This is a genomic window from Paracoccus broussonetiae, assembly GCF_031854425.1.
GTDB lineage: Bacteria > Pseudomonadota > Alphaproteobacteria > Rhodobacterales > Rhodobacteraceae > Paracoccus > Paracoccus broussonetiae.
The window spans coordinates 1-57,256 of sequence record NZ_JAVRQI010000012.1 but is presented as its reverse complement, the minus strand read 5'-3'; the positions used below and the strand labels follow the sequence as shown (position 1 = coordinate 57,256).

The window sequence follows — 57,256 nt, the reverse complement described above, 5'->3', positions numbered from 1 at the left end:
ACACCAAGCGCGCCGGAATCGCCGCCCGAGGCATCACCGCCCTGACCGGCACCAAGACCGACACCAAGTGCCGAGCCGCCGACGCCGATGCCGCCAAGTGCGGCAGCGCCTCCGCCCGCGGCCCCCGTGGCCACGCCGCCAGCCGAGGTGGCACTGCCACCGGCCGCATCCGCATAGCCTTCGCCGCCGACCGCAAGCACATGGCCGCCGTCGCCGCCGGTGCCGCCGGCATCAATGCCGTCGCCCGAATCCGCGTCGCCGCCATTGGCATCGCCGTTCTGGTTGAATTCGGAAGCATTGGTGACGTCGGGGTCGGTCAGGCTGTCTTCGTCGTTGATCTCGCCGACCTGGTTGTTGACGGTGCCGACACCGTCGCCGATCGTGATGTTTTCCAGCCGCACGTCATGCGTGCCGACATTCACCTCGCCATCGCGGTTGACCAGCACATCGCCCATCGTGCCATAGGCATTGTCGATGTCGACATAGTCGTTGTCCGACGGCTCCCAGCCGTCCAGATCCAGCGACACATCCACCGTGGTCGTCACGTTGGTTGCGACATCCGTGTAGTTGTTGGCTTCGTTCGTCGCGGTGTTGCTGCTGTCATTGCTGTTTGCAGAACTGTTGCTGGCCGAGTTCGCGGCCGAATTGGCGGCACTGTTCGAGGCATCGTTGCTGGACGTGTTGTCCGCAGCGTTCGTTGCGCCGTTCTCCGCATTGTTGTGGGCACCGTTCGCCGCACCGTTCAACGCGCCATTCGCCGCCCCATTCAGCGCAATGTTGCCTGCGCCGTTATAGGATTCCGAACTGCTTTCATTGCTGTTCGAATTCTCGTTTCCATTCGTGTTTTCGTTGCTTTGGGACTGTTCCTGGCCTTGTCCCTGACCTTGCCCCTGGCCTTGGCCCTGTCCCTGCGCTTGCAGGTTCAGCTGGCCTTGACCCTGGCCCTGGCCCTGGCCTTGTCCCTGACCTTGCCCCTGGCCCTGATCCTGATCCTGGCTTTGACTGTCGAGGGGCCAGGCGAACAGGTTCGTACTACGGCTGTCAGCCATCGTGCTCACTCCCTACGGGTGGGCGGGTACGGTCAATGCATTCGCAGACACGTCGCCCCGTCCGGGTTGAAGGTGAAGAGAAAGCAAACCGAGTCCGACCGCTGAGCCCATGCTCACCGTCTTGACGGCGCAACCGTCCCCGCTTTGCTGAGTGTATCAAGTCGCCGCTCCTCCACCTCGAGCGACTCCCGATTCGGACGCGGCGAAATGCCCGCGCCGACATCATCGAAAATACGCCGAGAGGCCTTGTGCTTCCTAGCCGCTCGAAGGCGCTAGGCCTGCCTCTAGCCATTGGAGCCTCAGCCATTCCCGGTGGCTATAGCCTTTCGGCACGAATTGGACGCGGGACCATGCGAACGGGTTAGCCCGTTTGGCTATAGTTTCTGCGGTTCAGGGGATGGACGACGCTTTTTGGTCCGGCACCTGCCCAATTCACTGGCGGCGCTGCCACGTTATGTTACCTTCCACGAGTCTAGACACGCTACCACCGTCTGAGAAGCGGCAAAATCATTGACACGAGCGTGTCAAGGATGGCGCCGCCACCGCTACCAGAACGGAGTGTAATGATGATTCCAAGTCGTAACGATTTACCGGCACTTGTCCCCGAAGTTTCCCTTCCCGTGGTCGAGGTGGTTTTTGTCGGCAATCACTGCAATTTTTCGGGCTGCCTGATTTCTGCGACAGTGCAGGAATTGGGGGGAGTAAGCTCGGCAACCCTCAGCTCGTTTCCAAAATTTAAGGAATTCGTGCAGACCACCGGCGCCTTGCCGGAAGTCCTGTTGCTGGACGAGCCCCTGATGCGCAGCATGACCCCTGCCGAATGGACATGGGTGCTGAGCCTGCCCGGCCTAAGGTTGGGCATCGCCTACAGCACCATGGAATTCGCACTGGCATGTCATGCCGATCCGGCCCTGCGACGACATTCGGTCAATCTTCTGCCGCTGAATGTGCGGCTGGATGTATGGCTGTCCATCGTCAAGCTGATCGTCCATGGCGGCAGCTATGTCTGCCCCGAGGTCATCGCGGCGCTTCCCCACGAGGAGCGAACCGAGGCCGTCGGCGTCTCTGGCCTTACGCAACGGCAGCTTGATGTCTTGCAACAGGTCGCGGACGGTCATTCCAATAAGAGCATCGCCAAGAATCTGGGCCTGTCGATCCACACCGTCAAGCTGCACTTGCACAATGGCAGCATCCGGCTGGGCGCGCGCAACCGGACCGAAGCGGCGATGCGCTTTCGCGAGATGCGTCCGTGACCATGCCCGGGCCCCAGCCCGACGACCTTTCCGGTCTGATCCCGACCGGAGAGGCCGGGCTGGACGCGATCCTGTTGCGGGTCGGGCGCCTGAATTATGCCTGGAGCAACACCGAAAGCCTGCTGGTCCATCTGATGGCCGGGCTTTCGGGCATGGCGATGGATGCAGCGGTCGTGGTGTTTTTATCCCTTAGTTCGACCCGGGCGCGGATCGAACTGGTCGAAAGGCTGGCCAAGCAGCGCCTTGCTTCAGGTCCGGAACGGCATGACCTGCTGGACCTGATGGCGCGATTTGGACGGTTCTCGGCGGTGCGCAACCGCTACAATCACAGCCTGTGGTCCTTTCAGGAGGATGGCTCGATCGCCACCATCCTGATGCGGATCGCTGACCGTCGCGATCGCATCAGGATCGGTCAGCGCCAGCCCCTGACCGCCGAGGAAATGGCCCGGCTGGATCAGGATCTCGACGACCTGTCCGAACTGAACCGCGCGATCTGGAGGTTCCTGCACAAGCACGGCTATCCGATCGACTGATCTACGCGCGAGGATGATCGACACGCGCAAACCTTCATGGCTGGGCCGCCGACGACGGGTCCGTCAGGGCGTCGGCGGCCCGCTTTCTCAGACGTTCCCGGCGGCCATTTCCGTCGCGATGTGATCGGCCTGCCGGATGGCAAGGGCAACGATGGTCAGCGTCGGGTTCTCGGCCGCGCCACTGGTGAACTGGCTGCCATCGCTGATGAACAGGTTCGACACGTCATGAGACTGTCCGTGCTTGTTCACCACTCCGTCTTCGGGCTTTTCGGACATGCGGTTCGTCCCAAGGTTGTGGGTCGAGGGATAGGGCGGCGTCGGCATGGTTCGCGTGGCGCCCACCTCGCGATAGATCGATTGCCCGACCTGATAGGCGTGATTGCGCATGGCGATGTCGTTGGGGTGATCGCTGAAATTCACGTTCGCCACCTTCAGCCCAAAACGGTCCTCGACCTCTGACAGCGTCACCCGGTTGTCGGCCTGGGGCATGTCCTCGCCCACGATCCACATGCCGGCCATGTTCTCATAGCTGTCCAGCGCGGTCGTGAACTCTCGGCCCCACGAGCCGGGATCAAGGAAAGCCGCCATGAACGGCAGGCCAAGGCTCAGCGTCTCCAACTCATACCCGCCGACGAACCCGCGCGAGGGATCGTGGCGCGCCTCATCGCGGATGATCCCGGCCATGGTGGTGCCGCGCCACATATGCACGGGTTTTTCGAAGATCCCATAGACCGAGCCGGTGGTGTGGCGCATGTAGTTCCGCCCCACCTGCCCCGAGCGATTGCCCAACCCGTCCGGGAACATCGCGCTGTGAGAGTTCAGCAGCAGCCGGGGGCTTTCGAAGCTGTTTCCCGCGACGCAGACCAGCCGGGCCTTCTGCATGTGCAGGTTGCCATCCTTGTCGAAATACTCGACGCCCGTGACCTTGCCCTTGTCGTCATGCAGGATGCGGGCGGCATGGGCATTGTCGCGGACTTCAAGATTGCCGGTCGCTTCACCGCGCGGAATGTCGGTATAGGCGGCCGACCATTTTGCGCCCCACTTGCATCCCTGAAAGCAGAAGCCGGTCTGCTGGCAGGACATCCGGTCATCATATTCGACGCTGTTGATGGCCATGTTGCCGGTATGGACTTCCTTGTATCCAAGCGCCTTGGCACCTTTTTCAAACACCTTGAAATTGCTGTTTCCCGGCAATCTCGGGCGACCGCCAACGCCGGACACGCCCAGCTTTGCCTCGGCCTTGTCGTACCAGGGCTGCATTTCGGTGCCGTCGATCGGCCAGTCCAGCAGGTTGGCCCCCTCGACAGTGCCATAGTTGCTTTTCGCCTTCCACTCATGCTCTTGGAAGCGCAGCGAGGCCCCCGCCCAGTGGATCGAGGTTCCCCCCACTGCCTTCACGATCCAGGCCGGCAGGCCGGCGAAATCCTTTGCCACGCGCCAGTCGCCCGATGTGGTGCGCGGGTCGGTCCAGGCAAGCTGGCCGAAGCTTTCCCATTCGTCATTGATGTAATCTTCGGGAAGATAGCGCCCCCCTGCCTCCAGCGCGACGACCTTGACGCCCTTCTGCGCCAGTTCGTTGGCGAGCACCCCACCGCCCGAGCCGGTGCCCACGATGACCACCACGCTGTCGTCGTTCAGATCGAATTTGGCTGCTTGTGCCATGATGCATTTCCCCCCTTCACAGCCAGTCGATGTCGTCGAAGCCACGATTGATGTAGCCGCCTTGCGAGAAGGACTCGCCTTCATAGCCGAAGATCGGCCAGATCTCTTTCTGGTTGTATAGCCCGGTTACCAACCCACCGCGGACGGTCTGGAAGAAATTCGATTCCTCGACAGCGCGCAGGATCGCGACGCGCTCTGCCTCCCATCCGGCGGAAAGATAGTCCTCGAAGCCGGCATCCTTGGCGGCCTTGTCGATGGCGGCGATCCCTTCGGCCACAACCGCCTTCTGTTCGGCACTGTCATAGCCCTTGACCGCGATCGCATAGAACCGGTCGCCCACCCTGTCATGGGGATAGATGTCGCGCGCCATCTGCAGCAGCGTCGCCATCTCGTGTTCGCTGACATGGGTGACTTCGACCGCCCAGGCGGCGTCCGGAGCGGCGACAAAGCCGGTCCCGATGACGGCCAAGGCGCCAGCTGCAACGGCGCGCGACAACAGCGCCCGCCGGGTCAGCCCCTGCTTGCTGAGTTCTGACATGTTTCCTTTCCTCCTCCCACGCTTTCCGTCGGGGTCGGCCGCTCCTCCGGCAGGCCGCGACGGCTTATTTGTAGCGGCCTCCGCGCTGCAGAACCTCGATCTGGTAGCCATCCGGATCGGCAATGAAGAAGAACCGCGCAATCACCGTTCCGCCCGGCGCGAAATCGATCAGCTTGCGCGGATTAAGGCCCCCGGCCTCAAGCCGGGCGTGACATGCGTCCACGTCCTCGACCGAGAAAGCGACATGGCCATAGCCATCGCCCAGATCATAGGGTGTGTCGCGCCCCTTGTTGACGGTCAGCTCCAGCTCGGTCTCGCTTTCACCGTTCGACAGATAAACCAGCGTAAATGTGTCGAAATCCAGCCGGTCGGCGACTTCAAGGCCGAAACAGCGGGCATAGAAATCAACCGATCGCGCCTCATCCAGCACCCGGATCATCGAATGGATATATTTTGCCATGCTCGCCGCCTTTTGCTTCCTGTCTGGACCAAGGCTAAAGGCCGCGATCCGCTGTCAGGTAGTAACGGCTTACTACAAGCGCGATTAACGCTATTCGGCGGCGGTCGCGGCCAGATGGTGCTCGTCACCCAGATGGATCGTGCAGGCACAGCGCAGAAGCGAGGTAAAGTTCCTGACTTCGCCATGCAATTCAAGCACTTCGGCATGAAGCTTGGAAATGAACCCCGGTGTCGAAAGACCCTGCTGCGCGGCGATACGGTCAAGGATTCGCCAGAAGGCGCGCTCAAGCCGGATCGAGGTGGACTGCCCGTTCAACCGCAGCCGCCGCGTCACCGTTTCGTATCGTTCGGGATCCTGCCCCGCAAAGACCTGGCACATAGCTTGATCTCTTTACATCCGGTTGCCCAACATTGTGGCATCCCGGTCCTGTGGTCAACGAGTTCCGATGGTCCCGGACCGCCATTCCTTCCGAGCCGGAAATGAGAAGCGCCGCCTCGGCCGTATCGGTGCCCTATTGCTTGCCGCCCGACGCCGGATCGTCCGGCGCGCGGTTCAATCTCCATGAGGCCAACGGAATGTGCCGCCCCACACCGCGCAGGCTTTCGGTCAGCGTGAAGCTGTCGATCTGCCAGTGGATCGGCTGAGGCAGGGTGATGTCATCGCCAAAGCCCTTGCCATAAGCCAGCGTGACATGGGGAACCAGCCGCCATCGCGGCCAGCGCAGGTCCTCGGGCAGCGCCGAGAGCAGGGCCGCGGCAAGCGCCTCTCCCTCAACGCTGCGTCCGCCGGCCACGGTCAGGACCAACGGGTTGTTGCGCGCCCGCCCGTGACGCCATGTCGCAAGACGGTCAAGCTGGACGTCGAAGACAGGACAGGTGACAGCCGCCCCGACATTCAGAAGCTGATCGACCAGCCCTTCGGGAACGACGCTGACATCCGCGACCAGCAGAATGGTCATGTGCAGCTTGTCGCGGCGCAGCTTTTCGCCCGTGCCCAGTGTCTGCCACGCATCCGCCATCTGTTCGGCAACGTCCTCGGGCGGGCGGGCCGCGAAGAAGAAGAAATGGGATGAGGGGGTCTTGCCAGGATGCGCCATGATGGAAGCATCGCTTGGATCGGCTGGCTGGTCGATCCCCTGACATGCGGCTGCGCGTCCCGCAGGCCCCCGCTTCGATGGCTGCGAGCTACCCCCGCAGCAGCGACGGGACCGACAGGCCCAGCAGCACCGCCGCCAGCGGAAGCGAGAAAAGGAACCCCAGCGCGGCATAGCCAGCGGCTCCGACGATCCCGCCCAGAACGAATGTGCCGACCAGGGTCAGCAGGATTCGCAGCTTGGCGCGGTCCGCGGAAACGCCGGAGCCGGGAAAAACTGCGCCGCACAGCGCGCGGCCGCATTCGATGCCGATATCCGTGACCATGCCCGTCGCATGGGTCGTGCGGACGCGGGCGTAGGAAATCTTGGTGATGGTCGCGTTCTGCATGCCCATGATGAAGCACAGGCAGGCCAGCGCGAACAGATGCCCGACCGGACCCGAAAGGATGCCGCCTGTCGAAAAGCAGGCCAGCAGAAATCCCTGCAGCGCCAGTGGGATGGCATAAAGCTCTCGGAACTTGCGGCTGCGCGCCCAGTTGATCAGCAGGCTGCTGAGCGCCGCCCCGGCCACGAAGGAGCTGATCGCCAGCAGCGCCGATCCCAGCACCACCAGCCTGCCCCCGATCAGACTGTCGGCCACCTGCGACAGGTAGCCGGTCATATGCGAGGTATACTGCCCCAGCGCGAAGAACCCGCCGGCATTCGCCGCGCCGGCGATGAAGGCCAGGATGCGGGCCAGCGCGAAGTCCGAACCAGCCGAGCGCCTATGCCCGACAAGCACCCTTGCCGAGATGATCGGGCGACGAATGTGCCTGTGGGGCGCGATCATCGGGCTGGCACCTGTCGGGGCGGGACTCGTTACTTCTTCGGCAAATTCTCCAGTTCCGGGAACGGCTGCCAGTGGACGTCCTCGCGGTTGCAGATGGCGTGGTCCAGCGTACCGCCATCGATCTTGCCGTCGCGGATCGGGATGCCGATGCTGTGCCGGCCGATATAGCGTCCCTCGACGTTCTTGCTGTCCGCGCGCACGCAGACCCCCTGCAACCCGTCGGGCAGCGTCGCCACGTTCGAGATTTCGGCCCCCCGGATCGAGGAAGGATCATAGATCAGCGCCTCTGCCCCCGCGACGATCTGGGCTTTCAGGGCCGCGCTGGGTGGGGTCGATCTGGCGATCAACTCGGCATAATTGTCGGATGCGGCGCAAGCGGCCAGAAGCAGGGAACCAGCGATCAGGACAAGTCTTTTCTGCATCATCATTTTCCTTGGAAGCCTGCGCTCACGGTAGGTAGCAAATCCCATGAAGGGAGGGGCCTGCCGCGGACCGAAACCCGGCCTGTGACCTTGGGGAACCACCCCGCCGGAGTCCGCGAGGGCGCGGAAGCGCAGGCAACCCACGGATGTTGCGGAATGGCAGGGGCCGTGGCACCATCCCCTCGGACATGGCGGAGGTGGTAATGGCGCTGACGTTTCGCGGACTATGTGTTCTTGCAACGGCGCTTCTGCCTTGCTCTGCCCTGGCGCAGACCGCACCCGCTGTCATCGTCGCCCCAGCCGAAATGACCGAGGTGCATGAAAATGCCAGCTTTTCGGGGCGGGTCGAGGCGACGCAGAAAATCGACGTGCGCGCCCGCGTCTCGGGCTTTCTCGAGAAAATCGACTTTCGCGAGGGTGCGCGCGTGGCCGAGGGTGCGCAGCTTTACACCATTCAGGATGACGATTACCGCGCCGCCCTGACCGAGATCGAGGGCCAGATCGCGGCGGCCGAGGCGCAGCGTAAGCTGGCCGAGCTTGAACGCGACCGCAAGGCCGAACTGGTGCGCCGCAAGACCGCGGCCCAGAACGAACTGGACGTCGCCGAGGCCAAGCTTGGCGAGGCCGAGGGTGAGCTTCAGCGACTGCAAGGCTCGCTTGAGCGGCAGAAGCTGCAACTGTCCTATACCCAGATCTCGGCCCCCTTCCAGGGAATCGTGGGGCTGACCACGGTGGATGTGGGCGCGCTGGTCGGCCCGGACAGTGGCGCGCTGACGACACTGACGCGGCTTGACCCGATCGAGGTGACCTTTCCGGTCGCGACGGCGCTGGTCCTGACCTACCAGGAGCGACTGGCGCGCGGAGAGATGAGCAAAGAGGCGACGGCACGGCTGAACCTGCCCAATGGCACCGTCTATCCGCTTGCCGGGGACGTCGACTATATCAGTGCGAATGTCGCGCAGGGCACGGATACGGTGCTGCTGCGCGCGCGCTTCGACAATCCCGATGGCATCCTGCTGGACGGCGCTCTGGTCGGTGTCATGCTGGAGGCGCGCGAGGGCGAAAGCACCCTGACCGTCCCGCAGCAGGCCGTTCAGCGCGACCAGTCGGGACCGTTCGTCATGCTGGTGAACGCCGAATCGAAGGTCGAACGGCGGCAGATCAAGACCGGCTCCGCGCATCAGGGCCGAATGGTCGTGACCGACGGGCTTGCCGAAGGCGACCTGGTCATCACCGAGGGGATCAACAAGGTCCGTCCCGGCGTAACCGTCGATGCCGCGCCCGCCGCCGTCCCCGCACCCACCCCGACTTCGGGCGGCTGACCGGCCATGCTGTCGCAAGTCTTCATCGACCGCCCCCGCCTTGCCGCCGTCATCTCGATCATCCTGACGCTGGCCGGGTTGATCGCGCTGACCGCCCTGCCCGTCGCGCAATATCCCGACATCGTGCCGCCGCAAGTCACGGTATCGGCGACCTATCCCGGCGCCGGTGCCGACGTGGTCGAGACCACGGTGGCGCAGCCGATCGAATCCCGCGTCGTCGGCGTCGAGGACATGCTTTACATGAAGTCGACCAGCGGCGCGGACGGCTCTTACAAGCTGACCGTAACCTTTGCCGTCGGCACCGATCCCGACATCGCCACGGTGAACGTACAGAACCGCGTGGCCTTGGCGACGCCGGGATTGCCGGCCGAGGTCAGCGCCACCGGTGTCAGCGTGCGCAAGCAATCCTCGGCGCTGCTGCAATCCATCGCCATCACCTCGGACGATCCGGCGCATGACGGGCTGTTCCTGTCGAATTACGCGACGATCAACGTCCTCGACATCCTGAAGCGGGTGCCGGGTGTCGGCGATGCCTCGCTGTTCGGGGCGCTGGATTACTCGATGCGCATCGTGCTGGACGTGGACCGCATGACCAGTCTTGGCGTCACGCCGGGCGACGTGGTCGCGGCGCTGAAGGCCCAGAACGTGCAGGCCGCTATCGGGCGCATCGGCGCGCAACCGATGACCGACGACCCGCAGTTCCAGCTGAACCTGACGACGCAGGGGCGTCTGACCGACCCCGCCGAATTCGCCAATGTGGTGCTTCGCGCCAATCCGGACGGCTCATTCCTGCGGATCAAGGACGTGGCGAAGGTCGATCTCAGCGCCAAGTCCTCGGACACGGCGGCGCGCTATAATGGCAAGCCGACTGCGATGATCGGGATCTATCAACTGCCGGGCGGCAATGCGCTGGCGGCGGGCGAAGGGATTCAGTCCGCGATGCAGCGCCTGTCCGCGAATTTTCCGCCGGGGGTGAAATACGACATCGTCTATGACACGACCGAATTCGTGAAGGCCTCGATCTCGGAGGTCGAGCATACGCTGATCGAAGCCTTCGTTCTGGTCATCATCGTCGTCTTCCTTTTCCTTGGCAGCGTGCGGGCGACGCTGATCCCGCTGATCGCGGTGCCGGTCGCGTTGATCGGGACGTTCTCGGTCATGCTGGCGCTGGGATTCTCGCTGAACACCGTGTCGCTGCTGGCGCTGGTTCTGGCCATCGGCATCGTCGTCGACGACGCCATCGTGGTCGTCGAGAATGTCGAGCGCGTGATGGAGGAAAATCCCGGCATGGCCCCGGCCGAGGCCGCGAAGCTCGCCATGAGCGAGATCACCGGCGCGATCATGGCGATCACGCTGGTGCTGCTGTCCGTCTTTGTTCCCGTGGCCTTCATTCCCGGCCTTTCGGGGCAGCTGTTCCAGCAATTCGCGGTCGCCGTATCTGTGTCGATGGTCATCTCGGCGATCAATGCGCTGACGCTCAGCCCGGCGTTGTGCGGCATCCTGCTGCGCCCGCATCACGGCCCGAAACGGGGACCGCTGGGCTGGATCTCGCGCCGGATCGACAATGCCCGCGACGGCTATGTGCGGGGCGCGGGCATGATCGCGCGGCGCGCGGTGCTGGGCATCCTGCTTCTAGGGCTTGGCTTCGCGGCGGTTCTGGGCCTGTTCCGGGTCGTGCCCTCGGGCTTCCTGCCGACCGAGGATCAGGGCGCCTTCTTCGTCGAGGTGCGCCTGCCCGAAGGCTCGTCCGTCAACCGCACCAATGCCGCAATGACCGAGGTCGAGACCATGCTGGGCGGGATTGACGGCGTGCGCGGCGTCATGAGCGTGACGGGCTACAGCTTCCTTGACGGGCTGGCGCGATCGAACAGCGGCTTTGCAATCGTCGCGATGAAGCCCTTTGACGAACGCCCCGACGCGAGCAGCAGCGTGTTCACCGCGATCTCGACCGCGCTGGAAAAGGGCCAGGGCATTCGCGCCGCGCAGGTCTTTGCCTTCAACCTGCCGCCGATCATCGGGCTGGGCACGGGGTCGGGCTTTGAATACCAGCTTCTGGACCTGCAGGGACGCGCACCCGCCGACCTGTCAGCCGTCGCTGGCGGGCTGATGGTCGCGGCCAACCAGGACGCGCGGCTGGGACCGACCTTCACAACCTTCTCGGCCGGGTCGCCGCAACTTTATCTGGAGCTGGACCGCGAAAGGCTGCAGACACTCAGCGTGTCGGTCAGCGACCTGTTCACCACCATGCAGGGGACGCTGGGCCAGATCTATGTGAACGACTTCAATCTGTTCGGACGAACCTGGCAGGTAAACGTGCAGGCGGCCGAGGCAGACCGCGCCTCAGTCGACGATATCAATCGACTGCATGTCCGCAGCGCGACCGGCGAGATGGTCCCCGTCAGCGCCGTCGCCAGGGTCAGCTATACGATCGGGCCGCAATCCATCGTGCGCTACAACAACTATCGTTCGGCCACGCTGAATGGCTCGCCCGCGGCCGGCGTGGCATCCGGCACGGCGTTGCAGGCGATGGAGGAAATCAGCGCCACTGCCCTGCCCGAGGGCTACAGCTATGAATGGACCGGCACCGCCCTGCAGGAGAAAGAGGCGGCGGGCCAGACCACCACCATTCTCGCGCTGGCACTGCTTTTCGCCTATCTGTTCCTTGTCGCGCTTTACGAAAGCTGGACGATTCCCGTTCCGGTGCTGCTGTCGGTCGTCGTCGGCGTTGCCGGGGCGCTTGCGGCGCTGAAGCTTGCGGGGCTGGACTTTGGCATCTATGCCCAGATCGGGCTGATCGTGCTGATCGCGCTGTCGGCCAAGAACGCGATCCTGATCGTCGAATTTGCCAAGGCCCGGCGCGAAGCGGGGATGCCCGTCCACGAAGCCGCAATGGCCGGTGCGCGCGACCGCTTCCGCGCTATCCTGATGACCAGTTTCGCCTTCATTGCGGGCCTCCTGCCGCTGGTCGGCGCGACGGGTGCCGCGATGCTGAGCCGCCGCGCGGTCGGGACAGGCGTCGCTGGCGGGATGCTGGCCGCTGCTCTGATCGGGATCTTCCTGATCCCGTCGCTTTACGTCATGTTCCAGTCGCTGCGGGAAAAGGTCAAAGGCAAGCCCGCCCCTTCCTCGGAAGCCGAACCGCCGCCATCGTCGCCTTCGGGCGGGCAGGCCTGAGCCTGCCCCCTTGCGCGGCAGTCGGTGCCAAGCAATCCCGCGACATCGGGAAAACACGCGTCCGGCGCTGGGACAGCGTGCAAAACCTCTTGATTTTGCGGATGCTTGGCGCAGTCTGGCATGGCATCGGATCATCGGCGAAAGGCTGACCATGGCTTGCACGCATCGCGATCAGATCAGGCTGGAGATCCCCCCTGACCATGCGAAGTCGGGCGCGGTCTGCCCCGAATGCGTGGCGATGGGATCGCGCTGGGTCCATCTGCGCATCTGCCTGACCTGCGGTCATATCGGTTGCTGCGACAGTTCGCCCAACCGCCACGCGCGGGCGCATTGGAACAGCACCGACCACCCCGTCATCGGCTCGATGGAGATCGGTGAAAGCTGGTCTTATTGCTTCGAGGATGACGAGTTCCTCTGACCCGAAGGAGACGACGGCGATGGAAGCGATCGGCCACGATCTCAGGCAGATGCAGCGCACCCCGCTGCATGCCAGCCATGTCGAGGCACTGCGCCGGATCGGGCGCGAGGTCCGCTTTGCCGCGGGCGAACTGATCGCCGAGATCGGGAGCCCGATGGACACCTTCTTCTATGTCGAGGAAGGCGAGGTTGAGGTGCTCCACCCCTATTCCCGACAGCGCATCATGGCTGCGACCATTGGTCCCACGCAATTTACCGGTGAGATCGCCTTTCTCAGCAAGGGCGTCTATGCCCTTCCGATCCGCGCCGTGCAGGACACACGGGCCATCGCCGTCGGCCGCGATGCGATGCTGCGCCTGATGTCGCAGGTGCCGGAACTGTCAGACATCGTCATCACCGTCTATGCAGCCCGCCGCCGCCTGCATCTTGAACAAAGGGCCACGGGCCTGACGCTGATCGGCGCGGATCAGGACGGCACCATCCGGCAGATCGAGGAATTCGCAGGCCGGAACCGCATTCCCGTGCGCTCGTTCGATCTGGTCTGTCCCGGCGCGCGCGCCGTCGCCGAGGAATGCGGGATCCAGCCGGGCCAACCTGCCGTGATCTTCGGACAGGGCACTGTCATCGACGCGCCAACGCCCCTGAAGGTCGCGCAGCGACTTGGGCTGGACCTGCATGCCGAACCGGGCGAGATCTTCGATGTCATCATCGTCGGCGGTGGGCCCGCAGGCGTCGCCGCCGGCGTCTATGCCGGGGCCGAAGGGCTGCGGGCGCTGGTGATCGAGGATCTGGCGGTGGGCGGACAGGCCGGGACCTCCAGCCGGATCGAGAACTACATGGGCTTTCCGACCGGCATCTCGGGTGCGGACCTGGTGTGGCGCGGCGAGGTGCAGGCGCTGAAATTCGGCACCAGTTTCGCCATGCCGCGCCGGGTAATCCGGCTGGAGCGGCGACAGGACGGGCTGTTCTGCGTGACCCTGGACTGCCGGAATCAGATCTGCGCCCGTGCGCTGGTCGTCGCGACCGGGGTCCAATATCGCCAGCTGGCCATTCCCGGTGTCGACCGCTTCCTGGGCCGGGGCGTCTATCATGCCGCGACAGAACTTGAGGCGCGCCAGTGCCGGGACGCGCAGGCAATCGTGGTTGGCGGCGGAAATTCGGCGGGCCAGGCCGCGATGTTCCTGTCGCGCAGCGCCCGCCATGTCCACCTGCTGGTGCGGGGCGGATCGCTGGCGGCGTCGATGTCGGAATACCTGTCGAGCAGGCTGGCCGCCGATCCCCGGATCACCATCCATTTCGACACCTCGATTTCCGCGCTTGAGGGGGATGAGGCCCTGCAGCGGGTCGGAACCGTGACCTCTGTCGGGGCCGGTGCTCAGATCGACGCCTGCGCCGTCTTCATCATGGCGGGTGCCGCGCCGAACTGCGCCTGGTTGTCGGGGCTGATCGAACTGGACGAGGCAGGCTTCATTCTGACCGGTGCCGCCGCCGGCCGCAGCGCTTCGTTCGAGACGTCGCAGCCCGGAATTTTCGCGGTGGGCGACATTCGCGCAGGTTCGGTCAAGCGCGTGGCCTCGGCCGTGGGCGAGGGTTCGGTGGTGATATCCGAGGTCTGGCGCTATCTTGCGGAAACGCCCCGGCCCATGCCGAATGCCGATGTGATGACAGCGGAATCGGTCGCAACCCTGCCCGCCGGCTGACTCCTGACCCACCCGCAGACGGCGTGGCCATTTTCCCACGCCATTTGGAAAGCGGCCCCAATTCAGCAATTTGGCGAAGATATGCAAACCGGTGCGGTTGACGGCATCCGTGGGGTGCATCAATCTTTGGTCAATTAATCGACATTCTGACGACACGGCCTTTTCCTGGGGCGTGAACATTCAAGCGCCTGACGAATTTTGGAGGTTCCGAATGCAGTTGGTTCACGTCCCGTTGTTGGTTGCCGCACTTGCGGTCTGGGTGCAGGGCGCCCCTGCCCCGGCCCAGGCACAAGAGGCCGCGGCACCCGTCAAGGTTCAGGTGGTCCCTGCCGAAAGACGCAGCATCCGTCCCGAATTCTCGCATCCCGCCATTATCGAGGCGCAGGCGACGGCCTCGGTCCGACCGCTTGTCGGGGGACAGATCGTCGAACGGAACGTGACCCCCGGCGACATCGTGAAAAAGGGCGACCTGCTGTTCCGCATCGACGACCGCGAATACAAATTCGCGCTGGCCGAGGCCAAGGCCGCGCTGCAACTGACCGAAGCCGAACAAAGCGAAATGAAGATCGAGTTCGAGCGCTCGCGCACCCTTGTCTCTCGCGGGACCAGCGCGCAGCAGGAGCTTGATCTTGCCCAGGCGAAATACGCGGCCGCGCAGGCCAAGGTCGCATCCGCGCAGGTCGCGATCGACCGGGCGCAGAAAAACCTCGACGATACGCAGATCCACGCGCCATTCGACGGCCGCATCAGCGCCGCAGCGCGTGCGGTCGGCGATTTCGTCCAGCCCGCCGACCCCACCCAGCCCGATCCTATGGCCGAAATCGTGCGGCTGGACCCGATCTATGCCGTCGGCTTCATCAGCCAGCAGGTCTATAACGACTTCCAGCGCCGCCGCGAGCGAATGGAGGATCAGGGACAGGACATCCCGGACCTGCAGATCGACCTGATCCTTCCAGGGGGCGACAAATATCCCGAAACCGGCAAGTTCGTCAGTTGGGATTTCCAGGCGGCAGCCTCACGCGGGTCGATCGCGGCGCGGGCCGAATTCGCCAACCCCAATGGTGAGCTCCTGCCGGGCGAGAACGTCATCCTGCATGGCCAGACGGTCGAGGCGCTGGATCGCGTCGTCGTTCCCCAGCGCGCCGTGGGTCAGGATCAGGAGGGGCAGTATGTCATGGTCGTCGGTCCAGACAACGTGGTCCAGCGCCGCCTGCTGGAACTGGGTATCCGCGACGGCGCTGACTGGACCGTCAACAAGGGCCTTGAGCAAGGCGAAAGCGTGATCGTGGAGGGGCTGCAGAAAGTCCGGCCGGGCGCGACTGTAACGCCCGAGCCGTTCAAGGGATGATCCGCATCGGCAGAGAGTGAGTTGGACATGGGACCGCAATTCTTCATCCGCCGACCGAAATTCGCATTCGTCATCTCGATCGTCATCACCCTGATGGGGCTGCTGGCCTTGTATGTGATGCCGGTCGATCAATACCCCGACATTTCCGCGCCAAAGGTGGTGGTGCGGGCGAACTATCCGGGGGCCAGCGCCGATACCGTACGCGACGCCGTGGCCTCGCCGATCGAGGATCAGGTGAACGGGGCCGAGGGCATGGTCTACATGTCTTCGAAAGCGGCATCGGACGGCAGCTATACCCTGACCGTGACGTTCGAGATCGGCGTCGATGCCGAACTGGCGCAGGTGGACGTGCAGAACCGCGTGGCGCTGGCCGAGCCCAGCCTGCCCGACGAGGTGCGCCGACGCGGCATCAGCGTGCGCAAGCGCAATCCCGACATGCTGATGGTCGTGAACCTGCTTGCGCCGGGGGGCGAATATGACCGCGTCTTCCTGTCGAACTATGCCAGCCTGAACATCGAGGGTGAATTGGGACGCCTGCCTGGCGTTGGCGAAGCCAGCATCATCGGCGCGCTCGACTATGGCATGAGGGCATGGCTGGACCCGGTGAAGATGGCCAATCAGGGCATCAGCGTGAACGAGGTCATCGCCGCCATCCGCGAACAGAACGTGCAGGCCGCGGTCGGCCAGCTTGGCGCCGCGCCCAGCCCCGAGGCGACCCAGTTCCAGTATGTCCTGACCACGCAAGGCCGCCTGAACTCTCCCGAAGAATTTGGCGACATCGTCTTGCGGGCGGACGAATCCGGCTCGGTCCTGCGACTGCGCGACATCGCGCGGATCGAACTGGGGGCCGAAGTCTACAAGGGCTATGGCGAATTCAACAACGGTCCCGGTGTGCTTCTGGCGATCTACAAGCTGGGTGACGCGAACTCGCTGGCCGTGGCGGATGCCGTGCGCGCCAAGATGGACGAACTGGCCAAATCCTTCCCCGAGGGGGTCCAATACGCGATTGGCCACGACACCACCCTGTTCATCAAAGCCTCGCTGAAAGAGACGGTGATCACGCTGTTCTTCACCATCGCGCTGGTGATCGCGGTGACCTATCTCTTCCTGGGCAGCTTCCGCGCGACGCTGATCCCGGCCATCGCGGTCCCCGTCTCGATCATCGGCACGATGGCGGTGCTTTACGCGCTGGGCATGACGATCAACACAGTCACCCTGTTCGCACTGATCCTGGCCATCGGCGTGGTCGTCGACGACGCAATCATCGTCGTCGAGAATGTCGAGCGCCTGATGCATCACGACGGTCTGGACGCCAAAGAGGCGACGAGCAAAGCCATGTCAGAGGTGGCCGGCCCGATCTTTGCCACCTCGCTTGTCCTGGCCGCCGTCTTCGGCCCCGCGACCCTTCTGCCGGGCATTACCGGGCGCATGTTCGCCGAGTTCGGGACCACGCTTGTCGTTTCGGTCCTGATCTCGATGATCAACGCGATGACGCTTAGCCCCGCGCTGGCCGCCAGTATCATGAAGGTCGGCGGACGGCCCAACTTCGTGATCCGCGGCTTCAATGCCGGGTTCGAGCGTGTGACGAATGGCTACACGGCCATTGTCGGCTGGCTGGCGCGCCATGCCCTGATCAGCCTGGTTCTGATCGCGGGCCTGTTCGTGGGGCTGTGGTTCCTGTTCATCTCGACCCCCACCAGCTTCATCCCGGATGAGGACAAGGGCTTCTTCATCGTCGATGTGCAATTGCCGCAGGCCGCATCGCTGAACCGGACCGAACTGGTGATGGACCAGATCATCGAGACGCTGAAGAAAGAACCGGCGATCGAGAACGTCATTTCAGTCAACGGCTACAGCCTGCTGAATACCGCGCTGCAATCGAATGCCGGGATGATCATCGCCAAGCTGCGCCCCTGGGACGACCGCAAGGATCCGGCGCAGTCGCAAGCGGCGTTGCAGGCCAAGTATCAGAAGCTGTTCAGCGAATTGCCGCAGGCGCAGACGCTTGTCTTCGGCGCCCCGGCCATTCCCGGTCTTGGCACCGTCGCGGGCTTTTCCTTCGTGCTGGAGGATACGCAGGGCCGGGGTGCGGACGAGATGGAAAGCGCATTGTCGCAGCTGCTGCCCGTGGCGAATGAGCGGCCAGAAATCACGCGCGCCTTCACCACCTTCAACGCCGGCGCGCCGCAGATCAAGCTGGAGATCGACCGGCTGCGCGCCAAGACGCTGGGCGTTCCGATCGACGACATCTTCCTGACCCTGCAAACCCAATTGGGCGGAACCTATGTCAACGATTTCAATCTGTTCGGCGAAACCTATAAGGTCATGGTGCAGGCCGACTCGCACTATCGTCAAGGTGAGCGTGACCTGGACAACCTTTACGTCAAGAACGCGAAGGGAGAGCTGGTGCCGCTGGGCGCGCTGGTCAAGCCGGTCCCGTCTCGCGGGGCGGATGTGCTTTACCGCTACAACACCTACAACTCGGCGACGATCACCGGCATCCCGAATGCCGCGGGCGGCTTCAGTTCGGCCGATGCGATGAACGCGATGGAGGCGGTTGCCCAGACCGCGACGCCGCCCGGCTATCGCTTCGAATGGACCGATTCCAGCTATGAGGAACGGAAATCTGGCAATGCCGTGCCCATCGCGCTGGGACTGTCGCTGATCTTTACATTCCTGTTCCTTGCCGCGCTCTACGAGTCATTCCTGACGCCGTTTGCGATCATCCTGTCGGTACCGGTCGCGCTGGTGGGTGCGCTGGTCGCAACGCGGATCGGGGGCATCCCGCTTAGCCTTTACGGGCAGATCGGGCTGCTGCTGCTGATTGGTCTTGCCGCAAAGACCGCCATCCTGATCGTCGAATTCGCCAAGAAGCTGCGCGAAGAGGACGGGATGGACCTGCACGAAGCCACCATCACGGCCGCCCGCCTGCGGTTCCGGCCGGTGATGATGACGGGTGTCGCCTTTGTCGCGGGGGTGTTTCCGCTGGTCATCGCCACCGGGGCTGGCGCAGCCAGCCGGGTGTCGCTGGGACTTGCGGTCTTTGGCGGAACCATCATGTCCGCCATCGCGGGAACCTTGTTGGTCCCTATCTTCTTCAAGCTGATCCAGCGTGTCCGGGAATCCATTCACGGACCAGCGAAGAAGCCAGAGGCTCCACCACAGAACCACCATTGACATAAAAGGCCCGCGCCCGTCGCGGGCCTTTTCTCAGCCGGGAGATGGCGGGTCCGGACGGTCGCGGTCGTAACGCTGCGCCAAGGGGAATCGCGGCAGCCACGCTTCGCGCCGTATCGTCCAGCTTTCATAGCTGGGCATCAGCTGGTCGGGGGCATCAAGCGTTCCCAGATGAAGCTCGATCTCAGCCCCCGAGACCGCAAAGACCGACGACCCGCAGCGGGGGCAAAAGCAACGCCCCTGATAGCAGGCATGACTGCCGGTGATCGTCACCGCATCGCGTGGAAAAATTGCGGCGGCATAGAACAGCGCGCCGTGATGCTTGCGACAATCAAGGCAGTGGCAAATCGCAACCCGGTTCGGAATCCCAACCGCCGTGATCCGAAGATCCCCGCACAGGCATCCTCCATCATATCGCATCATGCCGCACCCTTCGTTCAGCGGACGATGTGGAACGCTGGACGCCAGATCATGTTCCCGTGCCGCGAAAATGGCGTGATCCTTGGGGACCGCACCCTGGTTTTGGTCAGGTCCTCACAATGCAGGAACCCGCCCGCCCGATAGCTGCTTGCCGTGGGGGCCGCATCGGCGTTGGTGTTCAGCAGTTGCACCGTGAATATTTGTATCTGCGAGGAATCGGGACAGATCAGTTAAGACCGGCCTTGCGCAACCCCTCGACATAAAGTTCGAGGTCCTCGGCATGGCGAAGTGGCGGGACCTTGCGCCAATGCTCGATGGTGAAGTTCGGATGAACTCTCATCACCTCGGAAGCGTGGTGGCGTGCCTCGGGCATCTGATCCAGCATGGCATGGCTTGCGGCCAGCAGGCGATGTGCCTCGGACCGGTCGCGCATCTTGTTCAGCGTCCTGATCGTCTCGGGATACTGGCCGTTGTGGAAATAGGCGTCGCCCAGAAACCACAGGTAGGAATCGGGGTGATAGGGGTTCAGCCGGATCGCCTTTTCCAGCATCTGGACCGCGCGCGCGCCCTGCCGGACATAGGCCAGGCAATCCCCCATATAGGCCAGAAGATCGGCATCGTTGGGGTTCAAGCCGATCCCGTGTTCATATGCGGCCAACGCCTCGTCATGCTGCTTGAGGTAAAGATGCGACAGCCCCATTTCGGAATAGCCGCGGGAATCCATGCTGTCGCATTCGACCGCACGCTTGGCCAGGACCAGAGCCTGGTTCAGCGCGCCGGCGGGGTCGTTCGTCCAGTTATATCGCCATTCGACGTTGAATGTCCGCGAAATGGCGGCGTAGCTGCGGCCATAGGCCGGATCCAGTTCGCGCGCCTGCTCGAACAGGCGGCGCGCATGCAGATTGGAATCCTGAAGGAAACGGAAACCCATGTCCTGCCCACGCAGCACCAGCCCATAGGCGTAAAGGGCAGGATGCTTGTGTTCCGCCATCCGCTGCCGCTCGGCCGCGTCGATCTGGATCGCGACCCGGGCGGCAGTCATCGCGGCGACATCGTCCTGAAAGTCGAAGATATCGTTCATCACCCCGTCATAGCGTTCCGACCAGATGATGTTCTCGGACCTTGCCTCGATCAGGTCGACGGTGATGCGGATGCGTTGGTCGGACCGGCGCAGACTGCCGGACAGCAGGTAGCGCACCCCAAGCCGCTGCGCTATCTCGCGCAATGACCCTGAGTTCGCCGCCGCCAGAATGGCCGAATGGCGTGCGATCACCATCAGGTTGCGGAAGCGGCTAAGGCTGGTGATCACATCCGCAACGATACCCTGGCACAGATACAGGTCGGCAGGATCGGCCGAGATATTCTCCATCGGCAGGATCGCCAGCGAAGCGTCGGGCAACGCTTCAGCGCCAATGGAACGCAGCGGCAGGATTTCCTGCGCCGGGCCTGGGGCGGCATGAATCAGGTCCACCGAAAACACCTCGACCGGGGTCGAGATGTTCTTCAGATGCTTGATACCCAGCGATGTCAGGCGAAGTTCACCATTCTTGCGCAGCATCTGATAGACAGCATCGGTGACACAGATGCCACCGGGCTCGGCAAAGCTTTGGATACGCGCGGCCAGATTGACGCTGTGGCCATAGACGCCATCCTGTCCCGCAAAGGTATCCCCAACCGATATGCCGACGCGATACCAGATCGGCTGGCCGCCATCGGCCCAGGCAACTTCGCGCGCAAGTTCGCGCTGCATCTCAAGTGCGAAGTGCAGCGCCTTTTGAACGCTTTCGAAAACGGCGACCAAACCGTCCCCCGCGGTATTCACGACCGAACCGCCGTAGTCGCCGGCAAGGCTGCGGATCAGGGCCAGCGATCGGGTCAGGCGTGCAAGGGTGCCCTGTTCGTCGCGTTCGATCAGCCCGGTATAGCCGTGGATATCAGCGTAAAGCACGGTCAGAAGCCGCGGGCCGGACAAACTGGACTGCGCGTTCATTCTTCCTGCCCCTGGTCCCTTCCGCCGATGGATCGGTCCGCCGCCGCGTGTAGCGGAACTGAACAAAGTCATCCCTTGCCGCCGCGTCAAGCGGGGACCGATCGGGTGCGCTATCTTTCTACATTTTTTCGCGGCAAAAATCGCCATGAAAAATTACGGAAGTTCCGTGACATGTCTAAACTTGCCCCTATAATTCCGTGCATGAATGAATGCCCGGAATTCGGCCTCCGACCCGCCCATCCCGACGAATTCGCCTTTGCCGAGGCGATCCACATCAACGCCATGCGCCCGTTGATGGAGCAATTGGATGCCTGGGACGAACCCATGCGTCGCGCGGCGATCCGGCGGTCGTTCAAGGCGGCCGATTCGCAGATCATCACCCTTGCCGGGCAGGATATCGGCTGGACACAGGTGACAGAACGCGATGCAGACTATTACATCGCGCAAATCCAGATCCTCGAGGAGTTTTGCGGGATGGGGATCGGGTCGCGGATCATTCGCGACCTGCTGGCCAAGGCCGGTGCCGAAGGACGGACCGTATCCCTTTCCGCGGTCAGGACAAATCGTGCGATCGAGCTTTACAAGCGGCTGGGATTTCGGACCATCGATCCGGATGCCACACCGATCATCGACATGGTCTGGATGCCTGAACGTCCGAATCTGTGAGCCTTTGCGCCGATATGGCGCGTAACCGGTAAGCCTGACAGGCGGAGTTGAGCGTATGACGAATATGGGCCTGAAGCTACCGGACGAAACCAAGCGCCACGTTCACGGCACGCATCGCCTGGTCCCCCCGTCCGAGACTGTGGCCCGCGTCACCGCGCTGATGCCCCGAATGGGGATTACCCGCGTCGCGAATGTGACCGGTCTGGACAGGATCGGGGTTCCGGTGGTCATGGTCTGCCGTCCGAACGCCCGCTCGCTCGCCGTGTCCCAGGGCAAGGGCTGCGACCTGGCGGCCGCCACCGCATCGGGTCTGATGGAGGCGGCTGAGCTTTATCACGCCGAACATATCGACCTGCCGTTGAAGCTGGGATCGCTGGCCGAACTGTCCCCCGGCCACCGCTTCGCGGAAATCGACCGGCTGCCGCGGATTTCGGAGGCGTTTCACGCCAACCTCGTCACCTTGTGGATCGAGGGGCTGGATCTGGTTTCGGATCAGGCGCGCTGGCTGCCGTTTGAATCGGTACGCACAAACTTTACCCTGCCGCCCCCCCCGGGAAGCGGGTGTTTCGATTGCAGCAGCAACGGCCTTGCCTCGGGGAACAGCATTGTCGAAGCCACCTGCCACGCCATCTGCGAGGTGGTCGAGCGCGATGCCATCACGCTGTGGAACGCGGGCGGTGCCTTTGCGCGCGCAAAGACGGGTCTGGATTTGGCCAGTGTCGATGACCCGATCTGCCGCAGACTGCTGGAACAACTGGAGCAGGCCGATTTCGACGTCACGGCCTGGGACATCACCAGCGATACCGGGGTGCCGGCATTCTATTGCCTCATCACCGACCGATTGGACCCGCTGCAACATCTGGGAATCGGCGCGGGCGCCCATCCCACCCGTGCCGTCGCGCTGTCCCGAGCACTGACCGAGGCGATCCAGGTGCGCACGACCTATATCTCGGGCGCGCGGGATGATCTGACACATCGCGAATATTCAACCGAGGAGCGGGCGCGGAAAGCGGCCTGGGCCGAGCGGGTCCGCGCCGAGCATCGGCCCGCGCGCAGTTTCGGTCAGATCGCGGAACATGTCTCGGAGAGTTTCGGCAGCGATCTTTCATGGCTTCTGAAGCGCTTGTTGGCCATTGGCATCAACGAGGTCGTGGCCGTCGATCTGAGCAAGCCCGATCTGGGCCTTGCCGTGGTCCGCGTCGTGATACCGGGGCTTGAAGGGCCCGACGATCATCCGCGCTATCACCCCGGAAAGCGGGCCAAAACCATACGGGAGCAGGTCGCATGACGGCAGTCATCTTTGCCGGTCCATCGCTTCGAACGCTGGACCGCGCGGCTTTTCCGGATTTCACCTTTCTGCCGCCAGTCACGCAGGGCGACCTTTACGCGGCGGCCCTGCGCCAGCCCGCGGCAATTGGCATCATCGACGGTTTCTTCGATGGGCAACCGGCCGTGTGGCACAAGGAAATTCTGTGGGCCATGTCGAGGGGAATCGCCGTCTTCGGCGCGGCCAGCATGGGGGCGCTGCGCGCGGCCGAGCTTGCCCCTTTCGGGATGGTCGGAGTCGGGCGCATCTTCCAGGATTACCGCGACTCTCGCCTTTGCGACGATGACGAGGTCGCGCTGGTCCACGGCCCGGCCGAGACGGGCTATGTTGAGCTGAGCGAGCCCATGGTCAATATCCGCGCCACGGTCGAACACGCCGTGAACGAGGGGATCATTGCCGCGACCGAGGCCGAGGTCCTGCTTGCGACGGCAAAGTCACGGTTCTACCCGCAGCGGAATTGGGACGCGATCCTGGGGGATCTGCCTGATCTGCGCGCGCGGGATCAATTTGCACATTGGCTTCGGCATGGACGAACCGATCAAAAGCGACAGGATGCGCTGGCGCTGCTTCAGGCAGTGCGGGATCACCTGAACACCGGGGATCAGATCTCCGACCCACCTTTCCACTTTGAGTGGACCGAGGCATGGGCCAATGCGCCTTGGCAGTCGAGGCTTGACGATGCGGATGCCGATGCGGTCCTGAACGAGCTGCGGCTGGATTCGGATGCCTATCTGCGGACGCGGGACGCAGCGCTTCTGCAAGAACTTGCCAAACGGGCGGCCGATCGCGCCGGAGCCACGCCGGACGAGACCGCGATTGCCCGCGCCACTCGCGATTTCCGCCTGTCCCGCGGCTTTCTGCGACAAAGCGATCTTGATGCGTGGATTTCGCGCAATGACATGGACAGGACAGACTTCGACCGATTGATGAATGCGCACGTCGCGCTGGACAATGCGGGCGGAAACCATTCGGGACTTGCCGCAGCCATGCTGGATCAGTTGCGAATGCAGGGGCGCTATGCCGCCCTTCGTGACCGGGCGAAGTCAAAAAGGCAGGCGCCAACGCTGGAAATGGCGGCCGTCCTTCCGCAGCCCGTGCTGATGTCCTGGTATTTCGAAACGCGTCTTAAGCGGTCCTATCCAGACAACATCGCGGAATATGCCGCGGAACTGGGATTTCCCGGGCTGGAAGAGCTGCACCGTTTCGTTGCCGCCGAATATGAATTTCTGCAATCCTGTGACGCCAATGTCCCGGAAACCCTTGTGAACGCGAACAAAAGGTCGACAGCGTTCGACTGATGGGTTAATTCGATGAAAGCCGCGCCATGCACGGATGGATCGCAAGCCGGCCAATAAGTTCTCGCCCTTGTTGAATTCGCGAAGGTTACAGAATGCCCGAGACATTGCTCAACGCGTCGACCATCCTTTTGTTTGGCCGATTGGTCGAAGACCTACAGGTCAATCCCTCAGCTTCCGACCCCGGCCATAGCGGCACGCCCGGTCAACTTGAACAGCAGCTGCGCGGCGAAGACCCGAACTTTGCCCGGATTTACGGCTTCGGCTATGCAGGTGTGTATCACCTTTTGCCCGTCCCCGCGCTTTTCCTTGTTCACGGTCCGGGCGCACCTGCGGCCGCGGCACTTGCGGGCCTCAAGGCTCCGCAATCCGATGCGAAGGCCGAGGAACGCGGCACGGCGCCCGCGCAGCCCATCGGTGCGCTTTTGCCCGAAGACATCGTGGCCTGGTCCTATGACAAGGCGGATTATACGCTCCGCCTGGACGTCCAAAGCGGGATGCTGGAGCAGCTTTTGCTCGGCGGTGGTCCCGATGCTCGCGGCATGAGCGTTCAAGGGATGAGCGTGCAGGGCATGAGCGTGCAGGGCATGAGTGTCCGCGGCATGAGCCTGCGTGGTGGCGACAAGGATTGAAGGACGATGCCGGACACCCTCCGGCGCGTCTTGCCCTCAGGCCGGGATCATCGAAGCGAACCCGGCCTCTTTCCGCGCCATGAACGTCATTTCCCCCGCATACTCGGAGAGTTCGCTGCCAAGCTCAATTGGTTTGGCGACCTCGGTCATGGCGATGCGCCAGATGGCGGAGTCAGAGTCCAGTTGCGCCAGGATCTCCCTCCGCTGCGCGGGGCGATCTGCCAGCCGGGCTTGGGCGCGATAATCCAATGCCAGAAGTGCGAGCCGATTTTCAAGATCGCAAAGCGCATCCCGCAAGCGGCTTGCCAAAGCCGACTGCGCGCTGGCCTGCGTCGCAAGGGACAGGGCTCGGGTGATCTGGCCGGGCACGTCGGCAAGGCGTTCCTGTTCCCGCTGCAAAAGTTCCAACCGCATGGCCATGCCGGGAATCGCTTGCCCCACGCCATCTGCCACTTGCGCCGAAGTTTGTACCTGCGATGCGGCGCAGATGAGGCCAATGGACGTGTCACAACGTTGTTGCAACGGAATGTCACCTGGCATTCCCAAATGGTCGTCAATGGCTTGCCCGATATCGAAGGCCATCCGCTCAACCTCGCCACAGCTGCGCATGATTGGCCCATCGGTGCCTTCGATCCGGTGCAATTCGGCCGCCAGCGCCCCCCAAAGGCGCTGTTCACTGAGCCGCATCATACCTGCGCTGCGGGGCCAGCTGCGGGCATATCCGCGCAATGCGTGGCAGCAACGGTCAATCTGCGCGGCAACCGAATTCATGCCGCCGCGCAGGTCCGATCCATTCGTCGTCGCCAGCACAGTCACCGCCGACGAAATGGATTCCAATTGTGCCACCAGCCCTTGCGTTCGGGGCACCAGGTTCTGCAGGCAATAACGCGACATGGCCGCAAGATTGGCCCGCGTCTCATTCGCCGAACGGGCGATTGGGCTGGCGGTTTCGGCAAGGGGCGGTCCTGCAAGCTGATCATGCAACCGCACCCTTGCCTGCAGGTGCAGCGTAATCATGCCCACCTGAACCAGGACCTCTCCAATCTTGGTGAGAGGAACATTCGCGCCAGAAATGGTAAACAAGGTACTCGACATTTGCGCGCTCACAAGATTGCGGAGGTCCCGCTTTCCTTTTGCGCCATTCGGCCCCGCCATTCTGTGCGCGAACGCACAAACGCGGAACCATTCGCGAAAAATTCTTCTAAAATACGTTTGAATACCGAAGGAAACACGCCGTGAGACGTCTTGGCGATCTGGAATGGTTCGTCGGAGTATCCGAGGACAGGCTGGCGCGAATCCAGTTGGCCTGCATTCGCCGCAGCTTTGAACAGGGTGAGCGCATCCTGGAACGCGGTGACCCCGGACAGACCGTGCTGTTCGTGCTGGCAGGACAGGTGCTTGCGGTGCAATGGACGCAGGCCGGGCGGGAGATCGTCTATAACGACATCGGCCCCGGCAGCGCGTTTGGTGAGCTTTCGGTGATTTCCGGTGCGCCCCGGTCGCTTTCGCTTTATGCGCGGACGGATTGCACGCTGCTGGAAATGCCGGGAAGCCTGCTGCTTGAATTGATCGATAGCGATCTGTCCATTCGGCAGGCCGTGATGCGGGGACTGGTCCGCCGGGTATATGACCTGACAGAACGGGTACAGGAACTGACCGCCCTGGGGGTCGAGGATCGATTGCGGGCCTATCTGTTGCGCACGGCTTTGGAACAGGGAGAGCTGGAGGCCGGGCAGACCCTCAGCAACCTTCCCACTCACGCCGAGATCGCGAATATCGTCGGCGCAAATCGCGAAGCAGTCAGTCGGAGCCTTGCGACATTGAACCGGCAGGGTGTCATTGAATCCGGGCGGAAGTTCCTGCGAATCCTGCAGCCCGACGCATTGATGCAAATGTCGGGTGCCTGACCGAAGAACACGCGGATCCACCCGGAATCTCCCACGATTTGGCCCCCGGCCATCCCCACCTGACCAAAAGGCCAACTTCCGGGAAAGCCTGCGGGATGATAATTGATTGGTCAGTCAAGATTGTAATGTTTACGAGTACGGAAGAACCTGCCCGGCTCAACACCGGGCAGTTTTCATTTCTGCGCCCGTTGCTTGACGCAAATGCGCAACCCCCATTCTCCTGACGGAATATGGCACGGATATTTCCATGCCGCAGGAGCAAACCCATGCCGAACAAAGCCAGCGTCAGCGGCGTCCTGATGGATGCCACGCTGTCCCCCATTGCCGAAGGCAAGATCGTGGCGATATTGATCGGGTCGGACGTCTTCGACAAAGGCGTCCGGGTCGTTACCCAAATGGTCGAGGCAACGACCGGCAAGACTGGCGAATGGTCACTTGACCTGATCGTCAATGCCGACGGCGACGGCGCCGCGACGAGCTGGACGATCGAAGGTTATAATCAGTTCGTCTCTAAGGTCTTCGAGATCAAGTCGCTGTTCATTGCAACGCCCCTGCCCCAAACACTGGGCGATCTGGAGAAGACCAGCGCCCAGAACCTGCGCGCGGCGCGCGAGGGCTCGGTCTCGCGACTGATCCTTGTCAGCCAGTTCAGCGAATATGACATTCTGCCCCCCGCGCAGAAGCGCGACTCTGACATCGTTCTGGTCAAGGGGGCCTGAGATGACGCTCTTGATCCTTGACCAGATCCACCCCTCGATCCTGCGCGGCATTGGCGAGGCCCATATCGGCGGGACGCAGATCGAGATGTTCGACGCTGTCGGCACCCGCCTGTCCGGTCCCCCGCCCGCGACCCTGCCCGGATGGGGGCATCTTGAACGCAACCGTCGATTTCGCGGGCGATACGGTGACGATCCTGCTTGCCGACCCCGATGCGGGATGGATCCGGTTTGCCCACCAATCGCAGGATTGCCATACGATGCAGGACGCCACCGGCATATCGATGTCGGCCCATCGAACCACGCTCTTCGGAAGTCATTCGCAACCCAGCCGGTTTGTCGCCGGTGAAACACTGTGGCGTGCGCTGCCAAGCTTTCGGGGGCGCTTCGCGAATGACCGGTTCGAGGCACTCTGAATGCCGAGCGCGGCGTTCCTTGGCACATCCAAAGGTGATCCCATCCCTTGGTTGCGTTGCCGCCGTCGTAACCTTGCATCCTCGGCGGATTTTTGCCAGCTACAGGTAGATTTCCGGCTGGGTAGAATATTCCCATGCAAGATGAAGACGATGGCGGCATTCCCGAGGCCGTGGCAAGAAACCTCAGGCGCCAGCAGCAGAAGGAAACCCGGAAGCTGAAACAGATCCGCAAGAACATTGCGGACTCGCTGGCCAGCGATTTCGACGACATTGCATCGGAGAACCAGCCGCCTCGGAAATAAGGCGGCGGCTATCCGAAACTGAAATAATATCAATATACTGCGTTAGATCATGGTGGGGCGGGAGGGGATCGAACCCCCGACCAACACGGTGTAAACGTGTCGCTCTACCGCTGAGCTACCGCCCCATCTTGGATCACGCCGACCCAGACTGGGAATGCACGACGCTTTTCCTTTTAGTTTGCCAGCTCATACCGGCTCGCATTCTCGGTGTAAACGAGACGCCCTACCGACTGAGCTACAACCCCTTGCAGGGGATGACGCGCTGATAGCGTGAAGCGCGCCGCCTTGGCAAGGGCCGACGTCTCAGCGCCGCAGTCGGGCGATCAGGGAGGATGTGTCCCAGCGTCCCCCGCCCATGTGCTGGACCTCTTTGTAGAACTGGTCGACCAACGCGGTGACGGGCAGGCTTGCACCGTTCTCCTCGGCGGTCGACAGGCAGATGCCAAGATCCTTGCGCATCCAATCGACGGCGAAGCCGAAGTTGAAGCGGTTCTCCTCCATCGTTTTGTGACGGTTCTGCATCTGCCAGCTTCCGGCGGCGCCCTGACTGATCACCTCGACCACGTCCGAAATCGAAAGGCCGGCCCTCTCCGCGAAATTGAGCGATTCGGACAGGCCCTGCACCAGACCGGCAATGGCAATTTGGTTGCACATCTTGGTCAACTGCCCCGCGCCCGAAGGACCCATCAGGCGACAGATCTTGGCATAGGCGGCAATCACAGGCTCGGCCCGCGCATAGTCCGCAGCGCCCCCGCCGCACATCACGGAAAGCTGGCCATTCTCGGCCCCTGCCTGTCCGCCCGACACCGGGGCATCGACGAAGCCGATTCCCGAAGCAAGCGCATGTTCGGACAACTCGCGCGTGACCGCGGCCGAAACCGTGGTGTGATCGACGAACAGGCTGCCGCTGGACATGCCTGCGAAGGCACCATCGTCCGACAGGCAAACCTGGCGCAGGTCATCGTCATTTCCGACGCAGGCCATGACGAATTCCGCGGCTTCGGCAGCCTCGCGCGCGGTCGGGGCGACGCGGCCCGGATGCTTTGCAGCCCAGGCTTCGGCCTTGGCGGCACTGCGGTTCCAGACCGTCACCTCGTGCCCATTGGCGGCCAGGTGACCCGCCATCGGAAAGCCCATTACCCCCAGTCCCAGAAACGCGACCCTTGCCATCACTTTCTCCCCATGCTCTCAAATGACGCGTTGATCGTTCACGCGCCCTGTCCTATTCAGCCGATGAATTTCATCACCTGCCGCAGGGGTCAACCGCCTCTGCGCCCAACCATCGGGACCTCGCCCAATTCATGGTGACACTTTTCCGCTGGCTTGTGCGCCTGACGGTCGGGCTGATCGTGGCAGCCGTCGCGCTGATCGGCCTTGCTTGGTACTTCGCCGTCCGTTCGCTGCCGGACTATAACGCGACCTATGAGGTCGCAGGCATCGCGGCACCGGTCGAGATCGTCCGCACGACCGAAGATGTTCCCCATATCTTCGCGGCCAATGACCGGGACGTGTTCTTCGCGCTGGGGTTGGCCCATGCACAGGATCGCCTGTTCCAGATGAACGTGCTTCGCCGGGCCGCGCAGGGTCGGCTGGCTGAGATTTATGGCGCGGGCGCCCTGCCCGCCGACGACCTTGCCCGGCGGTTGGGGCTTTACCGCAACGCCCGCGCCTCGATCCAGGCACAGGACCCCAAGACGCTGGCCGCGCTGACCGCCTATGCCGAGGGAGTAAACACCTGGATCCAGCAGGTGAACTTGGGCGCGATGGGCCGCGGGGCGCCGGAATACTTCCTGTTCCCGGATGACATCTCTTACTGGGAGCCGGCGGATTCCCTGGCAATTCTGAAGCTTCTGGCGGCAAGCTCGACAGTCCAGCTGCGGCGCGAGATCTTGCGCGCCCGCCTGTCCCTGGCTGCGCCGGAACGTGGACAAGAGCTGGTTGCCGCGCCGGGCGAGCCCCCGATGCCGACCTATGCCTCGCTTTTCCCGGGCGAACATTTCGCCGGGGTCGAGCGCAAAACGGCCAAACCCGACTGGGCTGCGGGACTTGCCGGTTATCTTGCCCCGGCTCTTGGCGCCACGGGCAATGGTTGGGCAGCCGCCGGAAACCGCACCGCAGCGGGCGGCGCACTGCTGGCCAATGATCCGCAATTTGCGCTGACTGCGCCGGGCCTGTGGTATCTTGCCCGTCTTGAACTCGACTCCGGCGGCGTCATCGGCGGCACCATCCCCGGAATTCCGGTCGTGCTGTCGGGCCGGAACACGCATCTGGCCTGGGGGATCACCCCCGCGCAGGTGGACGACCAGGACCTGTTCATCGAAGAGGTCCAGCCCGGCGATCCAAACCGCTATCGTGGCGATGCGGGCTGGGTCGATTTCAAGACCCACACCGAGACGATCCGCGTGCGCGGCGGCTCCAGCCAGACCGTCACCCTGCGCGAGACCGAGAACGGCCCCATCCTGCCGCCCTCGCACCTGGACATCAGCACAATCCTGCCTGCCGGGCATGTCGCGGCGTTGTCCTGGACGGGCGGCCGGGGTCAAGACACCTCGATGAGCGCGCTGGTTGGTCTGATGGAGGCGCAGGACCGCGACGGCGCGGCGCGCGCCCTTGCTGGTGTCATCGCCCCTGCATTGTCGGTGACGCTGGCCGATGACAAGGGCGTTGGTCAGGTGCTGGCGGGCGCGCTTCCCCGTCGTGACCCCGCGAACCAGACACAGGGCCGGATGCCGCAGCCCGGCTGGCACGCCCAGAACCGCTGGCAGGGACTGGACCCCGCACCACCCGCGACCACTGACCTGGACCCTCAAGGCGGCATCGTCGCCACAACCGGCGCCCCCCTGCCCGGAGAGCCGAACCTTGGTTTTGACCGCGCCGGTCCCTATCGCATGAGCCGCCTGCGCCACCTGATCGACAGCCGCGAGATCCATTCGCGCGAAAGCTTCATCGCGGTGCAAAACGACATCGTCAGCCCCGTAGCCCGAGCGCTGCTGCCGTTGGTGGGGGCGAACCTTTGGTTCACAGACGAACCCGCCCCGCGCGGCACCCCGGAACGGCAACGGCAGGATGCGCTGGCACTGCTAGCCAACTGGGACGGCACGATGAGCGAGCACCTGCCCGAGCCGATGATCCAGGCCGCCTGGATGCGCGAGTTGCAGGACCGGATCGTGCGCGACGAACTGGGGCCGCTGGCCGACGACCTGAACGAGCTTTACCCTGCCTTCATCGACCGGGTGTTCCGCAATACCAACGGGGCCGCGGTCTGGTGCGACATCCGTCAGTCCACCCCGGTCGAAACCTGCACACAGATCGCGCGGCAGGCGCTGGATGCGGCGCTGCTGGACCTGACAGCACGTTTCGGGCCCGACCTGCAAAGCTGGCGCTGGGGCGACCTGCATCGGGCGCGACATGTCCATCCGGCACTCGGCGATCTGCGCATCCTGTCCTATATCGTGAACCTGGTGCAGCCCACCTCGGGCGGGGAATCCAGCATCGCACGGATGGCCTATCTGGGGCACGCGCCCAATCCGTGGCAGAACGTGACCGGTCCGGTGTTCCGGGGCGTCTATGATCTTGCGGACCCGGACAGCTCGGTTTTCATCATCTCGACCGGGCAATCGGGGCATCCGCTGTCGCGCCATTACGACGACCTGTCGGAATTGTGGCGTCGGGGCGAGTATATTCGGATGTCGCTGGACCCCGACCTTGCGCGCGCTGCGGCGACCGGGATCACCCACCTGAATCCGATCTCGCCCTAGGCCACTTGCATCCTTCTGCGAGGCGCGGTCATTCTGCGGCGACAGCCATGCAGGAGAGGCCATGCCCCGCAAGATCATCATCGATACCGATCCCGGTCAGGACGATGCCGTGGCAATCCTGCTGGCGCTGGCCAGCCCCGAGCTTGAAGTGATGGGCCTGACCGCAGTGGCCGGAAACGTGCCCCTGGACCTGACCCAGCGCAATGCTCGCATCATTTGCCAGATTGCCGGACGCGGCGACCTGCCCGTCCATGCCGGTTGCGACCGGCCGCTTGCACGTCACCTGGTCACGGCCGAGCACGTTCACGGCAAGACCGGACTGGACGGCATCCGCCTGTTCGAACCCGATGCACCCCTTGCCCCGGGGCACGCGGTCGACTTCATCATCCAGACCCTGATGCGCGAAGCCCCCGGCACGGTCACGCTGGTCCCGATCGGGCCGCTGACCAACATTGCTTCGGCCTTCCAGAAGGCGCCCGAGGTGATCTCTCGCGTGCAGGAAATCGTGCTGATGGGCGGCGCCTATTTCGAGGTCGGCAACATCACCCCCGCGGCAGAGTTCAACATCTATGTCGATCCCGAAGCGGCCAAGATCGTTTTTTCCAGCGGTGTCCCCCTGACGGTCCTGCCGCTGGACGTGACGCACAAGGCGCTGACCAGCCGCGACTGGATCGAGGCGATGCGCGCCAGCGGCCCCGTCGGGCAGGCCATCGCCGGATGGACGGATTTCTTCGAGCGCTATGACCGCGAAAAATACGGGTCCGAAGGCGCGCCGTTGCACGATCCCTGCGCCATCGCCTTCCTTCTGCGTCCCGAACTTTTCAAAGGCCGCGACGTGAATGTCGAGATCGAGACTCAGGGCGAATTCACCCAAGGCATGACCGTCGCGGATTGGTGGCGTGTTTCGGGACGTGAACCGAACGCCCATTTCATCCGCGACCTCGATCGTCCGGGCTTTTTCGCCCTGCTGACCGAACGGATCACCGCGCTGGATCGCCGCCTTGCCGGAACCCGCTAGGGCGCGGGCTTCTCGGGCGCTGCGGGTTTTCCGGGGGCGGCCTCGGTTTTCGGTGCAGGGATAGGCTGGACCGGTCCCGCGCCGACCGTCTGGTCAAAACGCTGGATCAGCGCATCGGTGACGTCGGCGGATTCGGCCGAGACAAAGATCGCGCGTTGATCCAGCACCACGGTCGCGCCATGTTCCTGCATCAATTTCGCCAGAACCGGAAGCGCGGCGCGGAAAAAGGCCGCGCGCTCTTCCTCGATCTCATCCTGAAGATCACGCATGATCCCGTCGCGCTGGCGCCGCACCTCGACAACGCGCTTGTCGAATTCATCGGCGCGCTGGCGGAATTCATCGTCGCTGAGCGTGCTGCGCAACTGCGTCAGTTGTTGTTCTTCGGCCGAGAACTGGTCCGCCAGGCGGTCATTTTCGGCCTTGATGTCGCGGCTGCGGCGTTCGACATCCGCCTGGACGCGCGCACCCCATCGCGACTTGGAAAAGACCTCATCAGGGTCGATGGTCATGATTGGGGCGCCAACCGGCTGTCCGGCCTTGGGCTTGGGCGTCTGGACGACCAAGGCCGGGCCTGTGCCGTTCCCGGGACCATTACCGGTGCCGGTGCCTGACGGTTCGGTCAGCGGCGGCTGCGCAAGCTCGGGGGCGATGACGCTGGGCTGCTGCGCCTCCTGGGCAAGCGCCGTCCCCCCCGCCAGGGCGAAAAGGACGATAGCGATGCCCCAAGGTTTCAGCATCAGAACTTGGTCGAGATGGTCAGGTCGAAGTTCTGCTCCAGGTCGTAATCCTCTTTGACGACCGCCTTCGAGAAGTTGAAGCGCAGTGGACCGATCGGCGTGGTCCAGAACACCGATGCACCGACCGAGGCGCGGACGTGCATGCCGTCATCAACCTCGCCCTGGTAGCCGTTGGTATTGTCCAGACCCCAGACCGAGCCCGCATCGGCAAACAGGCCGCCGCCGATTCCGTATTCCTCGGGAAGGCCCAGCGGGAACTGGACCTCGGTCCGCAGCGCCCAGAAATAGTTGCCGCCAAGCGCGTCTTCGTTCGGCGCGTTCAGGTCGCGCGGACCGATGCCGTTCGGCTCAAAGCCGCGGATCTTGCCGTTGCCGGTATAGCGGTCCAGGAAGCGGCTGTTGTCGTTGTTCAGCATGTGAACCGCGCCCGCCTCGAACTCGCCAAGGAAGGTGACGCTTTCGCGCCAGGCATTGCTTTCCGCTCCGGCGTAAAGCCCCGTGGTGATCGACTCGACGTCGCCGCCTACCCCCGCGAAGTCCTGCGTCAGCTTCAGGCGATAGCGGGTCAGCGGGTCAAGCCCGGCGATACGGCTGTCATAGCTGTAGGTATAGCCAAGGGCCGAGGTGAAGAACCCACCCTGTTCTTCGTAAAGGATCGGCGACGAGCCATCGAGCTCACCCGTGTCCGGGTCGACCGCGACCGGGTCCACGTCGAACAGCGTATCCTTGCTGAGCTTGTAGCGCAGTTCCAGTCGTCCGTTCTCGGACACCGGGAACTCCAGCCCCGTCAGGAACCCGACCGAGCGCGTGTTGTAATCGGCGTTGTAGCGGTCAGTGGTGTTGTACCACAGCTGCGCCCGCGCCCGCAGGTTGCGGCCCAGGAAATAGGGCTCGATGAAGGTAATGCCCGAAGACTGGTTGTCAGCGCCCGCGGCCACCGAGACGTCAAGCTCTTGTCCGCGCCCCAGGAAGTTCTTCTCGGACAGCGACAGGTTGAAACCCACGCCGCTGGACACGCCATAGCTCATCCCGAAGCTCAGGCTGCCCGTGGGTTGCTCTTCCACGTTCACGTCCACGATGACCTGATCCGCGGCCGAACCGGGACGGCTTTCCGCCTTGACGTCGGCGAAATAACCCAGGGCGCGAAGACGCTCGGCCGAGTTCCGGATCTCGCGCTGGTTGAAGGGGTCGCCTTCGACAGTGCCGAACTGGCGGCGGATCACCTCGTCCAGGGTCGCAGTGTTGCCTTCGATGTCGATCCGCTCGACGAAGATGCGTTGCCCGCGGGTCAGTGCGAAAGTCAGATCCAGTTTCTGGGTCCGCAGGTTGCGGGTGATGCGCGGCTCGATGGTGACGAAGTTCAGGCCCTTGCGGATCGCCAGCGCTTCCATCCGGCGGATGGTCGTGTCGATCGAGGTCGGGTTATAGACCTCGCCCGTGCGGACCCGGTTCTGGGCTGCAAATTCGGCCGCATCGACACCGGGCACTTCGCTGACGGTGGTCACGTTGCCAAAGGTATAGCGCGGACCTTCCTGGATCTGGAAGGTGATGTAGAACGCATCGCGATCCCGCGCGACTTCCGGTGCGACGGCCTGGACCTTGAAGTCTGCATAGCCGCGCGAACGATAGAAGTCGGTCAGCAATTGTTCATCGACCGGCAACCGTTCCGGCGCGAAGGTGTCGCGCTTGATGAAGGTGCGCAGGATGCCGGCTTGCTTGGTTTGCAGGACGTTGCGCAGGCGCTGGTCGGAAAACGCGCGGTTGCCGACAAAGCCAATGCGCTCGATCTCGGTCACGTCGCCTTCGCGAACCTCGAAGACCAGGTCGACGCGGTTTCCGTCACGGCGGATGATCTTGGGGTCGACGCGCGCAGCAAGGCGACCCTGCGCGGCATAGACCTGGCTGATCGCCGCCGCATCGGCTTCGGCCTGGGCGGGAGAGTAGACACGGCGAGACTTGGACTTGATGATCTCGTTCAGGTTCTCGTCCTTGAGACGCTTGTTCCCCTCGAACGCGATGGTGTTGATGGTCGGATATTCGGCTACGCTGACGATCAGCGTGCCGCCCGATGGGGTCAGCTCCACCTTTTCGAACAGTCCCGAATTCTGCAGACGTTGCAGCGCGGCGTTCAGTTCGCCCCCGGACACGTCGCGTCCGCGCGGCAGGTCCAGGAAGGACAGGATCGTCTGCGGTTCGATCCTTTGGTTGCCTTCGATGCGCACATTGCTGAACACATAGGCCGATGCTGTCCCCGGAACCATAGTGACCGGCACGGCCACAGCCAGCGCCGAGATCAGCGCCAGTGCGCCCTTGCCGAGTTTCCTGTCCGTCATTCTGCCCTCGCGCGTCTTGTATCGCCGGCGGGTTTTTCCCGCCCGAATTGCCCAGATGGATACAGCGAAGCGGACCGGACTGTCAAAAGGCAAGGGTCTGTCAGGGGCAGAAAAGATCGTTGGTGAGTCCCAGGATCATCAGTGCAAGCACCGCGGCCATGCCAAGCGCGGACAGGATATCCAGCGCACGGTCCGACGGACGGCGTCCCGCGACCGCTTCATAGGCATAGAACATCAGGTGCCCGCCATCCAGAACCGGAACCGGCAGAAGGTTCAGAAAACCGATGGCGGCGGACAGGACAGCGATCCACCACAGGAAGTCGCTGCCCCCTGCCGAAGCCGCCTGCCCCGTGCTTTCGGCGATCGAGATCGCTCCGCCCAGATTGCAGCTTCCGATCTGCCCGGTGACCATCGCCCACAGCCCGGACACGGACGAGGCGATGATGTCCCAGGTCCGGTCCGCGCCGGTGCCAAGCGCCTCGATGGCGCCCATGGGGCGTGTGGCCGGGTCAAAATATGTGCCCCCACCGGTCACGCCGATCATCCAGCGCTTCTCATAGCCCTCGCCAGTCGGCAGGTCCTGTTCGCGCGGTGCAAGCGTGTAGTCGGCTTCACCCTCGCCCTCGCGCCAGACGCGCAGCAACAGCGGGCGGCCCTTGGCGGCCTCGACCCGGCTGCGAAGCTCATCGAAACGGGTGACGGGCTCGCCGTCTATGGCAAGGATCACGTCACCGGCCCGCAGCCCGGCGGATGCGGCGGGACTGCGCGGCGCGATCCCCGTCAACAGCGCCGGGGACGGATGCGGACCGGGCACGGTGATATTTTGCCCCGCACGTTCGACTGTCCAGTCATGGCTGGGCCGTGCGGGCAGATCCGAGGCCGCCTTGGCCAGATCCTGCCAGGTCGCGATCGGCGTCCCGTCGATCGCGGCGATCCGGTCGCCCGGTTCAAGCCCGATCTGGACGCCGGGAGGGGTCGAATGCAGCCGCCCCACCTCGGGCGTCGCGACGGGCATCCCCTGCCACAGGGCGACCCCGGCAAACACCAGGATCGACAGGATGAAGTTGAAGACCGGCCCCGCCAGAACAGTGGAAAAGCGCGCCCAAAGCGGCGCGCCCGGCAAGCTTTGCCGCACCAGCGTGGGATCGACGGTGTCACCCGATCCAGCGCTTGCCGCGTTGCTGTCGCCAAGGAACCGGACATAGCCGCCAAGCGGGATGGCCGCGATCTGCCACAGCGTCCCGCGACGGTCCCGCCAGGACACAAGGCGCGGTCCGAAGCCCAGCGAAAAGACCTCGGCCCGGATGCCCGACCAGCGCCCGACGATGTAGTGGCCGTATTCATGGACCGTGACGATGATCGACAGTGCCAGAATAAAGGCACCGACCGTCCAGGCCAGCCCGCCGATTTCCGCGATAACTCCCGTCATGCGGCACCTGCGGTGCACGCGGCAAGATGCCTGCCGCGCGCATCCCATGCCAGAACGGTGTCCAGATCGCCGGGACTGTCGCCAAAACCCGACTCTGCCGCACAGGCATCAAGTGCGCGCTCGACCGCACCGGCCATGTCGGTAAAGCGGATGCGCCCCGCGATGAAGTCGTCAAGCGCCTGCTCCTTGGCCGCATTCAGCACGGCACCGGCAGCGCCACCAGCACGGATAACCTCGCGCGCGAGGCGCAAGGCGGGCCAGCGCGTCTCGTCCGGCGTGGCGAAGGTCAGGTTGCCTATGGCGGCAAGATCCAGTTGCGGCACCGGCAGCGGCGCACGCCGCGGCCAGTTCAGAGCATAGCCGATGGCGTGGCGCATGTCGGGGGCGCCCAGATGCGCGATCGAGCCGCCGTCGCGGTGGCTGACCATGGCGTGAATGATGGACTGGGGATGGACAAGAACCTTGATCCGGCCCTCGTCGATCCCGAAAAACTCATGCGCTTCGATGACTTCCAGCGCCTTGTTGAACATCGAGGCACTGTCGATGGTGATCCGCTGGCCCATCGACCAGTTCGGATGACAGGATGCCTCAGCCACCGTCGCCCGAGCCAGCCGTTCAAGCGGCCAGTCGCGGAATGCGCCGCCTGATGCAGTAATCGTGACGCTGTCGACATTTTCGAGAGATTCGCTACCAAGCGCCTGAAACAACGCTGAATGTTCTGAATCCACGGGCAGGATCCGGGCCTTGCTGCGCGCGGCCTCGGCCATCACAAGCCCCCCGGCAGCAACAAGGCTTTCCTTGTTGGCCAGCGCCAGAATGCCGCCCCGCCGCAGCACTTCCAACCCCGGCGGCAGTCCTGCCGCGCCAATTATGGCCGACAGCGTCCAATCCGCCGGACGTGCCGCCGCCTCGGCAATCGCAGCGGGTCCGGCCGCAGCCTCGATCCCGCTGCCAGCCAGTGCCGCGCGCAAGTCATCCAGTTTCTCGGGAAGCGCTGTGACGGCGATCTCGGCCTGCAAGGCGCGCGCCATTTCGGCCAGACGGGCCACATTCGCGGCACCGGTCAGCGCCACCGTGCGATAGGTTTTCGGCCCACCCGCACGGATCAGAAGATCAAATGCGCTTTCGCCGATGGAGCCCGTGGCCCCCAGCACAGAAACGCTGCGCATGTCTTCAGCCTCCGATCGTCGGCAACAGATGGACGAGCATCAGGATCAGCGCCAGAAGCAGTGCCCCCGTCATGGCATCGAAACGATCAAGCGCCCCGCCATGCCCGGGGATCAGTTCCGAACTGTCCTTGACGCCCACGCGCCGCTTGAGCCAGCTTTCGGCAATATCGCCGAATTGGCCCGCAATGGCCAGCATGGGGCCGACCAGCAGAACGCCCCAGCCCCCCTCGCCCGTCAAGAAAATGCCGATCGCCAGGATCAGGGCACCAACCCATCCGGCAAGCGTCCCGCTCCAGGTCTTCTTCGGGCTAAGCGAGGGCCAGAAACGCGGGCCGCCCAGCTTGCGTCCGACGAAATATCCAAGGATATCGGATTGCACGACAGTCGCGACGATCCAGAATACCGTTGGCAGGCCCAGCACCTCGCGCATGGCGACCAGCGCATAGCCGGCGCCCATGATGGCGATGGTGAAGATGACATAGCCGACCCTTTCCCGCGAATGCGTCCCCGGCAGTCCCGCAAGCAGCGGGACCAGCACCAGAAACAGCGGAAGATCGCCGGGCAACACCAGCATGGTCAGCAGCACCAGCCCCGACAAGACGCCGATCAGGACCGGGTGGCGCGGGCTGTGGAATTCAGGGTGACGCCAGCCGGTCAGCCGCGCCAGTTCCCACATCATCAGCCCCACGACGACCGACACGCCCAGCCGGATCCAAAGACCCGAGGAGAGCAGCAGCACTACGCCCAGAACCAGAAGAAGGGCACCCCAGCCGAAGCGCTTGCGAAGATCGTTCCAGCGCCCCGGCTTGAGCTTGTCGCGGAATCGCCTGCGGGGAAGTTGCGGCTCGCTCATGCGCTGCCGAAACGCCTGTTGCGCATTCCGTATCGATCCAGGATCTCGGCCAGATGCGCCGGACTGAAATCGGGCCACAGCGTCTGGGTGAATTCATATTCCGAATAAGCCGCCTGGAAGGGCAGGAAGTTCGAGGTCCGCGTCTCGCCCGAGGTGCGGATCACCAGGTCGGGATCGGGATGACCCGCCGTATCCAGGCAATTCGCGAAATCGGCCTCGGTCGGTTCGACGATCTCGCCACGCGCGATCCGTTCGGCCATACGGCGCGAGGCGCGTGCTATCTCGTCCCTGCCGCCATAGTTGATGGCGACGGTCAGGTTCAGGCGGGTGTTCATCATCGTCCGCGTCTCGATGCTGTCCATCAGGCGCTGCAGGCGGCCGTCAAGCCGCTCGCGCCCGCCGATGAAACGCATGCGCACGCCTTCGGCGGACATGCCGTCGGCCTCGCGTTCGATATAGCGGGCGAAGATCGCCATCAGGCCCAGGACTTCCTCGGTCGTACGCTTCCAGTTCTCGGTCGAGAAGGCGTAAAGCGTCAGCCAGTTCACCCCCATGTCGGGACAGGCACGGACGATCTCCTTGACGCGTTCGGCGCCGCGGCGATGGCCGACAAGCCGGGGCCAGCCCTTGTTCACGGCCCAACGACCGTTGCCATCCATGATGATGGCAACGTGGCGGGGCCTGTCTGCCGGGTTACCCGACTGCGGCAAGCTGGCTGCGGGATCGGCCATCTGCGTCAGACCTGCATGATCTCGGCCTGCTTGGCCTCAAGCGCCTGATCCACGTTGGCGATCATCTTGTCGGTCAGTTCCTGGACCGAGGATTCCCAGAATTTCTGGTCATCTTCGGACATCCCCGAGGACTTGGCCTTCTTGATCTGGTCCATGCCGTCGCGGCGCACGTTGCGGATCGCGACGCGGGCATGTTCGGCATATTGCGCCGCGACGCGGGTCAGGTCGCGGCGACGTTCTTCGTTCAGCTCGGGGATCGGCAGCATGATGATGGTGCCGTTCAGCTGCGGGTTGATCCCCAGGCCCGAATCGCGGATCGCCTTCTCGGCCTTGGCGACCAGCGCCTTGTCCCAGACGTTGATGGTGACCATGCGCGGCTCGGGCACGTTGACGGTACCGATCTGGTTGATCGGCGTGGGCGAACCATAGGCGTCCACCATGATGGGTTCGACCATGCTGGCCGAGGCGCGGCCCGTGCGCAGCGAAGCGAATTCGTGGCGCAGCGAATCCATCGCCCCCTTCATGCGGCGTTCCAGGTCGTCGGTGTCGATCTCAATCTCGTCGGACATGCTCGATCATGGCCTCTGTGCTGTGGTTTTCAGCGCTTTTAGCCGAGCGGAGCCGCCAAGGCAAAGCCTATGCCGCATTTTAACCGTGGACGCGCGTATAAGTGCCTTCGCCCGCCAGGATGCCGCGGAAACCCCCCGGTTCGTCCAGAGAGAATACAATGATCGGCAGGTCGTTGTCGCGTGCCAACGCAATCGCCGATGCATCCATGACGCCCAGGTGCTTTTGCAGCACTTCGTCATAGGTCACGTTCTCATAACGCTTCGCATCGGCGTGCTTCTTGGGGTCCTTGTCATAGACGCCATCGACCTTGGTGCCCTTGAAGATCGCCTCGCAGTTCATCTCGTTGGCGCGCAGCGTCGCGGCGGTATCGGTCGTGAAATAGGGGTTGCCGGTGCCGGCGGCAAAAATGATGACCCGCTTCTTTTCAAGGTGGCGGACGGCGCGGCGGCGGATATAGGGCTCGGCCACCTCGTCCATGCGGATCGCCGAGATGACGCGGGTATGGATATTCTCGCCCTCAAGCGCGGCCTGCATCGCCAGCGCGTTCATCACCGTGGCCAGCATTCCCATATAATCGGCCGTCGCGCGTTCCATGCCCTGCGCGCTGCCCTGAAGGCCGCGGAAGATGTTGCCGCCGCCGATCACCATACAGATCTCGACGCCCATGTCATGGACCGCCTTCACCTCGTGGGCGATGCGCGCGACGGTCGGCGGGTGCAGGCCATAGCCCTGGTCGCCCATCAGGGCCTCACCCGAGATCTTCAGCAGAACGCGTGAATACTTGCCGCCATGCGGAATGGTTGCGGGCATCGGGAGGGGACCTTTCACAGGGAGTTTCATTGTCGCGCAAAATGTCGCAAACAGGCCGCGTGTTCAACCGCCACAGCGTGAGGCAAGGTGACGCTTCTGCACAATCTGTCAAAAACCATTCCGCCAGACCGCCATGTGCTGATCGCGGGACCGACCGCCAGCGGCAAATCTGCCCTGGCGCTTTCTCTGGCGCGGGGACAGGGCGGGATCATCGTCAATGCCGACGCGCTGCAGGTCTGGTCCTGCTGGCGCGTCATCTCGGCCCGCCCGAGCGTCGAGGAAGAGGCACTGGCGCCGCATCGCCTTTATGGGCACATGGAGCCCGGTGCGCCCTTTTCGGTCGGGATCTGGCTTGACCAGGTTGCCGGACTTCTTGCGCAGGGCGAAAGGCTGATCGTCGTGGGCGGCACCGGGATGTATCTGCATGCCCTTGCGAACGGGCTTGCAGTGATCCCGCCCATTCCCGATCAGGTCCGGCAGGCGGGGAACACATTGATGGCGCGCCCGGACGGACTGGCTCAGGCAGTCGCGGCGCTGGACGCCGAGACGCGCGACCGGATTGATCTGCGCAATCCCGCGCGCGTGCAAAGGGCGTGGGAGGTGCTGACCGCCACCGGACAGGGCATCACCTGCTGGCAGGCCCGGACCGGTCCGCCCCTGATCGCCCCCGAACGATCCGAGCGGCTCGTCCTGACCAGTGACCGCGACTGGCTGGCGGATCGTATCGCGCGCCGTTTCCATTTGATGATGGAACAGGGCGCGCTGGACGAGGTCCGCGCCATGCTGCCCGGCTGGGATCCCGCCGCGCTTTGGGCCAAGGCCATCGGAGCGCCGGAACTGGTCGATTATCTGCAAGGCGGGTGCAGCCTTGAAGACGCTGTCCAGCGCGCGATCATCGCCAGCCGACAATATGCGAAATCGCAGCGCATCTTCTTCCGAAACAGGATGCGGGATTGGCGCCAAGTCCCTGTGGATTCTGACGCTTGACGGCAACAGATTAACAATTCGTCAACCTATGGGAGACTAATTTCGTCCTCGCGCGTTAGGCTTGAAGCATCGAATCGTGATGGCGAACATGAATCAGAACTTGCGGCATAAAGATCTGATCCATCCCGCCTCTTCCCTGTCGGGGACAGAGGCGCGGCTTCACGCCGCGGCAATCAATGCGGGGATGATCCTGGAACCCTCGGTGACCGACCCAAGGCAGATTCGACATGTGATCCCCGCGGAAGGCAAGGTCACGCGCCCCGCTGCCCTGCCCGCCTCAACCATGCCACGACCCGCGCCGGGCCAAGGGCTGCGCCTGCTGCCGCTTTCCGGCTTTTTCTGGGGTGGCGCCATGCGCAGCCGTTTCGGACCCGGGCTGAAGGGGCCGGGGCCGCGCGTGCGCGGCGACCATGTGATCCTGTGGGTCCGGCAGGGATCTGTGGCCATCGAGTTTCCGCGCCGTCAGCAGTCGGTCAAGGACGGTCGCCTTGCCTTCATTCCCGTTGGTACCGCCTTTGCGCTGCGTCCCCCATCCGAAGTGGCGGGCTGGGCGCTTCTGATCCCCGCCGGCCAGGCCCGTGACCTGCCCGTGCCGCTGCCACAGGATTTCCGCACCGGACAGCCCGACGGGGCCGACATGGCGCTGCTGGAACCGGCCTTTCGCGCCCTTGGGCAGGGCCACCCGCAGGACAGTGTCGAGCGTGGCGCTACGTCCTGCCAGATCGGGCTGCTTGCGACGGCGCTGTCGCGGTTATGCGAACATAATCCCGACTTTCCTGCCCTTCGCGATCCGCAATTGCTGGACGCCCGCCCCCTGACCGAGCAATTCCTGGCCCATGCCGCGGAAAGCCTGCGTGACAATCGCACCGTCGCGGAATTGGCGCGGGAACTGGGGTGCACCCTGCCGGAGCTTGAAGCAGCTTGCCAGCAAAGCCGCGGCAGGACAGCCTTGGATCTTCTTTATGTCCTGCGCCTTGACCGGGCCGTTGACATGCTGCGCGAAGGCAGCATGTCCGACCTGCAAATTGCGCGGGAACTTGGCTATAGCGGGCTTGGCCATTTCATGCGGGTCTTCGCGGCGGCGACCGGACGCTCACCCCAGGCCTTTCGCGATTGCCTGCATGCAGAACGTCCCGAAGGGGACTGATCGTCAGCCCTCGTCCTGCGCGTCATCTTCGGCCAAGCGGTCGCCTTCGGCGCCGTCGCGGCCACGGAAGCCTTGCGCCACCACGAATTTTTCCGAGGAATCCGATCGGCTGGCGGGCGGCTTCACATTCGCGACCTTGCGGAAGTTCCGCTTCAGCATGGCCTGCATCTCGGTCTCGGCGCCACCGGCCAGCACCTTGGCGACGAAGGTTCCCCCCGGCTCGAGCACGTCGAAGGCAAGCTGGGCCGCGGCCTCGACCAGCGCAACGATGCGCAGGTGGTCCGTCCCCTTGTGGCCCGAGGAGGAAGCGGCCATGTCCGACATCACCACATCAGCGGTTCCACCCAGCCATTCCTTGACCTGGTCGTCGGCGCCATCGGACAGGAAATCCAGCTGATGGATCTCGGCCCCGGCAATCGGATCGACCTCTTGCAGGTCGACACCCAGCACCCGCCCGATCTTCTTTCCCGATTTCTCGCCAAGCGCGTTCACCCGCGCCACGGCGATCTGGCACCAGCCTCCCGGTGCGCAACCAAGATCGACGATCCTGGCCCCCGGCACGAGGAAGTGGAACTTGTCGTCCAACTCCATAATCTTGTAGGCGGCGCGCCCGCGATAACCCTCGCGCTTGGCGCGCGCGACATAGGGGTCGTTCAACTGCCGTTCCAGCCACAGCGTGCTGGACAGCCTGCGTCCCTTGGCCGATTTCACCCGCACCCGCAGATCACGCTGCCCGCGGCCAGAGCTTTTCTTCTCGCCGCCCGGTTTCTTTCCGTCACTCATTTCATGCTACCCCGTTCAATCCTTCGGGGGCCAGCACCCCGTCCTTGACCATTTGCGCATATAGCAGGCCTTCGCGCAGACCGCGATCCGCAACCGACAGGCGCGTCGTCGGCCAGACCCGCATCAGGGTCTGCAGGATCGCCGCACCCGACATGATCAGCGCATGACGCTCGCGCCCGATGCGAGGATCGGCGCGCCGCCCCTCGGGGCCAAGCGTCAGGTAGTCGCGAATCACGCGGTCGATCTGGGCCGAGGTCATGGTCAGACCATCGACCTTGGTGCGGTCATAGCGGCGCAGGCCCAGGTGGCTGGCGGCAACCGTCGTGACCGTGCCCGAGGTGCCAATCACCTGGAATTTCTCATCCGATCGCTGGGTCAGCGAATAGGGGCTGAAATCGGCCAGCATCTCCTCGAAATGCCAGGACATCAGGGCAAAGCGGCCCTCGTCCTCTTCGACATCCTCGAACTGGTCGCGCAGGGTCGCCACGCCCAGCGGCACGCTGATCCAGTCTACCACTCGCGCCCCACCCGGCACCGGATTGCGGAAGCCGTCGGCCAGCCGCATGATTGCGCGCGGCCGCTCGGTCGGTTCGACATCCTCAAGATCGATCCAGACCAGCTCGGTCGATCCGCCACCGATATCGACGACAAGCAGCTGGTCCGTGCGGTGGCTGACCAATGGCGCACAAGAGATCACGGCCAGCCGCGCCTCTTCCTCGGCATCGATGATTTCCACCGGAAGCCCGGTCTCGCGACGGATCATGCGCAGAAAATCGCGGCTGTTGCGGGCACGACGACAAGCCTCGGTTGCGACAAGGCGCATCCGCGTGACCTTATGCGCCTCAAGCTTGCGCCGGCACACTTGCAGGGCATGAACGGTCCTCGCCATCGAAGGGCGGGAAAGCCTGCCGGATGCCTCAAGCCCCTGCCCAAGCTGGACGGGTTTCGAGAAGCTGTCGACCACCTGGAACTGGCTGCCCGCGGGTCGGGCAATCAGCATCCGGCAGCTGTTGGTGCCAAGATCCAGCGCCGCATAGAGCGGCCCGTCCTCGGCCGGGCGGGTGACGAAAGGCTCGACCGTTTTTCTCGGGAACGCGTCCGCACCCGCGGGACGCTTGGGCGCCATCTGCACGCCCTCCGAATACAAGTTGAAATCAAGTTAACCTGCACCCCTTTGCGGTTCAAGGGGCTCTGCCCCGGAAGTCCACTCGACAGACGGACTTCAGAGGGCTATCTGCGATGACATGATCGTTATCGCAGCACTCATCCTTGGCGCGCTTATCGGTTGGTGGCGCGCGTCCCGACTGGGCGGAACCCGACCCGACAAATTCCAGTATGCCGCGGCCCATGCCCTTGGATTCGCTGTCATCGGGATCTTCCTGACCGTGCTGGTCAGCCGGATGACCTGATGTTCCGCCCCTTTCTGGAGAACCTACGCCAGCACGGAGTCCCTGCAAGCCTGCGGGAATATCTGGATCTGCTGGCGGGGCTTCAGGCAGGGCTTTCGGACTGGACGCCCGAAGGATTCTATCACCTGTCCCGCGCCGTCCTGGTCAAGGACGAGGCGCATCTTGACCGTTTCGACCGCGCCTTCGCCCAGACCTTCGCCGGTCTGGACGACATTCCGGTCGAGGCGCTGGTCAGTAACGCCGCGATCCCGCGTGAATGGCTGGAAAAGCTGGCCGAGAAGCTGCTGACCCCCGAAGAGCGCGCCGCAATCCAGGGGCCGGGCAGTTTCGACGAGTTGATGAAGCGATTGCGCGAAAGGTTGGCAGAACAGAAGGGTCGTCACCAAGGCGGCAACAAGTGGATCGGAACGGCTGGCACCTCACCCTTCGGAGCCTATGGCTACAACCCCGAAGGCGTGCGCATCGGACAGGACGAAAGCCGCCACCGGCGTGCGGTCAAGGTCTGGGACAAACGTGAGTTCCGCGATTTTGACGATTCCGTCGAACTCGGCACTCGCAACATCAAGGTCGCGCTGAAGCGCCTGCGCCAATGGGCCCGCCACGGCGCGGCCGAGGAACTGGACCTGCCGGGCACCGTCCGCGCAAGCGCCGAACATGGCTATATCGATGTCCAGACCCGCCCCGAACGCCACAACGCGGTCAAGGTGCTGCTGTTTCTGGATGCCGGCGGCTCGATGGACGACCATTCGCGGATCGTGGATGAACTTTTTTCGGCCGCGCGATCCGAGTTCAAGCATCTGGAACATTTCTATTTCCACAATTGCATCTATGAGGCTCTGTGGAAGGACAACCACCGCCGCTGGACCGAAACGACGCCGACATGGGACCTGCTGAACCGCTTCGGGCGTGACTACAAGGCGATCTTCGTGGGCGACGCGTCGATGTCCCCCTATGAGATCGCGGTCCCCGGCGGTGCAAACGAACATTGGAACGCCGAAGCGGGCGAGACATGGCTCAGGCGTCTGCGCGAGGCTTGGCCCGACAATGTCTGGCTGAATCCCGTGCCCTGCAACCAGTGGCACCATGTGCCTTCGGTCCAGATGGTCGACGGGATTTTCGACGGCAGGATGCGCCCCCTGACGCTGGAAGGCCTGACCGAGGCGATGCGGCTTCTTGGCTGACGCGCGCGGGTACCCCATATTCCTGCCATGCTGAAACTGACTCCAATCCTGCTGATCCTGCTTTACGCCCTCGCGATGTGGTATTTCTCGCTCCTGCGGCTCAAGGCAGAGTTGAACCAACGCTCGACACCACTGAATCATCCCGGGTTGAAGCCGATGCTGCAACGGCTGGGAAAGGCGATGGACCTGCCCCCGATCCGGGCCCATGTCTATGAGATCGCGCCCGTAAACGGGCTGGCCGCGCCGGATGGCCGCATCTTCCTGACCCGCGGCTTCATCGATCGCTTGGACAGCGGCGACGTGACCGAGGCCGAGCTTGCCTCGGTCATCGCCCATGAGTTGGGCCATGTCGCGCACGGACATGCGAGGCGGCGGATGATCGACTTCGCGGGCCAGAACGTGATGCGGATGGTGCTGGCCGGGGTGCTGGGCAGGTTTCTGCCGGGCATCGGCGTCTGGATCGCCGGACTTGCCACCGGAGCGATGGCCGCGCGGCTGTCCCGGCAGGACGAATTCGAAGCGGACGCCTTTGCCAGCGCGCTGATGGTCAAGGCCGGACTGGGCACCGGGCCGCAGAAAAGCCTGTTTCGAAAACTTGATCGGCTCAGCGGAAACCGGAACACGACTCCCGCGTGGCTGATGTCGCATCCGCGCATAGATGCCCGGATTGCCGCCATCGAGGCGCTGGAGGCGCGCTGGGGCGTCAGCTAGGCTTGTCCACCACCGCGATTGGCCTATGCTGCGGCCGCAAAGCAATTGAGCCGCAATGACCCGACCCTTTCGCCGCCGCATCCTTTACCTTCCCGGCTATGATCCCATTCCGCCGCGGCGCTACCGCGAGCTTTACAAGCGCGAGGGCGCGAAGCAGGCGGCCATATCGGGCTACGACCTGGAATTCGGATCGCGCCGCGACCGCACCGGGTTCGGCTGGGGTGTAAACGGCAATTTCAACGGAACTCCGACCGAAACCGAAATCGAGGTTCTGGTCTGGGCCGATATCGTCCAGGGTTCGATGGGCCAGTCGATCCCGGCGACCTATGCCCAACTGTTGCAGACCGCCTGGACCTATATCGGCACCGGCGCACTGTTTCGGCTGATGCGCCTGCGCCGGGGGCCGGTCCTTGCCGCGCTTTACCCGGTCGTCGTCCTGCTGGCGCAACTGTGCGTTGCGCTGCTTGTTGGTGGGCTGATCGGCTGGCTTCTGGGCCGTCTGACCGGGCTTGGCGTCTGGCTGGGTGTTCCTGCCACGCTGGCGATCACTTGGATCGGGCTGCGGCTGTGGCAACGGATCGACGGCAGGATCTTCGCCTATTACCTGATGCATGACTATGCCTTTACCGCACAGCATCTTGGTGCCTATCCGCCCGCGCTTGAAGATCGGCTTTCCACCTTTGCCGACCGCCTCGCGCAGGTGCTGTCCGAGGATTGGGACGAGGTGCTGGTCGTCGGCCACAGTTCGGGCGCTTACCTTGGCGTGTCGGTTCTGGCGGAATTGATCGCGTCGGGGCGCGTCCGCCCGGACGGGCCGAAGCTTGCCTTCCTGTCGCTTGGTCAGGTGGTGCCGATGGCATCCTTCCTGCCCGGCGCCAGTCGTTTGCGCGCGGACTTGCGCGCGCTGTCGGCGCGGGACGAACTGGCCTGGATCGACGTGACCGCACCGGGCGATGCCTGTTCGTTCGGGCTGTGCGACCCGGTCGCGGTATCCGGGGTCGAGCCGCCGGACCGCAAACATCCGCTGATCCTTTCCGCCGCGTTCCGCCAGACCCTGTCGCCAGAGCGGCAGCGGGAATTGCGCGGCAGGTGGTTCCGGCTGCATTTCCAATATCTTTGCGCCTTTGACCGTCCGGGTGAGTACGACTATTTCGCGATCACCGCCGGTCCGCTCACGCTGGCGGATCGCTTCGCCGGGCGCCAGCATTCGCCCGGCCGGATCGCGCGTGCGGTGAACGGCTGGACCACGACATGATCCCGCCGAAACCACCGTCGCGCCGGGGCAAGGGTTCCGTCTGGCGTTTCATCCGCGATTTTCGCGGCGATATCCTGTCCGCGCAGTCGGATCGTCTTTACCGGGCGTGGATGGCCGAATTCCGCGGCCCCTTCATCCACAGCTTCACCTGCAACGATCCGCAACTGGTGGATCTGGTCCTGCGCCGGCGCCCCATGGATTTCCCCAAATCCCCGCGCATGGCGGCGGGGTTGCAGCCGCTGCTTGGCAATTCCAGCTTCATCTCGAACGGCGCGACCTGGTTGCATCAGCGCCGGATCATCGACATCGCCTTTGCCGGGGGCCGCCTGCGCGAGGCCTTTCCGGCGATGTGGGACGCCTCGGAGGCAGCGGTCGCACGTCTGGCGCCGCTGGCCGACGGAACCGAAACGGATATCGAGCCGCAGACCGGCCATGTTGCGGCGGATGTCATCTTCCGTTCGCTGTTCTCGATCCCGATCGAGGATCAGGTCGCCTCGCAGGTTTTCGACGCTTTCCGCGAACACCAGGCCGCGCAACCGATGGTGAACCTCGGCGGGCTGCTGACCTTGCCCCGCTGGGCGCGTCTGCACGGTCGGAACGTGCGTACCAGCGCAAGGCGCATCCGGGGACTTATCCAGTCGCTGATCCGCGAGCGGGCCGAGCGGATCGCTGCGGGCACCGCGCCCGCCGATCTGGCGACCAAGATCATGACCACGCCCGACCCGGTCACCCAGAAACGCTTTACCGACAAGGAGATGGTGGACGAGGTCGCGACCTTCTTCCTTGCCGGGCATGAGACCAGCGCCTCGGCCCTGGCCTGGGCGCTTTACCTGCTCGCCGAGTATCCCGAGTGGCAGGACCGGGTCGCGGACGAGGCCGAGCGCGCCCTGACCCCCGATTTTGCCTGCGTCAAGCAGCTTGAAATCTCACGCGCCGTATTCCGCGAGACGCTGCGGCTTTATCCGCCGGTGGCGATGACGGTCCGCGAATGCCGCCATGCGACCAGCCTGCGCGACCGCAAGGCCCCTGCGGGCGCGCAGGTCGTCCTGTCGCCCTGGCACCTGCATCGCCACCAGCGCCTGTGGGACAATCCCGACGGGTTCGATCCCGGAAGGTGGCAGACCGAGAATGGCAAGATCTGCCAGCGCGACGCCTATATCCCCTTCTCGGCAGGGGCGCGCGCCTGTCCCGGCGCGGGCTTCGCGATGATCGAGGGGCCGTTGATCCTGTCGGCGCTGGTCCGTGCCTATCGGCTGGACCCGCCGGCAGAACCGCCGGTCCCGGTCATGCGCCTGACCCTGCGCGGCAAGAACGGCATCCGCCTGCGCCTGACTCCACGCTAGGCGGATGCGGCACGGTCAAAGCCGATAGATGGCGCCGAACTTCTCTTCCAGATAATCCAGCAGCGGTGCTTCGCTGATCTGCTCGCCGGTCGCGTTCTCGATCAGCGTGCGCGGGGGATAAAGCGCGCCGTGGCGCTGCATGTTCTCGCGCAGCCATTCGACCGCGGGGGCGGCGTCGCCCTGTGCCAGGAAGCGGTCCAGATCGGGCAGCGCCTGCCGCATCGACCGGTTCAGGCAACCGGCATAGACATTGCCAAGCGCATAGGTCGGGAAATAACCGAAAAGCCCCACCGACCAGTGCACGTCCTGCAGCACGCCATTCGCCGGACGGTCCACGGCGACGCCGAAATCCTTCAGGAAGCGCGCATTCCACGCCTCGGTCAGATCCTCGACATCCAGTCGTCCCGCGATCAGGTCACGCTCCAGATCAAACCGCAGCATGATGTGCAGGTTGTACTGGACCTCATCGGCCTCGGTCCGGATGAAGCCCGGCGTGACCCGGTTCACGGTCGCATAGAAGGCATCGGCATCGGGGACGGACAGGCCGTCGAACGCATCCGACATGCGCTGATACAGCCAGCCCGAAAAGGCCCGACCGCGCCCGATCTGGTTTTCATAGATCCGGCTCTGGCTTTCATGAGCACCCATCGAGACGCCCCGACCCAAGGGGGTAAAGGCATAATCGCTGTCGATACCCAGTTCATAGCTGGAATGGCCGACTTCGTGGATCGTCGAGTAAAGACAGTTGAACGGATCGGATTCGACGACGCGGGTCGTGATCCGGCTGTCCTGCCAGCGCCCCGAGCTGAAGGGATGCACCGCAATGTCCATTCGCCCGCGGGTCCAGTCATAGCCGAAAGCGGTGGCACAGGCGCGCGCCAGGCGAAGCTGGGTTTCCTGCGCGAAATGGCCCTGCAACATCGCGGGCTGGTATTCGGCACCCAGCACCTCTTCGCGCAATGCGACCAGGCGGGGGCGCATGGCGTCGAACAGGGCCGCGATCTCGGCCTGGGTCGCGCCGGGTTCGTAATCCTCCAGCAGCGCGTCGTACAGGTCGCCGCCATCGGCCAGCGCCGCCGCCTCTTCGCGCTTCAGCATCAGGATGTCGTTCAGGACGGGCAGGAAATCCTGCGGCGCGTCGTTGGCGCGTGCCTCGGCCCAGACCCCTTGAGCAAGCGAGGTCTGGCGCGCCAGTTCCGTCGCCAATCGCGCCGGAATGCGGGATGCGCGGCGGAAATCGCGGGCGATCAGGTCAAGGATGCGCTGATCCTCGTCATCCTCGGCCCCCGCCTGTTCAAGCCATTCGCCGATCCGGGGGTCGGTGCGACGCTCGTGCAGGACGGCCTCGATCGCGGCCATTTCCTCGGCCCGCTGTTCGGCGGCACCGCGTGGCATCACCGTCTCCTGATCCCAGCCCAGCCTTTCGGCAATCGAGCTCAGGGCCTCGGTCTGGCGCTGGAAGGCGAAGAGGTCGTCGAAGGCGCTCATCTGACGGTTCCACGTATCGAGGTTTCATGAGGATAGCGGGCATGGTGCCGCGCGCGGATGATCATCGTGAACAGCAGCACCGCCCCAAGCTGGTGGGACAGCGCGAGCGGCAGCGGCGAGGCATGCATGACGTTCATGATGCCCAGGAAAACCTGCACCGCCACCGCAGCGATCATCGCCGTGAACGCGCCGCGCGTCACCGGATGCGGAGAGCGGCGCGCGCGCAGCCAGATGACCACGGCAAAGATCGTCAGCAGATAGGCCACCATGCGATGCACGAATTGAACGAGCGCCGGGTTCTCGAAGAAGTTACGCCAGCCCAGGGCAGCATCCCAAAGCTCCGCCGGAATCCACTCGCCCCCCATGGTCGGCCAGCCGGTATAGGTGCGGCCCGCATCGATCCCCGCGACCAGCGCGCCAAGCAGCACCTGTACGAAGGCCAGGTGCATCAGCCCGGTGGACATGCGGAAAAGCCGCGGTTCGCCGGCGCGCCGCGCTCGTATCAGCGCAGATTCCGGCCGCCCAAGGGACAGCACCCACCAGGCGATGACGCCAAGGATCGCGAAGGCCCACCCCAGATGCGTCGCCAGGCGGTATGAGGCCACGCGGACCATGTCTCCCGACAGGCCCGAATGGACCATCCACCAGCCGATCGCGCCCTGCGCGCCGCCAAGTGCCCCCAGAAGCAGCAGGCGCGGGGTCCAGCCGACCGGGATGCGACGGGTGGCAAGGAAAAAGAAGAACCCCACGGCCCAGACCAGCCCGACCAGGCGCCCCAGCAGACGGTGCGACCATTCCCACCAGTAGATCTGCTTGAACCCCGCCAAGTCCATGTCCGGATTGACCTCACGGAACTGGGGGATCTGCTGGTATCTGTCGAACTCGGATTGCCAGGTCGCCGCGTCCAGCGGCGGCAACGCTCCGGTGACGGGTTTCCATTCGGTGATCGACAGGCCCGAGCCCGTCAGCCGCGTCGCGCCGCCAAGCGCGATCATGGATGCAACCATGACGAAAAGCAGCACCAGCCAGATGCGGATCGCGGTCCGCGCGCCGCGCGGGCCGGTCTCGATCATCCCGCCGGTGGGCGGCGTCGTACGCGGCGTTGCCTCGGCAACATCCTGAAAGACGGGGCGTCTTGCCATCTCAGCTTCCTTGTCGGTGGCCCTGACCTTGACCGGCCTCGGCCGGGAAATCAATCAATCGCGGCGGACAAGTTGCCGCAGCATGCCGTGGAAAATGCGGGTGTCGGCCTTGGTCAGCGGCAGGCGCGACCACAGGTTCCGTAATGTAAGCTTCATCGCCGGGGCCTTTTCCGACGGGAAGAAGAACCCGGCGTCATCCAGACGCTCTTCCCAATGGTCCGCCAGCTTCTCGATCTCGATCCGGGTCGCGGGCACTTCGCCATCGGGGCGGCGCCCATGCGGAGCGGGCTGCGCGGGCAGCATGTCGCGCGACCACTCGTAACCGGTCAGAAGCACCGCCTGAGCGAGATTGAGCGAGGGGAAATCGGGATTGACCGGAACGGTGATGATCGCGTTCGCCCGCGCCACGTCGTCATTTTCCAGTCCCGCGCGCTCTGGTCCGAAGATCACGGCGACGCGGCCGCCGGTGGCGGTCCGTTCGCGCGCATCACCCATCGCCTGTGCGGGGGTCATCACAGGCTTGGTCAGTTCCCTGCCCCGCGCCGTGGTCGCATAGGCATAATCGATATCCGCCATGGCCTCGGCCAGGGTCGGATAGACGCGGGCCTGATCCAGTACCTTGCCGGCCGCGCCCGAGGCCATGGCGATGGCCTTGGGGTTCGGCCAGCCGTCACGCGGCGCGACAAGCCGCATGTCGGTCAGCCCGAAATTCAGCATGGCGCGCGCGGCAGCGCCGATATTTTCACCCATCTGCGGGCGCACAAGAATGATCGCTGGTTCCATGCCGGGGCCATATCCTTAGCTTGACCTACTGGCAAGCGGCACGGCTCTGCGCTATCTGCTGAACGAACACGAGGATGACAGCGCCATGACAGAACAGCCGAACTCGCCCCAGCTTTACCTGATGACCCCGGTTGGGGCGACGGCCTCGACAGTGGGACCGCTGCTGGCCGATGTGCTGGACCGCTTCCCGGTGGCCTGCCTGCGCATCCCCGGCGCCGGAACCGAGGATGACCTTGGCCGTCTTGCCGATCTCGCACGCGAGATCGCCCATGCCCGCGATGTCGCAGTCGTCATCGACGACCATATCCAGCTCGCGCTGCGCCACGGGCTTGACGGCGTCCATCTGACCGATGGCGCACGCAGCGTCCGCTATGCCCGGCGCGAACTGGGCGCGGATGCCATCGTCGGCGCCTTTTGCGGGTCGTCGCGTCACGACGGCATGAACGCTGCCGAGGCAGGCGCAGACTATGTCAGCTTCGGCCCCTGCCGCGCCACGGTCCTTGGCCATGGCGAGATCGCCGAGCTGGACCTGTTCCAATGGTGGTCCGAGACGATCGAGGTCCCCGTGGTCGCCGAAGGTTCGCTCACTCCGGCATTGATCGGCCAACTTGCCCCGATCAGCGATTTCATCGCGCTTGGCCCCGAAATCTGGTCCGAGGATGATCCGATCGAGGCGCTGAGCCTGCTCTGGCGCTGACACTGCGGGTCGCACCCTCGCATGGGTATTTGAAAACGGTGAAACCCGGCGCCGCGGTGCCTCTTCCAGGGGCTTTCGGCTTCACTGTTTCACAAATACCCCTGCAACCGTGAAGCCGTGGCAAGGCTGCCTCTTGCGAACGTCCCGGACCCGGCCTAAAGCCTGTCCATGACCCAGCATCAGCGCCTTCTCATCGTCGATTTCGGCTCCCAGGTCACGCAGCTTATCGCGCGTCGCCTGCGCGAGCTGAGCATCTATTGCGAAATCCACCCCTTCAATACGGTCGATGACGCCTTCCTGCAGCGTTTCGCGCCGCAGGCGGTGATCCTGTCAGGCGGCCCCGCCTCGGTGACCGAGGCCGGCTCGCCCCGTGCTCCGCAAGGGCTGTTCGACCTTGGGGTGCCGGTCTTCGGCATCTGCTATGGCCAACAGGTCATGATGGAGCAACTGGGAGGCCGTGTTGAATCCGGCCACCACGCCGAATATGGCCGCGCCTTCATCGCGCCCGCCGAGGGCCACAAGGGCGACGGCATCTTTGCGGGGCTGTTCGACAGCGGGCGCGAGGAAGTCTGGATGAGCCACGGCGACCGCGTGACCGCGCTTGCCCCCGGCTTCGAGGTCATCGGCACCTCGCCCAACGCGCCCTACGCGATGATCGCTGACGAAACGCGCAAGTTCTTCGCCGTCCAGTTCCACCCCGAGGTGCACCACACCCCGAATGGCCGGACCATGTTGGAGAACTTCGTCCGTATGGCGGGCCTGACCGGCGACTGGACCATGGCCAGCTACCGTCAGGAAGCGATCCGCAAGATCCGCGATCAGGTCGGCGACAAGAAGGTGATCTGTGGCCTGTCCGGCGGCGTCGACAGTTCGGTCGCGGCAGTCCTGATCCACGAAGCGATCGGCGACCAACTGACCTGCGTCTTCGTCGATCACGGGCTTCTGCGCCTGAACGAGGCAGATGAGGTCGTCACGATGTTCCGTGACACCTACAACATTCCGCTGATCCATGCCGACGAAAGCGAATTGTTCCTGGGCGCGTTGGAAGGCGTCTCGGACCCCGAGGTCAAGCGCAAGACCATCGGCAAGCTGTTCATCGACGTGTTCCAGAAATACGCGAACGCCATCGAGGGCGCGGAATTCCTGGCCCAAGGAACGCTTTACCCCGACGTGATCGAATCGGTCTCGTTCAGCGGGGGCCCTTCGGTCACGATCAAGTCGCACCACAATGTCGGCGGCCTGCCCGAGAAAATGGGCCTGAAACTGGTCGAACCGCTGCGCGAGTTGTTCAAGGACGAGGTTCGCGCGCTTGGCCGCGAACTGGGCCTGCCCGAGAAATTCATCGGCCGCCATCCCTTCCCCGGACCGGGCCTGGCCATTCGTTGCCCGGGCGAGATCACCCGCGAGAAGCTGGAGATCCTGCGCAAGGCGGATGCGGTCTTCATCGACCAGATCCGCAAGCACGGACTGTATGACGATATCTGGCAGGCTTTCGTCGCGATCCTGCCGGTCCGTACGGTTGGCGTGATGGGCGATGGTCGGACCTATGATTTTGCCTGCGCGCTGCGGGCCGTGACCTCGGTCGACGGGATGACGGCGGATTACTATCCCTTCACCCACGAGTTCCTGGGTGAGACGGCGACGCGGATCATCAACGAGGTCAAGGGCATCAACCGCTGCACCTATGACATCACCTCGAAGCCGCCGGGCACGATCGAGTGGGAATGATCCGGTCACTCTGACTGTATGAACGTCTTGGACGGCTCGGGATCGCGCGATTCCGGGCCGTCTTTCTTTTGGCCGGTTGCTGGACAAGAGCCGGAAATTCCGGCGACCCGATGCGCATCTGCATCGTTCCAACGCAACGCTGACGAACAAGTCGCACGGCGCAGATCATGGAATCAGCCGCCGATTGAGGGTATTCGCGCCATCCTGCGGCGGGCGGGTCACGGGAAGCCTGCAAAACCGTCGATCCCGCCCGCAACTTTTCGGGTCAAGTCGTGGAAACTCTGGACAGATCGCGACTTCGGGCGGAAACTGTCGATATGCCGGTCCTGGTCGCCGCGCCTCTCCTGCAGTTGAATGCCGCACCGCGCGCGCCCCGGATTGCTGCTTTTCCCCGGTCATCGGGGTTCCGTCTTCGCCTGCCCAGCCATGTTTCCCCGATTGAAACCGAGGTGCATCACGATGAGGACCATTCCGCAGCTTCTTGCCCCTGCGCTGTGTCTTGCGGCTTTTCCCGCGTTTTCGGAGGATCTGACCTTCACGCATCCG

General features: G+C 63.9%; 52 protein-coding genes and 1 tRNA gene (1 of these 53 cut by a window edge). 27 read left to right on the top strand and 26 right to left on the bottom strand.

From position 1 onward, the window contains the following. Positions 1–1,049, bottom strand: partial view of a hypothetical protein gene (locus RM190_RS15665; protein WP_311760401.1) — the 5' portion only. It extends 1,120 nt beyond the left edge of the window; the window shows 1,049 of its 2,169 coding nt (coding positions 1–1,049); the start codon lies at positions 1,047–1,049; its stop codon lies beyond the left edge, outside the window. A gap of 530 nt (positions 1,050–1,579) precedes the next feature. On the opposite strand from RM190_RS15665, the gene RM190_RS15660 reads away from it, so the two are divergent. Together RM190_RS15660 and RM190_RS15655 are read left to right on the top strand one after the other, a co-directional pair. Further along, positions 1,580–2,302 (top strand): helix-turn-helix transcriptional regulator, encoded by a 723-nt coding sequence (locus tag RM190_RS15660; RefSeq protein WP_311760400.1) that lies wholly within the window; start codon positions 1,580–1,582, stop codon positions 2,300–2,302. Between the two features lie 2 nt (positions 2,303–2,304). Beyond that, positions 2,305–2,835: a hypothetical protein gene (locus RM190_RS15655; protein ID WP_311760516.1), complete on the top strand. Its 531-nt coding sequence runs from the start codon at positions 2,305–2,307 to the stop codon at positions 2,833–2,835. Between the two features lie 87 nt (positions 2,836–2,922). On the opposite strand, the gene RM190_RS15650 is transcribed toward RM190_RS15655, so the two are convergent. From RM190_RS15650 to RM190_RS15620, 7 genes are all read right to left on the bottom strand, one after another. Beyond that, positions 2,923–4,497 carry a GMC family oxidoreductase gene (locus RM190_RS15650; RefSeq protein WP_311760399.1) on the bottom strand — a complete coding sequence of 525 codons (1,575 nt, stop codon included), beginning with the start codon at positions 4,495–4,497 and terminating at the stop codon, positions 2,923–2,925. A gap of 16 nt (positions 4,498–4,513) precedes the next feature. Next, the gene (locus RM190_RS15645; RefSeq protein ID WP_311760398.1) at positions 4,514–5,035 is read right to left on the bottom strand and encodes a Twin-arginine translocation pathway signal; all 522 of its coding nucleotides are present in this window, start codon (positions 5,033–5,035) and stop codon (positions 4,514–4,516) included. A 64-nt stretch (positions 5,036–5,099) separates the two neighbouring features. Next, positions 5,100–5,495: a VOC family protein gene (locus RM190_RS15640; RefSeq protein ID WP_311760397.1), complete on the bottom strand. Its 396-nt coding sequence runs from the start codon at positions 5,493–5,495 to the stop codon at positions 5,100–5,102. Between the two features lie 90 nt (positions 5,496–5,585). Continuing rightward, the gene (locus RM190_RS15635; protein ID WP_311760396.1) at positions 5,586–5,873 is read right to left on the bottom strand and encodes a ribbon-helix-helix domain-containing protein; all 288 of its coding nucleotides are present in this window, start codon (positions 5,871–5,873) and stop codon (positions 5,586–5,588) included. A gap of 133 nt (positions 5,874–6,006) precedes the next feature. Beyond that, on the bottom strand, positions 6,007–6,591 hold the full coding sequence (locus RM190_RS15630) for a 2'-5' RNA ligase family protein (RefSeq protein ID WP_311760395.1): 585 nt from the start codon (positions 6,589–6,591) through the stop codon (positions 6,007–6,009). Between the two features lie 88 nt (positions 6,592–6,679). Beyond that, positions 6,680–7,417, bottom strand: a complete 738-nt coding sequence (locus RM190_RS15625; RefSeq protein WP_311760394.1) for a YoaK family protein — start codon at positions 7,415–7,417, stop codon at positions 6,680–6,682. Between the two features lie 29 nt (positions 7,418–7,446). Then, on the bottom strand, positions 7,447–7,839 hold the full coding sequence (locus tag RM190_RS15620; RefSeq protein WP_311760393.1) for a hypothetical protein: 393 nt from the start codon (positions 7,837–7,839) through the stop codon (positions 7,447–7,449). A gap of 203 nt (positions 7,840–8,042) precedes the next feature. Between RM190_RS15620 and RM190_RS15615 the strand changes: the two genes are divergently transcribed. The 6 genes from RM190_RS15615 (at position 8,043) to RM190_RS15590 (ending at position 18,977) form a co-directional block, all read left to right on the top strand. Next, on the top strand, positions 8,043–9,161 hold the full coding sequence (locus RM190_RS15615) for an efflux RND transporter periplasmic adaptor subunit (RefSeq protein ID WP_311760392.1): 1,119 nt from the start codon (positions 8,043–8,045) through the stop codon (positions 9,159–9,161). Between the two features lie 6 nt (positions 9,162–9,167). Further along, the gene (locus tag RM190_RS15610; protein ID WP_311760391.1) at positions 9,168–12,335 is read left to right on the top strand and encodes an efflux RND transporter permease subunit; all 3,168 of its coding nucleotides are present in this window, start codon (positions 9,168–9,170) and stop codon (positions 12,333–12,335) included. A 151-nt stretch (positions 12,336–12,486) separates the two neighbouring features. Further along, positions 12,487–12,753: a UBP-type zinc finger domain-containing protein gene (locus RM190_RS15605; protein ID WP_311760390.1), complete on the top strand. Its 267-nt coding sequence runs from the start codon at positions 12,487–12,489 to the stop codon at positions 12,751–12,753. 19 nt (positions 12,754–12,772) lie between these two features. Then, complete coding sequence (locus tag RM190_RS15600; RefSeq protein WP_311760389.1) at positions 12,773–14,452, top strand: FAD-dependent oxidoreductase; 1,680 nt, start codon at positions 12,773–12,775, stop codon at positions 14,450–14,452. 211 nt (positions 14,453–14,663) lie between these two features. Next, positions 14,664–15,800, top strand: a complete 1,137-nt coding sequence (locus RM190_RS15595; protein ID WP_311760388.1) for an efflux RND transporter periplasmic adaptor subunit — start codon at positions 14,664–14,666, stop codon at positions 15,798–15,800. Positions 15,801–15,827: 27 nt separating this feature from the next. Beyond that, positions 15,828–18,977 (top strand): efflux RND transporter permease subunit, encoded by a 3,150-nt coding sequence (locus RM190_RS15590; protein ID WP_311760387.1) that lies wholly within the window; start codon positions 15,828–15,830, stop codon positions 18,975–18,977. Between the two features lie 33 nt (positions 18,978–19,010). Here the strand turns inward: RM190_RS15590 and RM190_RS15585 are convergent, their stop codons facing one another. Together RM190_RS15585 and RM190_RS15580 are read right to left on the bottom strand one after the other, a co-directional pair. Next, a complete protein-coding gene (locus tag RM190_RS15585; protein WP_311760386.1) occupies positions 19,011–19,400 on the bottom strand; it encodes a GFA family protein in 390 nt (129 codons plus the stop codon). Positions 19,401–19,623: 223 nt separating this feature from the next. After that, positions 19,624–21,387, bottom strand: coding sequence for an adenylate/guanylate cyclase domain-containing protein (locus RM190_RS15580; protein WP_311760385.1), 1,764 nt, complete (start codon positions 21,385–21,387; stop codon positions 19,624–19,626). A 201-nt stretch (positions 21,388–21,588) separates the two neighbouring features. Here RM190_RS15580 and RM190_RS15575 point away from each other — a divergent pair, with 201 nt between their 5' ends. From RM190_RS15575 to RM190_RS15560, 4 genes are all read left to right on the top strand, one after another. Beyond that, positions 21,589–22,053, top strand: a complete 465-nt coding sequence (locus RM190_RS15575) for a GNAT family N-acetyltransferase (RefSeq protein ID WP_311760384.1) — start codon at positions 21,589–21,591, stop codon at positions 22,051–22,053. Positions 22,054–22,108: 55 nt separating this feature from the next. Continuing rightward, on the top strand, positions 22,109–23,341 hold the full coding sequence (locus RM190_RS15570; protein WP_311760383.1) for a YcaO-like family protein: 1,233 nt from the start codon (positions 22,109–22,111) through the stop codon (positions 23,339–23,341). Then, the gene (locus RM190_RS15565) at positions 23,338–24,678 is read left to right on the top strand and encodes a TfuA-like protein (protein ID WP_311760382.1); all 1,341 of its coding nucleotides are present in this window, start codon (positions 23,338–23,340) and stop codon (positions 24,676–24,678) included. The genes RM190_RS15570 and RM190_RS15565 overlap by 4 nt, the downstream gene beginning before the upstream one ends. Positions 24,679–24,770: 92 nt before the next feature. Then, positions 24,771–25,307, top strand: coding sequence for a hypothetical protein (locus RM190_RS15560; RefSeq protein ID WP_311760381.1), 537 nt, complete (start codon positions 24,771–24,773; stop codon positions 25,305–25,307). A 36-nt stretch (positions 25,308–25,343) separates the two neighbouring features. On the opposite strand, the gene RM190_RS15555 is transcribed toward RM190_RS15560, so the two are convergent. Beyond that, the gene (locus RM190_RS15555; RefSeq protein WP_311760380.1) at positions 25,344–26,402 is read right to left on the bottom strand and encodes a hypothetical protein; all 1,059 of its coding nucleotides are present in this window, start codon (positions 26,400–26,402) and stop codon (positions 25,344–25,346) included. Between the two features lie 140 nt (positions 26,403–26,542). On the opposite strand from RM190_RS15555, the gene RM190_RS15550 reads away from it, so the two are divergent. From RM190_RS15550 to RM190_RS15535, 4 genes are all read left to right on the top strand, one after another. Then, the gene (locus RM190_RS15550) at positions 26,543–27,214 is read left to right on the top strand and encodes a Crp/Fnr family transcriptional regulator (protein ID WP_311760379.1); all 672 of its coding nucleotides are present in this window, start codon (positions 26,543–26,545) and stop codon (positions 27,212–27,214) included. 266 nt (positions 27,215–27,480) lie between these two features. Beyond that, positions 27,481–27,933, top strand: coding sequence for a hypothetical protein (locus RM190_RS15545; RefSeq protein ID WP_311760378.1), 453 nt, complete (start codon positions 27,481–27,483; stop codon positions 27,931–27,933). Positions 27,934–28,118: 185 nt separating this feature from the next. Beyond that, positions 28,119–28,346 carry a hypothetical protein gene (locus RM190_RS15540; protein ID WP_311760377.1) on the top strand — a complete coding sequence of 76 codons (228 nt, stop codon included), beginning with the start codon at positions 28,119–28,121 and terminating at the stop codon, positions 28,344–28,346. A 134-nt stretch (positions 28,347–28,480) separates the two neighbouring features. Then, on the top strand, positions 28,481–28,648 hold the full coding sequence (locus RM190_RS15535) for a hypothetical protein (protein WP_311760376.1): 168 nt from the start codon (positions 28,481–28,483) through the stop codon (positions 28,646–28,648). A 50-nt stretch (positions 28,649–28,698) separates the two neighbouring features. Here RM190_RS15535 and RM190_RS15530 read toward each other — a convergent pair. Both RM190_RS15530 and RM190_RS15525 read right to left on the bottom strand, forming a co-directional pair. After that, positions 28,699–28,773 (bottom strand) — tRNA-Val (locus tag RM190_RS15530). A gap of 178 nt (positions 28,774–28,951) precedes the next feature. Then, positions 28,952–29,818, bottom strand: coding sequence for an NAD(P)-dependent oxidoreductase (locus RM190_RS15525; protein WP_311760375.1), 867 nt, complete (start codon positions 29,816–29,818; stop codon positions 28,952–28,954). A gap of 131 nt (positions 29,819–29,949) precedes the next feature. Between RM190_RS15525 and RM190_RS15520 the strand changes: the two genes are divergently transcribed. Next, entirely contained in the window at positions 29,950–32,406 is a 2,457-nt protein-coding gene (locus RM190_RS15520; RefSeq protein ID WP_311760374.1) for a penicillin acylase family protein, read from the top strand. A 61-nt stretch (positions 32,407–32,467) separates the two neighbouring features. Further along, entirely contained in the window at positions 32,468–33,424 is a 957-nt protein-coding gene (locus tag RM190_RS15515; RefSeq protein WP_311760373.1) for a nucleoside hydrolase, read from the top strand. Here the strand turns inward: RM190_RS15515 and RM190_RS15510 are convergent. The 8 genes from RM190_RS15510 to pyrH all read right to left on the bottom strand — a co-directional run bounded on the left by RM190_RS15510 (position 33,421) and on the right by pyrH (position 42,056). Next, a complete protein-coding gene (locus RM190_RS15510; RefSeq protein ID WP_311760372.1) occupies positions 33,421–34,161 on the bottom strand; it encodes an OmpH family outer membrane protein in 741 nt (246 codons plus the stop codon). The genes RM190_RS15515 and RM190_RS15510 overlap by 4 nt on opposite strands. Then, entirely contained in the window at positions 34,161–36,494 is a 2,334-nt protein-coding gene (bamA, locus tag RM190_RS15505) for an outer membrane protein assembly factor BamA (RefSeq protein WP_311760371.1), read from the bottom strand. Before bamA ends, RM190_RS15510 begins: the two co-directional genes overlap by 1 nt. A gap of 100 nt (positions 36,495–36,594) precedes the next feature. Beyond that, a complete protein-coding gene (rseP, locus tag RM190_RS15500; protein ID WP_311760370.1) occupies positions 36,595–37,923 on the bottom strand; it encodes an RIP metalloprotease RseP in 1,329 nt (442 codons plus the stop codon). Next, positions 37,920–39,092 carry a 1-deoxy-D-xylulose-5-phosphate reductoisomerase gene (dxr, locus tag RM190_RS15495; RefSeq protein ID WP_311760369.1) on the bottom strand — a complete coding sequence of 391 codons (1,173 nt, stop codon included), beginning with the start codon at positions 39,090–39,092 and terminating at the stop codon, positions 37,920–37,922. The genes rseP and dxr overlap by 4 nt, the downstream gene beginning before the upstream one ends. Positions 39,093–39,096: 4 nt before the next feature. Continuing rightward, positions 39,097–39,945, bottom strand: coding sequence for a phosphatidate cytidylyltransferase (locus RM190_RS15490; RefSeq protein WP_311760368.1), 849 nt, complete (start codon positions 39,943–39,945; stop codon positions 39,097–39,099). Further along, positions 39,942–40,676 (bottom strand): polyprenyl diphosphate synthase, encoded by a 735-nt coding sequence (uppS, locus tag RM190_RS15485; protein WP_311760367.1) that lies wholly within the window; start codon positions 40,674–40,676, stop codon positions 39,942–39,944. Before uppS ends, RM190_RS15490 begins: the two co-directional genes overlap by 4 nt. A 5-nt stretch (positions 40,677–40,681) precedes the next feature. Continuing rightward, positions 40,682–41,245, bottom strand: coding sequence for a ribosome recycling factor (gene frr, locus RM190_RS15480; RefSeq protein ID WP_311760366.1), 564 nt, complete (start codon positions 41,243–41,245; stop codon positions 40,682–40,684). A 79-nt stretch (positions 41,246–41,324) separates the two neighbouring features. Continuing rightward, on the bottom strand, positions 41,325–42,056 hold the full coding sequence (gene pyrH, locus RM190_RS15475; RefSeq protein ID WP_311760365.1) for a UMP kinase: 732 nt from the start codon (positions 42,054–42,056) through the stop codon (positions 41,325–41,327). An 87-nt stretch (positions 42,057–42,143) separates the two neighbouring features. Between pyrH and miaA the strand changes: the two genes are divergently transcribed. Together miaA and RM190_RS15465 are read left to right on the top strand one after the other, a co-directional pair. Next, positions 42,144–43,043 (top strand): tRNA (adenosine(37)-N6)-dimethylallyltransferase MiaA, encoded by a 900-nt coding sequence (miaA, locus tag RM190_RS15470; protein WP_311760364.1) that lies wholly within the window; start codon positions 42,144–42,146, stop codon positions 43,041–43,043. A gap of 100 nt (positions 43,044–43,143) precedes the next feature. Further along, positions 43,144–44,190, top strand: a complete 1,047-nt coding sequence (locus tag RM190_RS15465) for a helix-turn-helix domain-containing protein (protein ID WP_311760363.1) — start codon at positions 43,144–43,146, stop codon at positions 44,188–44,190. Between the two features lie 3 nt (positions 44,191–44,193). Here RM190_RS15465 and RM190_RS15460 read toward each other — a convergent pair whose 3' ends face one another. After that, positions 44,194–44,973 (bottom strand): RlmE family RNA methyltransferase, encoded by a 780-nt coding sequence (locus RM190_RS15460; protein ID WP_311760362.1) that lies wholly within the window; start codon positions 44,971–44,973, stop codon positions 44,194–44,196. Position 44,974: 1 nt separating this feature from the next. Then, positions 44,975–46,099 (bottom strand): Ppx/GppA phosphatase family protein, encoded by a 1,125-nt coding sequence (locus RM190_RS15455; RefSeq protein ID WP_311760361.1) that lies wholly within the window; start codon positions 46,097–46,099, stop codon positions 44,975–44,977. 118 nt (positions 46,100–46,217) lie between these two features. Between RM190_RS15455 and RM190_RS15450 the strand changes: the two genes are divergently transcribed. The 5 genes from RM190_RS15450 to RM190_RS15430 are packed head-to-tail and all read left to right on the top strand — an operon-like array spanning position 46,218 to position 50,872. Further along, positions 46,218–46,382: a hypothetical protein gene (locus RM190_RS15450; protein ID WP_311760360.1), complete on the top strand. Its 165-nt coding sequence runs from the start codon at positions 46,218–46,220 to the stop codon at positions 46,380–46,382. Next, positions 46,382–47,563, top strand: a complete 1,182-nt coding sequence (locus RM190_RS15445) for a vWA domain-containing protein (RefSeq protein ID WP_311760359.1) — start codon at positions 46,382–46,384, stop codon at positions 47,561–47,563. The genes RM190_RS15450 and RM190_RS15445 overlap by 1 nt, the downstream gene beginning before the upstream one ends. Before the next feature lie 27 nt (positions 47,564–47,590). After that, the gene (locus RM190_RS15440; RefSeq protein ID WP_311760358.1) at positions 47,591–48,274 is read left to right on the top strand and encodes a M48 family metallopeptidase; all 684 of its coding nucleotides are present in this window, start codon (positions 47,591–47,593) and stop codon (positions 48,272–48,274) included. A 55-nt stretch (positions 48,275–48,329) separates the two neighbouring features. Further along, entirely contained in the window at positions 48,330–49,529 is a 1,200-nt protein-coding gene (locus tag RM190_RS15435; RefSeq protein WP_311760357.1) for a hypothetical protein, read from the top strand. Then, positions 49,526–50,872, top strand: a complete 1,347-nt coding sequence (locus RM190_RS15430; RefSeq protein WP_311760356.1) for a cytochrome P450 — start codon at positions 49,526–49,528, stop codon at positions 50,870–50,872. Before RM190_RS15435 ends, RM190_RS15430 begins: the two co-directional genes overlap by 4 nt. 15 nt (positions 50,873–50,887) lie before the next feature. On the opposite strand, the gene RM190_RS15425 is transcribed toward RM190_RS15430, so the two are convergent. From RM190_RS15425 to RM190_RS15415, 3 genes are read right to left on the bottom strand one after another with little or no spacing between them, the layout of a single operon-like run. Beyond that, entirely contained in the window at positions 50,888–52,360 is a 1,473-nt protein-coding gene (locus tag RM190_RS15425) for a carboxypeptidase M32 (protein WP_311760355.1), read from the bottom strand. After that, entirely contained in the window at positions 52,357–53,502 is a 1,146-nt protein-coding gene (gene ctaA, locus RM190_RS15420) for a heme A synthase (RefSeq protein ID WP_311760354.1), read from the bottom strand. The genes RM190_RS15425 and ctaA overlap by 4 nt, the downstream gene beginning before the upstream one ends. A gap of 54 nt (positions 53,503–53,556) precedes the next feature. Continuing rightward, complete coding sequence (locus tag RM190_RS15415; RefSeq protein ID WP_311760353.1) at positions 53,557–54,285, bottom strand: RNA methyltransferase; 729 nt, start codon at positions 54,283–54,285, stop codon at positions 53,557–53,559. An 85-nt stretch (positions 54,286–54,370) separates the two neighbouring features. Here RM190_RS15415 and RM190_RS15410 point away from each other — a divergent pair, with 85 nt between their 5' ends. Together RM190_RS15410 and guaA are read left to right on the top strand one after the other, a co-directional pair. After that, a complete protein-coding gene (locus RM190_RS15410; protein ID WP_311760352.1) occupies positions 54,371–54,982 on the top strand; it encodes a thiamine phosphate synthase in 612 nt (203 codons plus the stop codon). A gap of 168 nt (positions 54,983–55,150) precedes the next feature. Beyond that, a complete protein-coding gene (gene guaA / locus RM190_RS15405) occupies positions 55,151–56,710 on the top strand; it encodes a glutamine-hydrolyzing GMP synthase (RefSeq protein WP_311760351.1) in 1,560 nt (519 codons plus the stop codon). The last annotated feature ends 546 nt before the right edge of the window (positions 56,711–57,256 follow it).

Coding starts and splice junctions, on each gene's coding strand:
- RM190_RS15660 (WP_311760400.1), top strand. CDS start 1,580: ATGGCGCCGCCACCGCTACCAGAACGGAGTGTAATGATGATTCCAAGT.
- RM190_RS15655 (WP_311760516.1), top strand. CDS start 2,305: ATGCCCGGGCCCCAGCCCGACGACCTTTCCGGTCTGATCCCGACCGGA.
- RM190_RS15650 (WP_311760399.1), bottom strand. CDS start 4,497: ATGGCACAAGCAGCCAAATTCGATCTGAACGACGACAGCGTGGTGGTC.
- RM190_RS15645 (WP_311760398.1), bottom strand. CDS start 5,035: ATGTCAGAACTCAGCAAGCAGGGGCTGACCCGGCGGGCGCTGTTGTCG.
- RM190_RS15640 (WP_311760397.1), bottom strand. CDS start 5,495: ATGGCAAAATATATCCATTCGATGATCCGGGTGCTGGATGAGGCGCGA.
- RM190_RS15635 (WP_311760396.1), bottom strand. CDS start 5,873: ATGTGCCAGGTCTTTGCGGGGCAGGATCCCGAACGATACGAAACGGTG.
- RM190_RS15630 (WP_311760395.1), bottom strand. CDS start 6,591: ATGGCGCATCCTGGCAAGACCCCCTCATCCCATTTCTTCTTCTTCGCG.
- RM190_RS15625 (WP_311760394.1), bottom strand. CDS start 7,417: ATGATCGCGCCCCACAGGCACATTCGTCGCCCGATCATCTCGGCAAGG.
- RM190_RS15620 (WP_311760393.1), bottom strand. CDS start 7,839: ATGCAGAAAAGACTTGTCCTGATCGCTGGTTCCCTGCTTCTGGCCGCT.
- RM190_RS15615 (WP_311760392.1), top strand. CDS start 8,043: ATGGCGCTGACGTTTCGCGGACTATGTGTTCTTGCAACGGCGCTTCTG.
- RM190_RS15610 (WP_311760391.1), top strand. CDS start 9,168: ATGCTGTCGCAAGTCTTCATCGACCGCCCCCGCCTTGCCGCCGTCATC.
- RM190_RS15605 (WP_311760390.1), top strand. CDS start 12,487: ATGGCTTGCACGCATCGCGATCAGATCAGGCTGGAGATCCCCCCTGAC.
- RM190_RS15600 (WP_311760389.1), top strand. CDS start 12,773: ATGGAAGCGATCGGCCACGATCTCAGGCAGATGCAGCGCACCCCGCTG.
- RM190_RS15595 (WP_311760388.1), top strand. CDS start 14,664: ATGCAGTTGGTTCACGTCCCGTTGTTGGTTGCCGCACTTGCGGTCTGG.
- RM190_RS15590 (WP_311760387.1), top strand. CDS start 15,828: ATGGGACCGCAATTCTTCATCCGCCGACCGAAATTCGCATTCGTCATC.
- RM190_RS15585 (WP_311760386.1), bottom strand. CDS start 19,400: ATGATGCGATATGATGGAGGATGCCTGTGCGGGGATCTTCGGATCACG.
- RM190_RS15580 (WP_311760385.1), bottom strand. CDS start 21,387: ATGAACGCGCAGTCCAGTTTGTCCGGCCCGCGGCTTCTGACCGTGCTT.
- RM190_RS15575 (WP_311760384.1), top strand. CDS start 21,589: ATGAATGAATGCCCGGAATTCGGCCTCCGACCCGCCCATCCCGACGAA.
- RM190_RS15570 (WP_311760383.1), top strand. CDS start 22,109: ATGACGAATATGGGCCTGAAGCTACCGGACGAAACCAAGCGCCACGTT.
- RM190_RS15565 (WP_311760382.1), top strand. CDS start 23,338: ATGACGGCAGTCATCTTTGCCGGTCCATCGCTTCGAACGCTGGACCGC.
- RM190_RS15560 (WP_311760381.1), top strand. CDS start 24,771: ATGCCCGAGACATTGCTCAACGCGTCGACCATCCTTTTGTTTGGCCGA.
- RM190_RS15555 (WP_311760380.1), bottom strand. CDS start 26,402: ATGTCGAGTACCTTGTTTACCATTTCTGGCGCGAATGTTCCTCTCACC.
- RM190_RS15545 (WP_311760378.1), top strand. CDS start 27,481: ATGCCGAACAAAGCCAGCGTCAGCGGCGTCCTGATGGATGCCACGCTG.
- RM190_RS15535 (WP_311760376.1), top strand. CDS start 28,481: ATGCAAGATGAAGACGATGGCGGCATTCCCGAGGCCGTGGCAAGAAAC.
- RM190_RS15525 (WP_311760375.1), bottom strand. CDS start 29,818: ATGGCAAGGGTCGCGTTTCTGGGACTGGGGGTAATGGGCTTTCCGATG.
- RM190_RS15520 (WP_311760374.1), top strand. CDS start 29,950: ATGGTGACACTTTTCCGCTGGCTTGTGCGCCTGACGGTCGGGCTGATC.
- RM190_RS15515 (WP_311760373.1), top strand. CDS start 32,468: ATGCCCCGCAAGATCATCATCGATACCGATCCCGGTCAGGACGATGCC.
- RM190_RS15510 (WP_311760372.1), bottom strand. CDS start 34,161: ATGCTGAAACCTTGGGGCATCGCTATCGTCCTTTTCGCCCTGGCGGGG.
- bamA (WP_311760371.1), bottom strand. CDS start 36,494: ATGACGGACAGGAAACTCGGCAAGGGCGCACTGGCGCTGATCTCGGCG.
- rseP (WP_311760370.1), bottom strand. CDS start 37,923: ATGACGGGAGTTATCGCGGAAATCGGCGGGCTGGCCTGGACGGTCGGT.
- dxr (WP_311760369.1), bottom strand. CDS start 39,092: ATGCGCAGCGTTTCTGTGCTGGGGGCCACGGGCTCCATCGGCGAAAGC.
- RM190_RS15490 (WP_311760368.1), bottom strand. CDS start 39,945: ATGAGCGAGCCGCAACTTCCCCGCAGGCGATTCCGCGACAAGCTCAAG.
- uppS (WP_311760367.1), bottom strand. CDS start 40,676: ATGGCCGATCCCGCAGCCAGCTTGCCGCAGTCGGGTAACCCGGCAGAC.
- frr (WP_311760366.1), bottom strand. CDS start 41,245: ATGTCCGACGAGATTGAGATCGACACCGACGACCTGGAACGCCGCATG.
- pyrH (WP_311760365.1), bottom strand. CDS start 42,056: ATGCCCGCAACCATTCCGCATGGCGGCAAGTATTCACGCGTTCTGCTG.
- RM190_RS15460 (WP_311760362.1), bottom strand. CDS start 44,973: ATGAGTGACGGAAAGAAACCGGGCGGCGAGAAGAAAAGCTCTGGCCGC.
- RM190_RS15455 (WP_311760361.1), bottom strand. CDS start 46,099: ATGGCGCCCAAGCGTCCCGCGGGTGCGGACGCGTTCCCGAGAAAAACG.
- RM190_RS15450 (WP_311760360.1), top strand. CDS start 46,218: ATGATCGTTATCGCAGCACTCATCCTTGGCGCGCTTATCGGTTGGTGG.
- RM190_RS15445 (WP_311760359.1), top strand. CDS start 46,382: ATGTTCCGCCCCTTTCTGGAGAACCTACGCCAGCACGGAGTCCCTGCA.
- RM190_RS15440 (WP_311760358.1), top strand. CDS start 47,591: ATGCTGAAACTGACTCCAATCCTGCTGATCCTGCTTTACGCCCTCGCG.
- RM190_RS15435 (WP_311760357.1), top strand. CDS start 48,330: ATGACCCGACCCTTTCGCCGCCGCATCCTTTACCTTCCCGGCTATGAT.
- RM190_RS15430 (WP_311760356.1), top strand. CDS start 49,526: ATGATCCCGCCGAAACCACCGTCGCGCCGGGGCAAGGGTTCCGTCTGG.
- RM190_RS15425 (WP_311760355.1), bottom strand. CDS start 52,360: ATGAGCGCCTTCGACGACCTCTTCGCCTTCCAGCGCCAGACCGAGGCC.
- ctaA (WP_311760354.1), bottom strand. CDS start 53,502: ATGGCAAGACGCCCCGTCTTTCAGGATGTTGCCGAGGCAACGCCGCGT.
- RM190_RS15415 (WP_311760353.1), bottom strand. CDS start 54,285: ATGGAACCAGCGATCATTCTTGTGCGCCCGCAGATGGGTGAAAATATC.
- RM190_RS15410 (WP_311760352.1), top strand. CDS start 54,371: ATGACAGAACAGCCGAACTCGCCCCAGCTTTACCTGATGACCCCGGTT.
- guaA (WP_311760351.1), top strand. CDS start 55,151: ATGACCCAGCATCAGCGCCTTCTCATCGTCGATTTCGGCTCCCAGGTC.